This window comes from Paenibacillus sp. OV219, from assembly GCF_900110075.1.
GTDB lineage: Bacteria > Bacillota > Bacilli > Paenibacillales > Paenibacillaceae > Paenibacillus_Z.
In genome coordinates this window covers 113,975-171,645 of the sequence record NZ_FOCJ01000013.1, presented here as the reverse complement: position 1 = coordinate 171,645, position 57,671 = coordinate 113,975, and the positions used below count along the sequence as shown (strand labels likewise).

The 57,671-nt window shown below is 50.2% G+C and carries 56 protein-coding genes, 3 riboswitches and 1 other annotated feature (2 of these 60 running past the window's edge); of the genes, 10 read left to right on the top strand and 46 right to left on the bottom strand.

Annotated features, from left to right (window positions below; translation table 11 throughout):
- From BMY11_RS25475 to BMY11_RS25430, 10 genes are all read right to left on the bottom strand, one after another.
- On the bottom strand, positions 1 to 447 hold the 5' portion of the coding sequence (locus tag BMY11_RS25475) for a pentapeptide repeat-containing protein (protein WP_090582706.1). The gene continues 147 nt to the left of window position 1, outside the view; the window shows 447 of its 594 coding nt (coding positions 1-447); its start codon is at positions 445 to 447; its stop codon lies beyond the left edge, outside the window.
- Between the two features lie 12 nt (positions 448 to 459).
- A complete protein-coding gene (locus tag BMY11_RS25470; RefSeq protein WP_090582704.1) occupies positions 460 to 909 on the bottom strand; it encodes a hypothetical protein in 450 nt (149 codons plus the stop codon).
- Positions 910 to 1,015: 106 nt separating this feature from the next.
- Entirely contained in the window at positions 1,016 to 2,410 is a 1,395-nt protein-coding gene (locus BMY11_RS25465) for a branched-chain amino acid transporter BcaP (RefSeq protein ID WP_090582701.1), read from the bottom strand.
- Between the two features lie 205 nt (positions 2,411 to 2,615).
- Complete coding sequence (locus BMY11_RS25460) at positions 2,616 to 4,007, bottom strand: amino acid permease (protein WP_256217776.1); 1,392 nt, start codon at positions 4,005 to 4,007, stop codon at positions 2,616 to 2,618.
- A 147-nt stretch (positions 4,008 to 4,154) separates the two neighbouring features.
- A riboswitch (Lysine riboswitch) is annotated at positions 4,155 to 4,346 on the bottom strand.
- Positions 4,347 to 4,453: 107 nt separating this feature from the next.
- Positions 4,454 to 4,981: a GNAT family N-acetyltransferase gene (locus BMY11_RS25455; protein WP_256217771.1), complete on the bottom strand. Its 528-nt coding sequence runs from the start codon at positions 4,979 to 4,981 to the stop codon at positions 4,454 to 4,456.
- A 43-nt stretch (positions 4,982 to 5,024) separates the two neighbouring features.
- On the bottom strand, positions 5,025 to 5,504 hold the full coding sequence (locus BMY11_RS25450; protein ID WP_090582695.1) for a GAF domain-containing protein: 480 nt from the start codon (positions 5,502 to 5,504) through the stop codon (positions 5,025 to 5,027).
- A 54-nt stretch (positions 5,505 to 5,558) separates the two neighbouring features.
- On the bottom strand, positions 5,559 to 6,050 hold the full coding sequence (locus BMY11_RS25445) for a hypothetical protein (protein WP_090582693.1): 492 nt from the start codon (positions 6,048 to 6,050) through the stop codon (positions 5,559 to 5,561).
- Between the two features lie 74 nt (positions 6,051 to 6,124).
- Complete coding sequence (locus BMY11_RS25440; RefSeq protein ID WP_090582692.1) at positions 6,125 to 7,507, bottom strand: copper amine oxidase N-terminal domain-containing protein; 1,383 nt, start codon at positions 7,505 to 7,507, stop codon at positions 6,125 to 6,127.
- Positions 7,508 to 7,552: 45 nt separating this feature from the next.
- Positions 7,553 to 8,059: a GNAT family N-acetyltransferase gene (locus BMY11_RS25435; RefSeq protein WP_090582690.1), complete on the bottom strand. Its 507-nt coding sequence runs from the start codon at positions 8,057 to 8,059 to the stop codon at positions 7,553 to 7,555.
- A 129-nt stretch (positions 8,060 to 8,188) separates the two neighbouring features.
- Entirely contained in the window at positions 8,189 to 8,986 is a 798-nt protein-coding gene (locus BMY11_RS25430; protein ID WP_256217770.1) for a DUF2935 domain-containing protein, read from the bottom strand.
- 196 nt (positions 8,987 to 9,182) lie between these two features.
- Between BMY11_RS25430 and BMY11_RS25425 the strand changes: the two genes are divergently transcribed.
- Complete coding sequence (locus BMY11_RS25425; RefSeq protein WP_090582686.1) at positions 9,183 to 10,130, top strand: hypothetical protein; 948 nt, start codon at positions 9,183 to 9,185, stop codon at positions 10,128 to 10,130.
- A 44-nt stretch (positions 10,131 to 10,174) separates the two neighbouring features.
- On the opposite strand, the gene BMY11_RS29800 is transcribed toward BMY11_RS25425, so the two are convergent.
- From BMY11_RS29800 to BMY11_RS25400, 5 genes are all read right to left on the bottom strand, one after another.
- The gene (locus tag BMY11_RS29800; RefSeq protein WP_371262948.1) at positions 10,175 to 10,648 is read right to left on the bottom strand and encodes a GNAT family N-acetyltransferase; all 474 of its coding nucleotides are present in this window, start codon (positions 10,646 to 10,648) and stop codon (positions 10,175 to 10,177) included.
- A 33-nt stretch (positions 10,649 to 10,681) separates the two neighbouring features.
- A complete protein-coding gene (locus BMY11_RS25415; protein ID WP_090582682.1) occupies positions 10,682 to 12,340 on the bottom strand; it encodes a glutamine--tRNA ligase/YqeY domain fusion protein in 1,659 nt (552 codons plus the stop codon).
- Between the two features lie 82 nt (positions 12,341 to 12,422).
- Positions 12,423 to 12,686, bottom strand: a binding site (T-box leader).
- Between the two features lie 71 nt (positions 12,687 to 12,757).
- On the bottom strand, positions 12,758 to 13,735 hold the full coding sequence (locus tag BMY11_RS25410; protein WP_090582680.1) for an aldo/keto reductase: 978 nt from the start codon (positions 13,733 to 13,735) through the stop codon (positions 12,758 to 12,760).
- Between the two features lie 18 nt (positions 13,736 to 13,753).
- Entirely contained in the window at positions 13,754 to 14,014 is a 261-nt protein-coding gene (locus tag BMY11_RS25405; protein ID WP_090582678.1) for a hypothetical protein, read from the bottom strand.
- Between the two features lie 33 nt (positions 14,015 to 14,047).
- The gene (locus BMY11_RS25400) at positions 14,048 to 14,914 is read right to left on the bottom strand and encodes a LysR family transcriptional regulator (RefSeq protein ID WP_090582676.1); all 867 of its coding nucleotides are present in this window, start codon (positions 14,912 to 14,914) and stop codon (positions 14,048 to 14,050) included.
- A 116-nt stretch (positions 14,915 to 15,030) separates the two neighbouring features.
- On the opposite strand from BMY11_RS25400, the gene dapA reads away from it, so the two are divergent.
- Positions 15,031 to 15,936: a 4-hydroxy-tetrahydrodipicolinate synthase gene (gene dapA, locus BMY11_RS25395; protein WP_090582674.1), complete on the top strand. Its 906-nt coding sequence runs from the start codon at positions 15,031 to 15,033 to the stop codon at positions 15,934 to 15,936.
- A 67-nt stretch (positions 15,937 to 16,003) separates the two neighbouring features.
- Here the strand turns inward: dapA and BMY11_RS25390 are convergent, their stop codons facing one another.
- From BMY11_RS25390 to BMY11_RS25315, 16 genes are all read right to left on the bottom strand, one after another.
- On the bottom strand, positions 16,004 to 16,198 hold the full coding sequence (locus tag BMY11_RS25390) for a DUF4177 domain-containing protein (RefSeq protein ID WP_371262944.1): 195 nt from the start codon (positions 16,196 to 16,198) through the stop codon (positions 16,004 to 16,006).
- Positions 16,199 to 16,222: 24 nt separating this feature from the next.
- Positions 16,223 to 16,516: a DUF5316 domain-containing protein gene (locus BMY11_RS25385; RefSeq protein WP_256217769.1), complete on the bottom strand. Its 294-nt coding sequence runs from the start codon at positions 16,514 to 16,516 to the stop codon at positions 16,223 to 16,225.
- A gap of 174 nt (positions 16,517 to 16,690) precedes the next feature.
- Complete coding sequence (gene thiO, locus BMY11_RS25380; RefSeq protein WP_090582672.1) at positions 16,691 to 17,830, bottom strand: glycine oxidase ThiO; 1,140 nt, start codon at positions 17,828 to 17,830, stop codon at positions 16,691 to 16,693.
- Between the two features lie 39 nt (positions 17,831 to 17,869).
- Positions 17,870 to 18,646, bottom strand: a complete 777-nt coding sequence (locus BMY11_RS25375) for a thiazole synthase (RefSeq protein ID WP_090582669.1) — start codon at positions 18,644 to 18,646, stop codon at positions 17,870 to 17,872.
- 6 nt (positions 18,647 to 18,652) lie between these two features.
- The gene (gene thiS / locus BMY11_RS25370) at positions 18,653 to 18,856 is read right to left on the bottom strand and encodes a sulfur carrier protein ThiS (RefSeq protein WP_256217768.1); all 204 of its coding nucleotides are present in this window, start codon (positions 18,854 to 18,856) and stop codon (positions 18,653 to 18,655) included.
- On the bottom strand, positions 18,853 to 19,485 hold the full coding sequence (gene thiE, locus BMY11_RS25365) for a thiamine phosphate synthase (RefSeq protein WP_090582665.1): 633 nt from the start codon (positions 19,483 to 19,485) through the stop codon (positions 18,853 to 18,855). The genes thiS and thiE overlap by 4 nt, the downstream gene beginning before the upstream one ends.
- A gap of 21 nt (positions 19,486 to 19,506) precedes the next feature.
- Positions 19,507 to 20,520, bottom strand: a complete 1,014-nt coding sequence (locus BMY11_RS25360; RefSeq protein ID WP_090582663.1) for a ThiF family adenylyltransferase — start codon at positions 20,518 to 20,520, stop codon at positions 19,507 to 19,509.
- A gap of 15 nt (positions 20,521 to 20,535) precedes the next feature.
- Positions 20,536 to 21,537, bottom strand: a complete 1,002-nt coding sequence (locus BMY11_RS25355) for an ABC transporter substrate-binding protein (protein WP_256217767.1) — start codon at positions 21,535 to 21,537, stop codon at positions 20,536 to 20,538.
- A 43-nt stretch (positions 21,538 to 21,580) separates the two neighbouring features.
- The gene (locus BMY11_RS25350) at positions 21,581 to 22,357 is read right to left on the bottom strand and encodes an ABC transporter permease (protein WP_256217766.1); all 777 of its coding nucleotides are present in this window, start codon (positions 22,355 to 22,357) and stop codon (positions 21,581 to 21,583) included.
- Entirely contained in the window at positions 22,323 to 23,144 is an 822-nt protein-coding gene (locus BMY11_RS25345; protein WP_256217765.1) for an ABC transporter ATP-binding protein, read from the bottom strand. The genes BMY11_RS25350 and BMY11_RS25345 overlap by 35 nt, the downstream gene beginning before the upstream one ends.
- Complete coding sequence (gene tenA / locus BMY11_RS25340) at positions 23,141 to 23,818, bottom strand: thiaminase II (RefSeq protein ID WP_090582657.1); 678 nt, start codon at positions 23,816 to 23,818, stop codon at positions 23,141 to 23,143. Before tenA ends, BMY11_RS25345 begins: the two co-directional genes overlap by 4 nt.
- A gap of 83 nt (positions 23,819 to 23,901) precedes the next feature.
- Positions 23,902 to 24,011, bottom strand: a riboswitch (TPP riboswitch).
- A gap of 35 nt (positions 24,012 to 24,046) precedes the next feature.
- Positions 24,047 to 24,388 carry an AzlD domain-containing protein gene (locus tag BMY11_RS25335; RefSeq protein ID WP_090582655.1) on the bottom strand — a complete coding sequence of 114 codons (342 nt, stop codon included), beginning with the start codon at positions 24,386 to 24,388 and terminating at the stop codon, positions 24,047 to 24,049.
- Positions 24,379 to 25,107 (bottom strand): AzlC family ABC transporter permease, encoded by a 729-nt coding sequence (locus tag BMY11_RS25330; protein ID WP_090582654.1) that lies wholly within the window; start codon positions 25,105 to 25,107, stop codon positions 24,379 to 24,381. Before BMY11_RS25330 ends, BMY11_RS25335 begins: the two co-directional genes overlap by 10 nt.
- A gap of 156 nt (positions 25,108 to 25,263) precedes the next feature.
- On the bottom strand, positions 25,264 to 25,851 hold the full coding sequence (locus tag BMY11_RS25325; RefSeq protein WP_090582652.1) for an NUDIX domain-containing protein: 588 nt from the start codon (positions 25,849 to 25,851) through the stop codon (positions 25,264 to 25,266).
- A gap of 48 nt (positions 25,852 to 25,899) precedes the next feature.
- Positions 25,900 to 26,331, bottom strand: coding sequence for an NUDIX hydrolase (locus tag BMY11_RS25320; protein ID WP_090582650.1), 432 nt, complete (start codon positions 26,329 to 26,331; stop codon positions 25,900 to 25,902).
- Between the two features lies 1 nt (position 26,332).
- Complete coding sequence (locus tag BMY11_RS25315; protein WP_090582648.1) at positions 26,333 to 26,974, bottom strand: zinc dependent phospholipase C family protein; 642 nt, start codon at positions 26,972 to 26,974, stop codon at positions 26,333 to 26,335.
- Between the two features lie 154 nt (positions 26,975 to 27,128).
- Positions 27,129 to 27,210: riboswitch (ZMP/ZTP riboswitch) on the top strand.
- Positions 27,211 to 27,260: 50 nt separating this feature from the next.
- On the opposite strand from BMY11_RS25315, the gene BMY11_RS25310 reads away from it, so the two are divergent.
- On the top strand, positions 27,261 to 28,370 hold the full coding sequence (locus BMY11_RS25310; protein WP_090582646.1) for a GNAT family N-acetyltransferase: 1,110 nt from the start codon (positions 27,261 to 27,263) through the stop codon (positions 28,368 to 28,370).
- A gap of 137 nt (positions 28,371 to 28,507) precedes the next feature.
- Here the strand turns inward: BMY11_RS25310 and BMY11_RS25305 are convergent, their stop codons facing one another.
- From BMY11_RS25305 to BMY11_RS25290, 4 genes are all read right to left on the bottom strand, one after another.
- Positions 28,508 to 29,128, bottom strand: coding sequence for a DUF4362 domain-containing protein (locus BMY11_RS25305; protein WP_177182826.1), 621 nt, complete (start codon positions 29,126 to 29,128; stop codon positions 28,508 to 28,510).
- Positions 29,128 to 30,114, bottom strand: a complete 987-nt coding sequence (locus tag BMY11_RS25300) for a mannonate dehydratase (RefSeq protein ID WP_177182825.1) — start codon at positions 30,112 to 30,114, stop codon at positions 29,128 to 29,130. The genes BMY11_RS25305 and BMY11_RS25300 overlap by 1 nt, the downstream gene beginning before the upstream one ends.
- Positions 30,115 to 30,290: 176 nt before the next feature.
- Positions 30,291 to 30,575, bottom strand: a complete 285-nt coding sequence (locus BMY11_RS25295; RefSeq protein ID WP_143069350.1) for a hypothetical protein — start codon at positions 30,573 to 30,575, stop codon at positions 30,291 to 30,293.
- 53 nt (positions 30,576 to 30,628) lie between these two features.
- A complete protein-coding gene (locus BMY11_RS25290; protein WP_090582640.1) occupies positions 30,629 to 31,429 on the bottom strand; it encodes a phosphodiester glycosidase family protein in 801 nt (266 codons plus the stop codon).
- 178 nt (positions 31,430 to 31,607) lie between these two features.
- On the opposite strand from BMY11_RS25290, the gene BMY11_RS25285 reads away from it, so the two are divergent.
- A complete protein-coding gene (locus BMY11_RS25285; RefSeq protein ID WP_143069349.1) occupies positions 31,608 to 33,341 on the top strand; it encodes a stalk domain-containing protein in 1,734 nt (577 codons plus the stop codon).
- A 52-nt stretch (positions 33,342 to 33,393) separates the two neighbouring features.
- Here the strand turns inward: BMY11_RS25285 and BMY11_RS25280 are convergent, their stop codons facing one another.
- Positions 33,394 to 35,787 (bottom strand): WG repeat-containing protein, encoded by a 2,394-nt coding sequence (locus BMY11_RS25280; RefSeq protein WP_090582636.1) that lies wholly within the window; start codon positions 35,785 to 35,787, stop codon positions 33,394 to 33,396.
- A gap of 233 nt (positions 35,788 to 36,020) precedes the next feature.
- Here BMY11_RS25280 and BMY11_RS25275 point away from each other — a divergent pair, with 233 nt between their 5' ends.
- A complete protein-coding gene (locus tag BMY11_RS25275) occupies positions 36,021 to 36,911 on the top strand; it encodes a cation diffusion facilitator family transporter (RefSeq protein ID WP_090582634.1) in 891 nt (296 codons plus the stop codon).
- A 142-nt stretch (positions 36,912 to 37,053) separates the two neighbouring features.
- Here the strand turns inward: BMY11_RS25275 and BMY11_RS25270 are convergent, their stop codons facing one another.
- From BMY11_RS25270 to BMY11_RS25260, 3 genes are all read right to left on the bottom strand, one after another.
- On the bottom strand, positions 37,054 to 37,881 hold the full coding sequence (locus BMY11_RS25270; protein WP_090582632.1) for an NAD-dependent epimerase/dehydratase family protein: 828 nt from the start codon (positions 37,879 to 37,881) through the stop codon (positions 37,054 to 37,056).
- A 27-nt stretch (positions 37,882 to 37,908) separates the two neighbouring features.
- Positions 37,909 to 38,394, bottom strand: a complete 486-nt coding sequence (locus BMY11_RS25265; RefSeq protein ID WP_090582630.1) for a GNAT family N-acetyltransferase — start codon at positions 38,392 to 38,394, stop codon at positions 37,909 to 37,911.
- 1,078 nt (positions 38,395 to 39,472) lie between these two features.
- Complete coding sequence (locus BMY11_RS25260) at positions 39,473 to 41,914, bottom strand: glucosidase family protein (protein WP_090582628.1); 2,442 nt, start codon at positions 41,912 to 41,914, stop codon at positions 39,473 to 39,475.
- A gap of 226 nt (positions 41,915 to 42,140) precedes the next feature.
- On the opposite strand from BMY11_RS25260, the gene BMY11_RS25255 reads away from it, so the two are divergent.
- Positions 42,141 to 43,940, top strand: coding sequence for a glycoside hydrolase family 36 protein (locus BMY11_RS25255; protein WP_090582626.1), 1,800 nt, complete (start codon positions 42,141 to 42,143; stop codon positions 43,938 to 43,940).
- 7 nt (positions 43,941 to 43,947) lie between these two features.
- On the opposite strand, the gene BMY11_RS25250 is transcribed toward BMY11_RS25255, so the two are convergent.
- The 4 genes from BMY11_RS25250 to BMY11_RS25235 form a co-directional block, all read right to left on the bottom strand.
- Positions 43,948 to 46,215 (bottom strand): helix-turn-helix domain-containing protein, encoded by a 2,268-nt coding sequence (locus BMY11_RS25250; RefSeq protein WP_090582624.1) that lies wholly within the window; start codon positions 46,213 to 46,215, stop codon positions 43,948 to 43,950.
- A gap of 94 nt (positions 46,216 to 46,309) precedes the next feature.
- Positions 46,310 to 47,179 carry a carbohydrate ABC transporter permease gene (locus tag BMY11_RS25245; RefSeq protein ID WP_090582622.1) on the bottom strand — a complete coding sequence of 290 codons (870 nt, stop codon included), beginning with the start codon at positions 47,177 to 47,179 and terminating at the stop codon, positions 46,310 to 46,312.
- Positions 47,180 to 47,195: 16 nt separating this feature from the next.
- Positions 47,196 to 48,170, bottom strand: coding sequence for an ABC transporter permease (locus tag BMY11_RS25240; protein ID WP_090582620.1), 975 nt, complete (start codon positions 48,168 to 48,170; stop codon positions 47,196 to 47,198).
- A gap of 105 nt (positions 48,171 to 48,275) precedes the next feature.
- Entirely contained in the window at positions 48,276 to 49,967 is a 1,692-nt protein-coding gene (locus BMY11_RS25235) for a type 2 periplasmic-binding domain-containing protein (protein WP_090582618.1), read from the bottom strand.
- 323 nt (positions 49,968 to 50,290) lie between these two features.
- Here BMY11_RS25235 and BMY11_RS25230 point away from each other — a divergent pair, with 323 nt between their 5' ends.
- The gene (locus BMY11_RS25230; protein ID WP_090582731.1) at positions 50,291 to 50,617 is read left to right on the top strand and encodes a YnfA family protein; all 327 of its coding nucleotides are present in this window, start codon (positions 50,291 to 50,293) and stop codon (positions 50,615 to 50,617) included.
- Between the two features lie 100 nt (positions 50,618 to 50,717).
- Here the strand turns inward: BMY11_RS25230 and BMY11_RS25225 are convergent, their stop codons facing one another.
- Both BMY11_RS25225 and BMY11_RS25220 read right to left on the bottom strand, forming a co-directional pair.
- A complete protein-coding gene (locus tag BMY11_RS25225) occupies positions 50,718 to 51,170 on the bottom strand; it encodes a DUF1761 domain-containing protein (protein WP_090582616.1) in 453 nt (150 codons plus the stop codon).
- 257 nt (positions 51,171 to 51,427) lie between these two features.
- Positions 51,428 to 52,531 carry a glycoside hydrolase family 172 protein gene (locus tag BMY11_RS25220; protein ID WP_090582614.1) on the bottom strand — a complete coding sequence of 368 codons (1,104 nt, stop codon included), beginning with the start codon at positions 52,529 to 52,531 and terminating at the stop codon, positions 51,428 to 51,430.
- 120 nt (positions 52,532 to 52,651) lie between these two features.
- Between BMY11_RS25220 and BMY11_RS25215 the strand changes: the two genes are divergently transcribed.
- The 3 genes from BMY11_RS25215 (at position 52,652) to BMY11_RS25200 (ending at position 57,181) form a co-directional block, all read left to right on the top strand.
- Positions 52,652 to 53,527: a helix-turn-helix domain-containing protein gene (locus BMY11_RS25215; RefSeq protein ID WP_177182824.1), complete on the top strand. Its 876-nt coding sequence runs from the start codon at positions 52,652 to 52,654 to the stop codon at positions 53,525 to 53,527.
- Between the two features lie 961 nt (positions 53,528 to 54,488).
- The gene (locus BMY11_RS25205; protein WP_090582608.1) at positions 54,489 to 55,607 is read left to right on the top strand and encodes a peptidase G2 autoproteolytic cleavage domain-containing protein; all 1,119 of its coding nucleotides are present in this window, start codon (positions 54,489 to 54,491) and stop codon (positions 55,605 to 55,607) included.
- Positions 55,608 to 55,654: 47 nt separating this feature from the next.
- Positions 55,655 to 57,181, top strand: a complete 1,527-nt coding sequence (locus tag BMY11_RS25200) for a peptidase G2 autoproteolytic cleavage domain-containing protein (RefSeq protein WP_090582606.1) — start codon at positions 55,655 to 55,657, stop codon at positions 57,179 to 57,181.
- A 125-nt stretch (positions 57,182 to 57,306) separates the two neighbouring features.
- On the opposite strand, the gene BMY11_RS25195 is transcribed toward BMY11_RS25200, so the two are convergent.
- Positions 57,307 to 57,671 carry the 3' end of a DMT family transporter gene (locus tag BMY11_RS25195; protein ID WP_090582604.1) on the bottom strand. It continues 544 nt past the right edge of the window, so 365 of the gene's 909 nt are visible here — the last part of the coding sequence; its start codon lies beyond the right edge, outside the window; it ends in the stop codon at positions 57,307 to 57,309.

Below are 57,671 nucleotides of genomic sequence, written 5' to 3'. Positions count from 1 at the left end.
GCTAAATAAGCTTTCTGCGAAATTCGTGCGGGTCAAATTCGACTCTTGCAAATCCACTTCGCGGAAATCGACATTTCGAGCTGTACAACCTATCATCTCGCTCTTACGCAGCGTAAGCCCGATAAACGTGGAATGATTCAACATGCATTCATCGAAACGCAGCGTACCTGACACTTTGATCCGTGACCATGAAGCCTCGGTCCAATCGACGCCAACCAGCTTGCATTGCTTGAATGAAGCTTGTGAGATCGTGCTGTCCATCAGCTTGATCATGCTGAGATCACATGATGTAAACATACAGTCCGAGAACTTGCATTCATCAAACACCGTTTCGCTGAAATCACACTTCGTAAACGTACAATCGTAAAATTTCACACCGATAAGTTCTTCTTTAGTGAACGCTAATTCTGCAAAATGTTCATTATAGTACTCTGGCTCTTGAAACAATATGAATCCCCCCTACTTCGATTGGGTATAGATCAATTCGCGTAGAAGCGCAGTCTCCCTCTCAGGGATTGAGAATCCACGCCCGCTATCAGCCACATTGACGAGCAGGCCCGTACTACCAGCATCACGATCTACATTTAACACGTAACGATTGTCTGAACCATCGCTAAACCGAACGTTCATATAGAAATACACGCCATAATCAAGCTCACCCATGATTTCCTTCGCCTTGCCCGACGCATCGAGAAAGATCTGAATGTCTTCCGAGCGTGTAAACTTCATCTCGGCTAACTGCTGCTTCTCATGGTGTATACATAAGTCTGCGCAATCGAGCGTAATGCTCACGATATCATGGTTACCATGGCCATTCATTTGGGCAGACGAATCACTTCCCGACCTGCAGCTAACGAGCAAGCACAGCAAAGCTACGATCACTATAACACGGTAATAGCCTTTCTTCATCCTAACTTCCCCTTCCAATGCTTCTCGTAAATGATACGCTGCTAGTCCATTTTTGTTCCTATAGGCGGGCACAAAAAAGGCAGCCCGTTAGGCTGCCGTCTTCTAATTATTTCTGCTCACGAAGAGAACTGTTGCGATACCCGTATATGAAGTAAATCACGAGTCCGATTGCAAGCCAGATCCCAAAGCTCGCCCAAGTGAACGCTTTGAGCTGAAGCATGAGATACAAGCAAGATGCCGCACCAAGAATCGGGGTATAAGGGACAAAAGGAACTTTGAAGCCTCGCTGCATGTCCGGCTGTGTCCGGCGCAGAACTATAATTCCAAGTGATACGACCAAGAATGCGAACAGTGTTCCGATGTTCGTTAATTCCGCAAGCCTGTGAAGCGGCACTAGACCTGCGAACGTACCCGCAAGTAGCGCTGTCAGCCAGCTGCCGATGATCGGAGTTTGGCGCTTCGGATTCACAATCGACAGCGCCTTCGGCAGCAAGCCATCGCGGCTCATCGCATAGAACAGGCGCGTCTGCCCGAAGAGCAGTACGAGCAGTACCGTTGTAATCCCTGTAATCGCACCGACCGAGATGAATCCGGCTATCCAATCCTGACCGATATAATCGAGCGCAAACGCGACTGGATTGCTGACATTCAGCTTATCGTAAGGCACGATTCCCGTAAGAATTAACGATACGACAATATAAAGCGTCGTACAAATCGCAAGCGATACGATGATGCCAATCGGCATGGCACGCTGAGGATCTCGAACCTCTTCTGCTGCGGTTGATACCGCGTCAAATCCGATATAAGCGAAGAAGATTGTAGCCGCACCAGCGGTTACACCATCAAAGCCAAATGGCATGAATGGCGTCCAATTGTCCGGTTTGACATACCAGACACCGACGCCGATGAACAGCAAGACGACAGTTACTTTGATAATAACCATGACCATGTTCATTCGTGCAGACTCTTTAACGCCGCGCGTCAGGACGAGTGTAATCAAGAAAATGATAAGCATCGCTGGCAAATCAATGATTGTTCCATTGTCCAAGTTGATCGCACTCGATAATGCTGTGGGCAGATGCAAGCCGAAGCCGTCCAGCAGCCCTTGAAAATAACCCGACCACCCGCTCGCGACTGCAGAGCTGGCAAGTCCATACTCGAGGATAAGCGCCCAGCCGAGTATCCAAGCGATAAATTCTCCAAATGCAGCATAGCTGTACGTATATGCGCTGCCGGATACCGGTACACTTGACGCGAACTCGGCATAGCACAAGGCTGTAAATACACATGCGATACCTGCGAGGATGAAGGAGATGACGAGCGCAGGTCCCGCATAAGTCGCGGCTGCTACTCCTGTGAGTACGAAAATCCCGGTTCCAATTATAGCGCCGACGCCTAGCATTGTGAGGTCAAATGCACCGAGTGCTTTCTTGAGGCCGCTCCCGTTCTTAGACTGGTCAGCCAATAAGGAGGAAATGGATTTTTTTCGAAAAAGATTCATGCTGCGTTCCACCTTTGATTCATAATGCGATTACTGTAAAAAAGACACAGAAAAACATAGTACTATATAGCTTTGCGGCGGTAAAGCATCAATATGTGGAATACTGGGATTTTCTCTTAGGTATTATGTTACATTTTCGAATGACGTATCACAGAAAAAAAGAGCAAAGGCTTATTGAGCCCTTACTCTTCATTATTGTCTTTACCTATTCAGTTACAGGCTCCAAGTCACACTCTTCGAGCTTCAACAGCTTCGACTTATGCTTCCACTTATAGCCGAGCCAGATCACAAGGAATAATGGAATCCCGATATAAGATGCAAGCACGAACATCCAGTCCACTTGCCCGTCTGAGTAAGCGCTGATGCTCTGCCCGATGATGACGACCATACACATGACCCCTGCCAGAATCGGACCAAACGGGAACCACAACGAACGGTATGGGAGATCCGCAATACTGCGGCCTTGCGCCACATACGCTTTGCGGAAACGGTAATGGCTGATTGCAATTCCGAGCCAAGCGATGAAGCCTGACATACCTGATGCGTTCAGTAGCCAGATATACACCTGACCGTCGCCGAAGAAGGAAGCAAGGAAAGCCAGCATACCAATCGCTGCTGTTGCAAGCAGCGCATACACCGGAATACCATGTTTGTTCAGCTTGGCAAACAGCTTCGGCGCCTTGCCTTCTTTGGCAAGCACCCATAGCATCCTTGTCGATGCGTACATACCCGAGTTACCTGCGGAGAGCACCGAGCTCAAGATAACTGCGTTCATCACGGAAGCGGCTACGCTCAGGCCTGCTTTCTCAAATACAATCGTGAACGGACTTGCTGCTACACTGTCGCTCGCCAGCGTATCCGTTGTGAACGGAATGAGCATGCCAACGACGAAGATCGCCAGAATATAGAACAGTAGAATCCTCCAGAACACGCTACGGATGGCGCGAGGAACGCTCTCACGTGGATTCTCAGATTCACCTGCCGCGATGCCGACGAGCTCCGTTCCTTGGAACGAGAAGCCGGCAGCCATACAGACACCGAGTACGGCTAGCCAGCCGCCGGAGATCGGCGCATCGCCGGCTGTAAAGTTGCTGAAGCCGACCGCGTTACCGCGCCAGATGCCGACGATCATTAGTAAGCCGATTGCGATGAAGACGACGACCGTGACGATCTTGATCATCGCGAACCAGTACTCGGATTCGCCGTACCCTTTTACCGACAATAGATTTAGTCCGACCATAAGTGCCAGGAAGAGCGCACTCCATATGAAGGACGGGCTGTCCGGCAGCCAGAACTTGATGATTAACGTAGCGGCAGACAATTCTGCGGCGATCGTAATCGCCCAGTTATACCAATAGTTCCAGCCTAAAGCGAAGCCGAAGGATGGATCTACGAATTTTGTTGCATACGTACTGAATGTACCCGATACCGGCATATAGGTAGCCATTTCACCCAAGCTTGTAACTAGGAAATAGACCATGATGCCGATGAGGAGATAAGCTAGCAGTGCCCCTCCGGGTCCAGCAGAGTGAATGGCTCCGCCGCTTGCTAGAAACAGTCCTGTTCCAATTGATCCGCCGAGGGAAATCATTGCCATGTGGCGAGATTTCAAGCCTCTGCGCAGTTTGTTCTCTTTCACTTTCGATACGCTCCCTTAACTGTTTATCCGTCAAAATAAACACAAAAAAAGCTGCCCTCTTAAACGCGTAAGCAAGGCAGCTCTCAACTCCCTCAATCATCCCTGTAACAAGATAGCTCAACATACTGTCCCTAGGAAGAACAGCATGACAGTTCCGCTCCTTTCGGAAACGGCCCCAGCAAACGCGGCTTGTATAGCGCGCTTACTTCGGCGAAGTTGCCTTTTCACCCGGAATCAACAGTCTATACTGGACTTCCCCCGGACGTACTCTTCAACAACGCGACCTCTACCTCATCTCAAACAATCATGAGGCATTTGTATTTAATTTCTATAACAGTTTCCAATCATATAGAGCCTTATCGAAAAAAGCAATGGTTATTTGTCCCAGTGAAGCTTGATTCATGCTACTCCATATCTCCGCCGCGGTAAGCTTTCTCATGATAGTTGGTAATGAATTTGAACAGAGATCGGCCATCCTCTTCCCCTGGAGTAAATGACGGCTCTAGCGGCAAGTACATCGCATGATACGTCTCTGGAACCCAGATATACGGATGCACATAGCTTGTCAGCTGAAACCCAGTCTTCCGCCAAAATCGGATACGCTCCGCATTCTCCTCCGTCAGCTCAGCTTCGACTTCGATGATGAGCGCGCTGCAGCACTGTGTTGTCACTGCCCACTGGCTAATCGCTTCGACGCAATGCCGGCCAAGTCCGCTCCCTCTACGATTTGCCCGAACCGCGAGGTAATCGAGCACGAGCACATGCGCATGACGATCTGTTGATGTCAGCGCCATCGCGACAATCTTACCTGCTTCACTCCAAGTATGCAGCTCGCTGAGCTTACGCTCGAACATACGGCGGATAACGCCTATGCTCTTGCCTCTATGCTCAGGGAAAGCTTCTCTGTACACCGGCTCAACCTTTCGCCACAAGCTATCATCCCACTCTGAAGTGACAAGGTAGTCCATGGTCATCTTAGAGGTGAGCGATGAGCTTCTGAACGAACTGCTCTAGATACTGCTGATCCAGCTCGTCGAACCGGTTCAATTCGGGGCTGTCGATGTCCAGTACGCCAAGCAGTTCTCCGTCTTTCATAATTGGGATGACGATCTCGGATTGCGAAGCTGCATCACACGCAATATGACCAGGAAATTCATGAACGTTCTCGACGCGAACAGTCTCTCTTGTGCTTGCTGCTTTACCGCAAACGCCGCGCGCGAATGGAATACGTACGCATGCCGGCAACCCTTGGAACGGTCCAAGCACAAGCTCCCCGCCACGGTTGATGTAGAAGCCAACCCAGTTAATACGATCTAGAAATTGATTCAGTAGCGCAGACGCGTTGGAGAGATTCGCGATATGATCGGCTTCCCCTTCAAGCAACGCACCGAGCTGGTTGATGACTAACTCGTAATTCTTCTCACGTGATTCTGTATATGCCTCTGTATGAAACATGCAGTGTGCTCCTTTACTTGCTTGAAATAATTAAGACATTCCCTATATTGTATATCAGCTGGATGTGCCGTTCAATTCATCCTGGTGGAAAGGATCAGCAACCTCCTGGCCTGCCGTGTCTAGTATGAGTTTCTCTTGACCGTCCTCGAATTCCCAGTAAAGCTTATGATTGATCTCGAAGAGATGGAGGTTCCAGCGACTCGCCTCGGAAGAGAGATCGAATCCCCGCTGCTGCACCATACGCGTGATTGACTCATAAGTAACGGGCAGCTGAACGCTCTTCGTTGTCTCGTCATCGTGGAAGATAACTGCGGATTGCCGCCCCGCTTCATCTTCTGCTACAACGATGAACGGACTGTGGAAATAGGGCATTGCCGCTACTTCCGCAAGCTTCATAGCTGCCAGCTTCTCTTTGTAATGAGCAGCGATATACAACTGATCCCCCGCAACTGGCTCCTGATCGTTAATGCTCTTCTGGTTAATCGCGCATCCAACCAATGAACCTGCCATAACGATGAATAATAATACAACTACAATCTTGTTCATTCCAACCGCCCCCGAGTTCTATCTTCTGCTAATGCTTCTCGTAATTGTTGACGGTCACTCGTGATAAAAGGTTGCTAATCCATCTCCATGACTCCGATATAGAACCAATTCGCCGGCTGGAAGACTTGAGTGCAGAAGACACGCAGCTCGCCGTCGTATATGCCTGCATCCGAATGCCAATTGTTCGCGACCTGGAATCCCATGTGATAGAGGTAGTCCTGCTTGAAGCTCACATTCACGCTTGTTCCTGTTCCGTTGTTAGGGGTAATTACATATTGTACCGTCTCAATGTCGGTGTAGCCTCCAGTGCGATGATTGAACAAGTAATAGATCAGTCCCTTGTCATATACAATATTGCTGATCTTCGCTCCTTTCGGAATCGTCGCGTTGAATATATTAGGCTTGCCGCTGCTGCTGCTCGTCAAGTTGCCGTTAAGGTCATAGAGCGAAAGCTGTTCGCCATTCACCTCAGCAAGACTGCCACCCGCTCCGTCGTAGATCCAGAAATCCGCTTCAGTCGATAGCTCCTTGTTCAATGTAATGTGGTGCTCCAAATCATCGAACAGGTAGAGCACCGACTTGCCGTCGCCTCGATTGTACACGACTCCTCTGCCACCTTCACTTGTTCGGAGCGAAGTGACCGATTCTTTGGTGAGCACAGTGGATTTGAATAAATATTCATTCCGTCTCACTGAACCATCCGCTGCAAAATCGATGAACCGTAGTCCCTGCTTGTCCCTCACTACGAGCGTATTGCCCTGTATCAGCTTGATCGGCTTCACTTCGCCGAGCAAAGAATCAGTTGTAGCGATTTCCTTATCGCGCACCTGCCATTTCAAATCTTTCATGATCGAAGCGTAGATATGATCGACCTTACCCACGGTTTCAGTCCAATAAACGAAGACGTTCCCCTCTTGGTCCTCACCAGCATAATCGGTAAAGTGCGGCTTGTTGCTGAACCCTCGGTCCGGCTCCGGATACTCGTCCGTTAAGAACCACATGCCTGATTTGTTCCGAATAATAATGGAGTTGCCAACTGGTGTAACATCTTTATTCGTCGCTTCCGCAACGAAACGAAGTGGAACAAAGGTCGTACCCGCTTGTATAAACGGCGCTGTCCGCAGCTTCAACTGCTTGCCATTCACTTGTGCGGTCAAGTTGCCGATCTGCAGCATGATAGTGACGTCTTTCCGCGTTCCGACAATGGCCTTCGCCTGATTCTCCTGATTGAACGAAACTTCGAACCCAAGTGCATCGAATAAAGCTCGAAACGGAACCAAAGTAACACCTTCAATTTTTATCGGTGCAACTGGCATCGCTACTGGCTTCTCGTTCAGCAGCACTTGGATGGGCTTCACGGCTGCTCCTGTTCCGCTACTGGCGCTCACAGGCACAACTGCAGTTTGAAATGTGATTACTAGAAAACAAACCATACAGCGGTTATTATGCTCGTCCATTTTGTCCGTCTCATCTTATTCCGCCCCCTCGAATTGTGGCTATTTCTAAATTGGATTCCAACCGATTAACAGCTCAGGCAGATCTTCATTGCCGATGCGAATCTCCTGCTGGTCAATAATTTGTCCACCTTGTGCTAAATAGAAAGTCAATGACGGATTGTCCGCGAGCACCCACAGCATCATGGAGGAACGGTCCGTATTCCGCAAGGCATCCCTAACATGTCGAAACAGCTGCTTGCCGATGCCCGCTCGCTGATATGGCTCGAGCAAGTAAATCGCATACAACTCACTGTCATAGCCCCGTTCTGGTTCTCGACATCCCCCGCCATTGGCAAAGCCAACAATGCGGCCGTTATCCGCTACTGCGACGAAGATGCGATCATGCACGTTCATATTGTTGAACGTCCACTTCCAATTTCTAATCCTCTGATCTACGGATAAACTGTCCAGATAATCATCGGCAATGATGCCGCGATATGTGGTTTGCCAGCTCTTCACGTGAACGCTTGCAATTTGCACCGCATCGGCAATCGTCGCTTCTCTTATCAACACCGTACATCACCGTCCTCTTACCCAAATATTCAACAATAATTACCATATACCTCCAACTGATGCATTCTTTTTCGCAAGTAAAATAGATAAAGCTGCCAGTCACAATCGACCAACAGCCTCTACACACATTCAGTTTTTCTTACCTGTCAAACTAAGCTCGAACATATTGATGATCTCTAGGAAATGCTCCGCCTCACGATACACATGATCGGCAAGCAGCGGATGGATAATGCTCTTGATTCGGCAAGCTTCGATGAGATCGCGTGCGGTTTTCTTAAAATCACGAAGAGCGACAACGGATACACGGTTCTGATCCAGAAACTGGTCCAGCAGAGGAACCGTCTGCGATTGCGGGCGCATCGAATCGAGATCGACGGCCTGATAGAGCAGCTGATCAAAGTCGTGACTGAATTCATTCGCTTGGTCAACCAGCTTCCGCTCCGACGGATCTAGCAGATGGCTGATGAATTTCGCATGATCAGCCATAATCCGAAGGAAGAAAACATTTTCGTTAATAATGGCGTCTGGCAGTGGGTCCAGCCTTCCGGCGTTAAGCTCGGCGAGCCGATTCCGGAAATAATTCGCTTCTCTACTCGTATGATCCACTAGCAGGGGGAAATTGTTCGCTCCAGGCAGTTGGCAGGTAAGTATAAGTTGAAGGATTTTGCGCTTAAACAGCCAGATATGCGAAACAGCATTGTGAACCTCTTCATTGAACCTCCGGATCACATTCGGATCTGTGCCAACCGTAAATTGGTTCGCCCTACTCTCAATATTTTCGAAGATGGAGTAGAACTGATTCGCTTCATTAATGAGTGTCGTATCCTCACAACGGAATCCAAGCTTTAGAAATAATGAATGCTCTTTCATAATCCGCGACCAAAACCGAATCTCCTCCAATGAGCGAGCTACGAACGCATCCGGCAACTTGAATTCCTCCCTTAACCTCTTGTGCCATCTCCATAGCGTATGGGCGCACAGCTTGGCTATATGACATATGAAGGGAGGCTTGACGTTGAATAAGTTCCAGAAATTTTCCATCTGTATCGAAACTATTCCAGCGGAAGGTGCGTAATAAGAGCAAAGCCACTATACTCATTAACGATGAAACGGGGAAATTACGATGCCGAATGATTTAAGCGCTCAGCTGCTTGAGGCTAAGGAACGGTTGCACCGGTTGAACAAGGCGGAGCGCAGACGTGAAGAGCTGCTGAGACGAACTCGCAATCAAGAACAAATCATAATCCAGTATGAGGTTCAACTAGAGAAGGAAGAAGCTGATGTTGAGAAGCTGACAAAGCTGAGCTTAACGAACTTATTTCATACCATTCTGCGCAGCAAGGAAGAACAGCTTGAGGTTGAGCGCCAACAGGCGCTAGCAGCAGCGCTGAAACTGCAGGAGGAGAAGCAGCGGCTACTGAGCACACAAGAGGATTTGCGGCTTCTCGGTGACGAGCTCGCCCAATATCAAGGTGCTGATCGAGATTATAATCGTTTGCTAGCAGCCAAAGAAGCTGCACTTCGCGTCGCCTCTTCTCATGGCAGCGAGCTTATTGCGATGGATGATCAGATCGGAGACCAGACGATCCAGCTGAAAGAGATCCAAGAAGCTTTGACAGCAGGCAATCGTGTGCTCTCTGCTCTGGAAGATGCGTCCGGGAGTCTCGAGAAAGCGGAGAACTGGGGAGCGTGGGATACTTGGGGCGGCGGCGGATTGATCAGTACGTCCATCAAACATGAACATGTGGATGATGCCAAGCGGCATATTCAGAATGCGAATCATCTGCTTCACAGCTTCCGCGATGAGCTGGATGATCTGAATCAAACCATTGATATTCAGATTGATATCAGCAGCTCGCTCAAGATGGCCGATTATTGGTTCGACGGTCTCATCACCGACTGGATCGTTCAAGGGCGTATTGAGAATTCACAACAGCAAACGCTCGATGCGCTAGGTAATATCCGCCCTGTCATTCGAGTGCTGCAAAGCAAGCAAGCTTCGGGCCAAGCGGCCCTCATAGCTCTGCAAACGAAGCGGCAAGCATGGATTGAGATGACGAATCTCGAGTAAATCGAAGAGGGCATATGCTCCTAGGGAGGCATATGCCCTTTGCTTTAGTCAATCCTTCGTTCCATTCGAATACCGACCACATATTCTCCTGTTGCTGTCTGTTTACTAAACAGATCTACTGGTAGAAACCCGTGCTTTCGATAAAAAACAAGTCCTCTTGTGTTCGTGCTTTGACAGATTAACTTCATCACATTTACTCCGAAGCGCGCCTTCGCCAGCTGTGTCATCGTCTCCAGCAAAAATGCAGCAGCACCTCTACCTCGAAATGCCGGAGCAATGATTACATTTCCTAAGAAACAGCTCTCTTCTTCTGTCTGATACAAATTCGCAAATGCGATAACTTCTTTATCAAATAGGATACAAGTTGGTTCTTGTCGTGTTTGGACTTTCTCTATAATTTGCTCTGGGGTGAGCGGATAAGTTGCTGATGGAAAGAAGTACTGGAGTTCCTCTGCATGTTGTGGAAACGTACAAATTATCGCTAAGTCAGATGCTTCGAGTGAACGACTTGTGTAGATGGTAATTCCCCCTATTTATGGCTGCACCTTCGCTTATCTTTTATTCCACGTATCTTTAAGCGGTACAATTCGATTGAACACAAGCCGCTCAGCGGAGCTAAGCTTCGAGTCGGTGCAGAAATATCCGTGACGGAAAAATTGAAACTTGTGCTCTATGCCAACGTCACGAATGTACGGCTCAACCATGGCATTGCGTAAAATCGTTAGCGACTCCGTATTCAACCGTTCTGACCAGTCCTCGTTCTCCTCAGGTGGAGCGTCCGAGTAAAGCAGCTTATCATAGAGATGCACATCAACCGAAACCGTATGTTCCACGGATACCCAGTGGATCGTTCCCTTCACTTTCCGCTCGCTGAAGCCCGAGCCGCTCTTCGTTCTCGGGTCATACGTGACGTGAAGCTCAACGATTTCGCCAGTCATCGCATCTTTAATCACATGCTCGCAACGGATGAAATACGCTCCCTTAAGCCTAACCTCCATCCCCGGACTAAGCCGGTGGAACCCCGCAGGCGGTGACTCCATGAAGTCATCTTGCTCCACATAGATCGTCCGCGAGAACGGCACTTCCCTAGACCCAAGCTCCGGGTTCTCGCTATTGTTCTCTATGGTGAGGAGCTCCATTTGACCCTCGGGATAATTGGTGATGACCACCTTTAACGGGCGGAGCACCCCCATCACACTGACCGTAGTCCCCTTCAGCTCTTGGCGTAGACAATGATCGAGTAATGAGATATCGACTGTACTTTGCGCTCGTATGCTGCCGATCTCGGTGATGAACCTTCGAATACTTTCTGGCGTAAATCCCCGCCGCCGAAGTCCACGCAGCGTTGGGAGTCTTGGATCATCCCAGCCATCCACGTGGCCACCTTCGACGAGCTGCCGCAGAAATCTTTTGCTAGTGACAACGCCTGTTAAGCTGAGTCGACCGAACTCCCGTTGGCGCGGTGGCGATGGCGTCTCCAGCTCGTGCAGAACCCAGTCATACAGCGGACGATGATCCTTGAACTCAATCGAACAGAGCGAATACGTAATGCCTTCAATGGCATCTTGAATCGGATGGGCAAAATCATACATCGGATAAATGCACCACTCATCTCCCGTCCGGTAATGTTCCGCATGAATGATCCGGTACAGCACGGGATCGCGCATATTCATATTGGGCGAGCTCATGTCAATCCGGGCACGGAGTACTTTCGCAGCCGCCAAGTATGCGCCAGCCTTCATCTCCCCGAAGAGCAACAAACACTCCTCCACCGTCCGGTCTCGGTATGGACTATTCCTCCCCGGCTCGGTAAGCGTCCCGCGATAGTCTGTCATCTCGCTCGGCGATAAATCGCACACATATGCCTTCCCATCTTCGATCAGCTTCACCGCGCTGCGGTATATGGCATCCGAGTAATCCGAGCCGTAATAAATATGCTCCTTCGGATCGTAGCCGAGCCACTTGATATCTTCGATGATCGCATTCACATATGTGATATCTTCTTTGAGCGGGTTCGTATCGTCAAACCTTAGATGAAACTTGCCTCCGAAGCTGGCAGCAACCATGTAATTCGTATGAATCGCATACGCGCTGCCAATATGCAAGTACCCGTTCGGCTCAGGCGGAAACCGCGTACACATCTCTCTGTTGAATGGATCCTCCGCGAGCTCTTCCTCAATTAACTTAAGCATAAAATGATCGTTGTTCATTGTCTATGGCTCCTCCTAATGTGCAAGATGGCGTCACTTCGATCGCAAAAATAAAAAAACTTCACCTCCAAGACTTGTCGGTCTTGGGGACGAAGTTATTCGCGGTGCCACCCCAGCTTCATTAATATGTCGCCATATTAACCTTTTCAAGTACGGCACTCCCCAAGTAGGAAGTGGTTATACTCTAGCTCAGTAACGGGAGCTCCCGTCATGCCATCACGATTCGCTTGGATCCGGCATGCTGCTCAGAGGCTTGGTTCGCGGAACAGATTCCTTGCTCCTTCTCAGCACCCGGAGCTCTCTGTACAGGTTTCGTATTCCCTACTCTTCTCTTCACTGCATTTTGTAAAATATTTCAAACATCATAACAGATCATATACACGATGTAAATGGGTTCTTCATAGGGTATGGAAAATGTTACATAGGCAGGCGATACCATGCAAAAGGTTTGCCATATCGATAGGTATCGCTAATCTCATTCAGCTGCTCCATAACTTGATCGCTGAGCTGCACGGAGACGCTATTCAAATTATCTTCCAGTTGGCTTGTACTCGTCGCGCCGACGATGACGGTGGACACTGCCGGGCAGTTCATGAGCCAAGCAAGCGACAATACACTTGCTGTACATCCGTTCGCTTCAGCGATACTGCTCACTTGCTGGCCTAGCGTGATTCTGCCTTCGTCCATAAAACGTGCGAAGTTCGGGTCAGTAACCACTCGAGAATTCGATGGCGCTTCACCGCTCAGGCTGTACTTGCCGCTCAATATACCGCCGGCGAGCGGGAAGTATGGAATAATCCCGACACCTTGGTCAAGACACACTGGGGCAAGCTCCTGCTCCGGCGTCCGATCCGCGAGCGAATAGCTGACTTGTGTAGATACATAGCGCGGGAACCCTCGTGCCTCACTAATCGCTAATGCTTTCATAAGCTCCCATGCAAAATAATTGGATGCGCCAATATAGCGAATCTTGCCAGCACGCACCATATCATCGAGAAAACGAAGCGTCTCCTCCAGCGGCGTGTTCGGATCGAATGTATGGATTTGATAAAGGTCGACATAATCGGTTTGCAGTCGTGTCAGGCTATCCTCCAGCTCCTGCTGAAGATGAAACCGGGAGGAACCGCTCTCATTCGGCCCGCTTCCCCGTGGGAGTCCGCCCTTCGTCGCGAGCACCACTTTGCTACGCTTGCCTTGGAGTGCTTCTCCAATAATCCGCTCCGATTCTGTGCCCGCGTAAATATTAGCGGTATCAATAAAATTGATGCCCCGCTCAATGGCGAAGTCGATAATGCGTATGGAGGTTTCACGGTCAGCACGTTTGCCGAATGCGTTCGTTCCGAGCCCAAGCTCGGATACGCGAAGTCCGCTGTTACCTAGTCGGCGATAGTTCATAGTCGTTTGTTCCTCCTTTTATTTGCGTTGTTTTAATTGCAGCAGGATGCTCTGCAACAGCTTGATTATCTCCGCCATTCCACGGAATAGTGCGCCAACCGCTAGACTTGCCATGAGTACGAATCCGCTTGTCAGGATCGAGCCGTGCACAAATAAGAAGAATGCGATGACAATTCCGGCAATCGCAATCGCCCATGCGATAAACGTTAAAATCGCGACGGTCTTGTTCTCCTCCCGATTCGAATAATCAAGCTCATATCGGCCAAGATCGGACTTCATTTTTCCTGCTTCCTTTCCACGCTTCAAAGCCATTTACCGAAATCGATTCATAAAATCTGTCATTGCATGGGAAATCCATTTCTTAGGATGCTTCAGAAGGTATAGCTTCAGCCGAATCTCTTGGTGTGCGAATGGCAATACTGCCAGCTCGCCCCTACGGATCTCTTCATCTGCCGCCATACGAGGCAGGAGCGCGATGCCATCGCTAGTCATAACGCAACGCTTGATTGCTTCTGGATTGCCAAGCTCCAAACCAACGCGATATACGAATCCATTGGCACGCAGCACCTTTTCAAGCATGATTCGGTAATTACAGCTCTCTTCGCTCATAAACCATTCCACGCCTGCAAGATCTGGCAGTTCCACCTTATCTAGAGCAGTAAGCCGGTGGGTCGGATTCACAATGAGCACTAGCGGCTCTTCCCGTATCATCTGCCATTCAAGCGCCGAATCGGATGGGCTACTCGCCAAAATAAATCCTAAATCAATATCGCCGTCCCTGAGTTTATTTAAGATGGTCTCTTCGCGATCCGAATGTAGTCGGATAGCGAGCTCAGGATAGTCACGTCGCAGCTGTTGAATTGACGGTGGAAGAAAATAAGAGGCGATGGAATCTATCGTTCCGATCGAGAGCGTACCCCCACCTTGTCGAGCCAGCTTTTCCTTGGATTCCTGGTATAGATCTAGCATTTGCACGGCTACTCGGAGCAATTCCTCACCAGCCGATGTTAAGCGCAGCCCACGACCGAACCTCTCGAACAGCTCCACGCCATACGCCTTCTCCAGCTTCTGAATTTGAGCCGTCACGCTCGACTGTGCATAGCCTAACTCCTCAGCCGCCCTTGTGAAGCTCTGGCGATGTGCCACCTCCCGAAAAGTTTGCAAGTAGATCAGTTCCATTTTCACACAACAACTCCATCATTAATTTCGATTTCCCTTATCACTTATTATAGATAACTCTGATGACAATTCCTATGCTACTGTAAGACTATAAACATCATTTCGGAGGTGCGGATATGTTAAAGGAAGAGAATCTACGGGGGATTATTGTGCCGGTCGTGACGCCGTTCTCGCACGACGGATCAATAGATGAAATATCTTACGACCGCTACTTGATGGAGCTGCTAAATCATGACATTCAAGGACTTGTCATCAATGGAACGACCGGGGAATCACCAACAGTTACGTGGGAGGAAGTTAGCGAGCTTGTTCAAAGAACGAAAGCTATCATTAAAAGTTGTGGAAAATCGACACCTGTTATCGTCGGTACCGGTACGAACGATACGCAGTCGACAATAAACCGAACCAAGCTAGCAGCGGCACTCGGTGCGGACGCCGCTCTTGTCGTTGTTCCATACTATAGCAGGCCATCGCAAGCTGGCATTCTCGAACACTTCAGGCTCGTTGCGCAAACGGGGGTACCTATTATTGCATATGAGGTTCCGTACCGTACAGGCGTACGGTTAAGCGCAGATACAGCTGCAGCAATTCTAGCGCAGGAAGGGATAATCGGATTGAAAGATAGCTCAGGCGGGATCGAGCTGATTGCAGCCTTGAATCGACTTCATATCGTGAAGCCTGTCTTATGCGGAGAAGATGCTTATTTTCTCAGACATTTGAATCATGGTGCCGCAGGAGGGATATTGGCAGCAGCTAATCTGAGGACGGAGATGTTCATAGAGACGTATCGGCAGCACCGCGACGGCCATTCAGCTCAAGCGGCGAAGGCATTCGATTCACTGATACCGCTAATTGAACTGCTGTTTCGGGAGTCGAACCCCGCCCCCCTCAAATGGCTGCTTTCGCGTCAATGCATCCTCGCGTCGGCTACCCTTCGGCTGCCTATGATGCCCATAACAGAAGCATTACAGCAGCAGCTCGCGAAGGAGATGGGATATTCCGCAATAGGTGACAACTACTAATTGATAAAGGCACCCAACCATTCACGGGCGGGTGCCTTTATGTATGAAGTCAGAACTGAATATCTTCCTATTCTTCTTGAACGAGCCTCTCGAAAATAATTTCAAAATCTCCTGGTTTCCCATGACCGTCATAGTTTGTACCCAGAACCTGAACTAAACGCCAGCCTGCCTTTGCATACTCATCTATCATTTCTCTATGCTTTGGTGCGGAGAAGAATCCACCAAGCGAAGTTTCAACGTATTTGTATTCGTACAATGCCATAACGAGATCAATCCCTTCGTTCTATTAATCATATTTTAGGAAACCCCATAAGAGTAAGATCGGAATTGCTGCAACGAAACAAGCCATTGCGACATTCTCCCGTTGTTTCTTGTCGTTTGGGTCCTCATTGCTGTAATTAGCTCTACCTCGGTCTCCCGATACCATCGCCCCGCTTGTAATAATCGTACAAATAAATAGAACTAACCCAATTACACCAGATACTCGTTGAATGGTGGAGCTATTCATAAATATCGTCAACGCCAACAGAACGAATGAAACGATCAATCCATAGAGAAATGAGTATTTTGCCAGCTTCATGATGCGGCCCTCCTCCATATACCTCCTAATACTTCCATATGATGCTTTTACGTGTCGAGGTAGACAAAGGTTGCGATATAGGTTCAATTCGGCTACGACATGAGCAAAGAAAATAGAAGCTGATCTAATTGACCAGCTTCCACCGTTTTATACGATTTGAAGATATCATCACGCTCACGAGTAAGATGCAAGTAATCCGAACCGCTCAGGCGAGAACGCCCGCTTGCGCTCCACTGTCTGCTTCCCATCGAGGCAATCTGCGACGTACATCGCTGTAGCCGGGCTGAGCAGGATGCCGTTACGGTAATGACCTGCTGCCATGATTACGCGGTCTGATGCGCTAAGCGGGCCGAGCAGCGGAAATCCGTCCTGCGTGGAAGGGCGCAAGCCAGCCCAGCGATGGAACGGAACACGATGCTCCAAGTCTGGGAAAAGCTGTTTATTCCACTTCCGCAGCCGCTCAATGCCTCTGTCCGTAACCGAGGTATCGAAGCCGGCGACATCCTCTGAAGCTCCACAGACGAGAGTTCCATTCTCTTTCGCAACCAGGTACCCTTGATTGCAAAATACCATGTGCTGCACCGGCTGCGCACCATCTGTACCATCTACCTCGTATGCGCATATTTGCCCACGAATCGGGTATACAGGAATCCGGATGCCGAACGTCCCCTCCAGCTCCTGTGCCCATGCGCCAGAGCATACAACTAGCCGGTCGCCGCCGAACACGCGTCCATCCTCCGCAATTACACGAACTTCATGCTGCCACTCCGTCACAGCGAGCTGCTCTAACTGCTCATGAATCTGCACGCCCATGAGACGGCATGCTTCCTCAAGCGCCTTCACATAATGCGGCGCATAGAGATGGCTCTCTTCTGGCGTAAATAACGCTGCTCGCACATTCTTCGCCAGATGCGGCTCAAGTCGCTGCAACTCAACGCCTTCAACGATGCGCCCCGAAGAGCCGTGCTGTCGCTGCCAATGCAGTCTGCCTTCAAGCGCGAGCAAGTCGGCATCGTGGTAAGCCGCATAGAGGCTGCCCGAGTTCGTATATTCGAACGACTGGCCTGATGCCTTTTTCACGTCAGCCTGCCATTCTGGGTAGAGCCGCAAGCTTTCTAGACATAGCTGAAAGAAAGCATCGGGTCCTTCTACGTTCTCGGAATATGGCGCAAGCATACCAGCAGCTGCACCAGACGCCTGCCCGCCGCAGCGGTTGATTTCCAGCACTGTCACCTCATAGCCTCGCCGTCGCAGCTCGAACGCACAGGATAAGCCGATGACGCCTCCGCCCATAACGATAACTTGCTCTTTCATCCCAAACCTCTTCTCTCACCCGCGATAGGAGTCGCCTGATTAGCTCAGCTTGAACGCTTCGTACCCGCTGCTCGCCGATGCATATTTCTTCTTCTCAATACGACCTGACAAATACGAATGTCGACCGGCTTCAATCGCAAGCTTCATTGCAAGCGCCATTCTAACCGGGTCCTTCGCTTTGGCTACAGGCGTATTCATCAGCACAGCGGACACGCCAAGCTCCATCGCCTGCGCGACATCGCTGACAGAGCCAAGACCTGCATCGACGATAATCGGAACGTTCGCATCCTCCACGATGAGTCCAAGATGGTACGGATTGAGAATGCCAAGCCCTGTTCCAATCGGAGCTGCACCAGGCATTACCGCTGCTGCGCCGGCCTCTTCAAGACGTTTGCACATAATTGGGTCATCCGTGATATAAGGAAGTACCGTGAACCCTTCTTTAACCAGTATTTCCGTCGCCTTAAGCGTCTCAATAGGATCAGGCAACAGAGTGCGCTCATTGGCGCTAATCTCTACCTTCACCCAGTCGCTAAGCCCTGATGCGCGAGCAAGCCGAGCAATACGAACGGCTTCATCGGCTGTCCGTGCGCCTGATGTATTCGGTAGATAGACATAGGATTCATCCTGCACATGCTGCAGAATCGAATCATCTTCTGTAGACTCCAGGTTAATTCGACGTATAGCGAATGTAAGCACCTGTGCGCCAGAAGCTCTAATCGCTTCCTTCTGCACATACGGATTCGGAAACAACCCTGTCCCGATAAAGAAACGCGAGGTTAACGCAATGCCGCCAATTTGAAAACCATCACTCATTTTCCGTTAGCCCCCTCCGACAAAATGAACCAGTTCGATCTGCATATGAGGATGTACCGCTGCCGATGCCCACTGCTCAGCAGTCAACACGGCGCCGCCAGCTTCCACGACAAGCGGTTTACCCGTCAATCCGTAATGCGCTACGACATCCGCAATCGTCTGAACACCGTCAAGCTCATGCTCGGCTCCGTTAATAACCAGCTTCATCATTCAGCCTCTCCCTTGTTTGTAAGCTTAGCGAGGAAAGCTCTGCAAGTACCGCTCACATCACTGCTGCCAACAATTTCGCTCACGGCGCATATCCGAGTTGCCCCTGCGGCGATGACTTCATCCACATTGTTCAGCTTGATGCCGCCAATGGCAACGAACGGAATACCGATCTCCGCAGCCACTTCACGTACGTACGAGACACTAACGGGGTCGACGACATCCGCCTTCGTCGCTGTGCGAAACACAGGCCCGACTCCGATATAATCTGCGCCTTGCTCTTGTGCAAGACGCGCCTCCTCAATAGCATGGGTCGAGATGCCGATGATTTTGTCGCCGACAAGCTTGCGAGCTTCTTCCAGAGTAAGATCGTTCTGGCCTAAATGAATGCCGTCTGCATCCACCTCTAGCGCAATATCGATATGGTCATTCACGATAAAAGTGACGCCATACTTACGCGTCAGCTCCCGAAGCGAATGCGCCTTTCGGAGAAGCTCTTCTCTGCCGCTTGTTTTATCCCGCAGCTGAATAATATCTGCACCGCCGATAATCGCTTCCTCCATAACCTCTACTAAATCCCGGTTCGGGTGAAACTGCTCGCCTGTGATGGCATATAAACGAAAATCATTCATCCACATCAGCCTCCCTTGTTTTTATGCTCCGATATATCTCGCATACAATGTTTTGGCACGAACAACATCGTCAGTTCCTTGCACGAACACGCGACCGTCGGGGAACAGCACCAGACGCTCTCCTTCCGGCAGCTCGGCACGAACCAAATACGCATTCGCGCTCACATTCACGACCGCAGGCGCCAGGCGCTCGCTCCAAAGCGATAGATCAAGCGGACCGCTTCCCGCAAGCTGAACCGTCTCCCGCCCGCATAACGACACGGCCACTTCCGGCTGCGCTGGATCAAGCGCGGGGTACTGCTTTAACTGGCAGCACGGACAATTGGCAGCCGGCTCCCCGAGCTTCATTTCATAATGCCGGTTATGCCACAGGTCGAACGTGAGCAGACTGTTCCTTCGTTTGTCACCAGCGCCTACCAAATACTTCAGCGCCTCAACCGCCTGATAGGAAGCGACTATATCGATGACAGGCGCGATAACGCCGATGGTATCGCATGTCTGACCGCTCGCATCAGCGGATTGAATGAAACAGCGCAGACATGGCGTCTGCCCCGGCACAAGCATCGCGCTCATGCCGTGTGCGCTGACGGCACCGCCATAGGTGAACGGAATTCCTTTGCTAAAACAAGCATCGTTCAATAGAAACCGAGTTTGAAAATTATCTGTTCCATCGAGCACGAGATCCACTCCGTGCAGCAGCTGATCGATATTATGAACAGTGGCATCTGCAACAATTGCCTCCAGCCGAACGGATGAGTTCACTCTCGCAAGCTTCCTCTCCGCTGCAACTGCCTTTGGATAACCATTTTGCACATCGTCTTCGTCATACAGCATTTGACGCTGCAAATTACTCAGCTCCACATAGTCACGGTCTACCAGCCGCACGAATCCGACGCCTGCCCTAACCATATGGTTGGCAAGCACGGTGCCGAGCGCCCCCATGCCAACAATGCACACAGCGCTTTGTCCCAGCTTACGCTGACCCGCTTCGCCGATTGGCGCAAACAACATTTGTCTTGAATAGCGTGTGTCCATTGAATGAGTCTCCTCCTATAAATTGCGGTACAACTCGTCAGCTTTAACATCCTTCGATAGCTGGCCATGCTCCTTCAGCCAATTGATAACATCGCTCCACGACTGAGCGGATTGACTCATGAAAGGCTCATTCCCTGCATCCATAAGCGGCAAAAGAATAGCTAAGCTTTTCTTCTCAACTTCAGCATCCAGCGGGAAATCAGCACTTTGTTGATCCAGCAGCAGCTTTAGCGCTTCATCCGGATGACTTACGGTGTAGGCTTGCCCCTTGCTGGCAGCTTCGATAAACCGCTTGATTGCATCACTGTTCTTCTCCACGCCGGACTCGCTAGCGGTGAGAACCAGCTCGTAGTAATCGGGCACCCCGTACTTAGACGGGTCGAATACGGTTAGCTTCTGGCCTTCTTTCTCCAGCAACAGCTTCTCATGGTTGATGTAACCCCCGATGATCCCGTCCACTTTCTTCGTCGTCATTGACGGGATAAGATCCCAACCAACGTCCACATATTTCACTTTAGACGGATCGCCTCCATCCGATTTCACCATTGTATTGATTAGCTCCTCATCGAGCGGTAGCGATGGATAGCCTACCGTTCTTCCCTCAAGATCCTTGGGGCTTTGCACGCCATCCGAATCACGAACGAACAGTTGGTTCAGCGGATGACGAACGATCGCGCCGACAGATACAATCGGAATATCTTCTGCTCGCGCAACCGCAACCTGCATCTGATAACTGAACGCCAAATCTGCTTTGCCCGTCGACACCAGCTTCAGTGCATCATTTGTATCGGCAGGCGTCTCCAGCTTGACCTTAAGGCCGGCCTCCTTGAAATAGCCTTGTGACTCCGCCGCATATAAGAACGTATGAACTGCATTCGGATACCAGTCCAGCAGAACCGTTAGCTCCGTTTCCCCTTCACCCGACTGCTTCTTGGAGGCACAACCTGCAGCAGCGCCAATCATAAGCGTAACGGCTAGAACCAACTTCGCACTTTTTCTCCAATTACGTAGCATCATTTCAAATCCAGTCTCCCTTTTATCAACTTCTAGTTTCTATTCCTTATTCCTTACGATGGCTCAGCACCAGCTTCTCCAACAATTGAACGGCAAGGAACAACACAATCCCCATTGCCGACAGCAACAGAACACCAGAGAACACCGCTTCACCGCGAAGCATGTTCGACGCCCGCTTCGTATACATGCCAAGTCCGTTCTCCCCGCCAAGCCACTCACCCAGCGTTGCGCCTCCGACGCTGATCGCGGCAGCCAGCTTAAGACCGGTAAAAAATCCAGGCAGCGCGGATGGCAGCTTCCATTTCGTAAATAGCGCGCGATTGCCTGCTCCCATCGTCCGTAACAGCTCCCCGATACCGGCATCAGCGGTGCGGAAGCCATCCGCCGTATTCACTGCAATCGGGAAGAAAGTAAACAGAACAACAACGGCGACTTTACTCCATATTTCATAACCGAACCACATCACCATAATCGGTGACAATGCGATAATCGGAATGGTCTGGGATGCGACGATGAGCGGGTAGATCGTCCGTTTCGCAAGCCTCGAGACGTCGATAATGATCGCAGACGCCACACCAAGAACAGTCGAGATGAAGAGACCAAGCAGCGACTCCCACAGCGTGACACCGAGATGCTTCGTTAATACCGCGCGGTTTTCCCATAGCGACAAGAGCACGTCAGATAGTTTCGGGATAATGTAATGCGGAAAATGAAAGATTCTTGCACTTGCTTCCCAAAGAACCGCAATCAGCAGCAGGAACGCCGCCTCAGGGACATAAGCGGTCATTTTAGCTCTCAAGTCCGTCACCTTCCTTCCGTCCATTCGCGCCTTGCTCCAGCATGGCTAGCAACTGCCGCTTCAAACGGATGAATGGTTCATCGAGCGCGAGCTTATGGCTGCGCGGACGAGGTAGGCTGACTTGCAGCTCGCTCAGTGCTGAAATCGGTGAGCTCGCAGCTACAAGGACTCGGTCGGACAAGAAAAGCGCTTCGTCAACATCGTGCGTGATGAAGAGCACCGTCATGCGGTGCCTCGCGCATATTTGCAGCAGCCACTCCTGCATGCTGATGCGTGTTATCGCATCCAAAGCGCTGAATGGTTCATCGAGCAGCAGCAGCTCGCCTCCGCCAAGCAAAGCACGCAGAAATGAGACGCGCTGACGCATGCCGCCAGACAGCTCGTGCGGATATTTCCGCTCCGTGCCCGCAAGCCCGAACTCGGGCAGAAGCTCCAGCACCTGGCGCTTCGCTTCGCGTTTGCTTACTCCACGAAGCTCGAGGCCAAGCGCGGCATTGTCCAGCACAGTTCGCCACGGCATTAGACAATCCCGTTGCGGCATATAGCCGATACGACCACGTTTTGCCGCTTCCGCAGCTGGCTCGTGGTTTGCTCCAATCGCTATCGTCCCCGTATCTTGCACGAGCAAGCCCGCCACCAGCCGGAACAGCGTTGTCTTGCCGATGCCGCTCGCTGCGAGCATACTGACGAACTCGCCCTCTCGGATGTCGAATTCAAGACCGCTGAATAACGGAGACTCCCCTGCAAAAGCAAAATGAAGATCACTTACTGACAGCGCAAGTGGAGCAATCTCTGAATGCGTTATACTCACACCGGCCACTCCTCTAACCGGTAAGCCATATCCCAAAACATATACTCCAGCTTTGAAGCAACGATGAATCGCTCCTCCAGCTTCGAGAGCTCAGCCTCTGGCAGTCCTTCCGCCAATTCATCCATCAGCCCTATACACCAATCCGCCAGCTCACCAAATTCTTCAGAACTGTACATGAGAATCCACTCGCGGTAGAGCGGATGGTTCAGCGCACCTGGATGGTTCATGAACGATACGCCAATTTCACGATAACTCCACATGCACGGCAGCAGCGCAGCTACAACTTCAGCCAGGGAGCCATGAGCTGCTGTATCCATCAGATATTTCGTGTACGCCACAGTCGTTGGCGAAGGAACCGTCTGTTCAAGCTGCTCACGGCTCACACCGAACTTTTCCGTATATTGGCGATGCAGCTCCATTTCCACATTTAGCGTGTTATGCAGAAGTTCCGCAAACTTAGCCATCGTCTGCACATCCCGAGCTTTCACGCTGCCGATCGCGAACAGTTTGGCATAATCGATCAAATAGACATAATCTTGCTTGAGATAATAGATGAATCGATCAGGGTCAAGCTTCCCCGAACGCAGTTCCGTCAGAAACGGATGCTCGTGACACTTCAACCACACCGGCTCTGCAGCATGGTACAATCTCTCAGTAAATCGACTCGAACTCATATGACAACAGCTCCTTTTGTTACAGGCAACAGAGGCACAGAACGCAAAAAAACCATTCGAGAATATACGAATGGTTGCGAATTAATACAATTCGATACGTTCTCTACGCCAGCATTACCTGGTTCAGATTAACGGTCAGGGAAATACGTTCCCAATCTCAGCCAGACTCCTTCTAGCCCCCGTACATACATATTCAATTACTTTTACTATAAGCGATTAACTAGTAATTCACAATAGGAGATCTCCAATCAAAAAACGCAATACCATTATCGAAATAATGCCGACAACGACCGTTCCTAATAAACTGCGAGAGAAGATAGCTGTCACAAAAGTTGGCAGTGCGGCAAACAACTCTACGTTGTTTCGGATTGGAGAAAGCTCCCCATTCTGTATGAACAATTCTTGTCCGACCAAAGCGGCCATGACTGCGATGGGTACATAATTCAACCAGCGCATGCCCCAATCAGGAATTTGAATGCGACTGAGAAGGATAAGCGGCAGCACGCGTGGTATAAATGTGACGATGGATGACCCCATAATAACGAGCAGAATATCCCATCTTATTTCCATTTTTCCACCACCATTCCTACTGTTGCTGCAATCACTGTAGCCACGATGACGCCAACGCTTGCAGATGACACCAACGTAACTCCTATAACAACGACCACTGCGCTAATTGCAACAATAACATCTCTTACAATCTTCCCCCGGCTCACCATCAATAGAACCAGAAGCCCAATAAACATGGCTGGCAGTGCAAAATCGAGGCCAAGCTTCTGAGGATTCGTAATCCACTGTCCCAAATATGCTCCAGCTATGTTGGCTGCAATCCAGTTCAGATAAGCGGTTATGTTAAGGCCATGCATCCATTTTTCACTCAGTCGTTGCTTATATGAAGTTTGATTAATGGCTACACCGAATGTTTCATCCGTAAGCAATGAACCTACTAGCATGTTCTTTAAAGGAGTAAGATGGCGAAAATATGGTGACAAAGCCGCGCTCAGCAACAAATGGCGCAGATTCACGAAGAAGATCGTTACGATTATTGCCGCTACCGAGCCCTGGGCTGCAATCATCCCGGCAATGATAAACTGGGCGGATCCCGCATAGATAAGGACACTCATCAGTGTAATTTCTATTATGCTGAGACCCGATGTCTTCTCAACAACCCCAGCGGCAAATCCTATACTCAAGTAGCCGAGCAAGGTAGGAATGCAATCTTTCACACCTTGGATAAAATCCCCCGTACCTACAGCTGCCTGCCTATTTGTGTTTGTGTTCTCTTGCATCTTGTGATCCTCTCCGTCGATTTCTTTCTTTTCTACATGTCAGGTTTGTTTATTATAATACACGCCTGTGTGTTATACCACACAGAATTTGCAATAAAAAACTGACATCTTTACGATGCCAGTTTGGATGAAATTTGAGTTATTTTAAATCGCGCGTTAAGGCGTAAACGTAGTCAACCAAACACATTCCTTCTCTACAATCATACGAACAAGATTCTCATGTAGAATTTGTGGTAGAACACGATGCTCTTGGATACTCTCCGTGTAAAATTCAATCCAATAAAACTCCAAATGACCTTCTTCGGAAATAGGTATCCTATGAGATTGTAATTGATCCGAGCTTACTTCAAATAAATGAGTGACTTCATGATGAATAATTCCTTTCTCGTCGGTCCTTTTCGTCTCAACGACACCAAGAAATCGCCCTATTATACAGTCAGCACCTAATTCCTCGACTAATTCTCTCTTTAAAGCTTGTTGTGCGCCTTCCCCTAGCTCAATACTCCCGCCAGGCAGAAAGGAGTGTGCCCCTTTTAAACGAGCGATTAGTATTTTGTTGTTATGTACAATGACTGCACGTGCAATGTGCCGGAATTTGATGTTCGTACTTTCACCCTGAAAATAGTCCAAAGGGAACTCGCCATTAGAATAATAGCGAATGACCTTCCCCTTCGCACTCGCATACTCGATCTCTCTTCTCGTACTAGCTCCAATGTAGCCGCCAACATCGTAGTCGAGCCACATAACGTTATTACGCTCATTAACTTCTCTCCATCTGTTTAATTATGAGAACTATTCAAACCACTGCCTTGGTCCGATGGTATGAAATAATTGATGACTCTCTGCACCCAGAGCATGTTGAATACGCGAAATCGTAAAATCACTTATTGGTCTTGGCAAGTCATCCATACTGAAAAATCTACACGCGGTTACTTCTGCTTGATCTGGCTCTGGCTGCTGACCCTCGACGAGACTACAAGTAAAAACAAAGTGATGCATGTCATGAGCGGGCTCATAATATACACCAGTCATGCGCTCTACAACCACTTCAAGACCCGTTTCTTCAAGTACTTCTCTCTTAGCAGTGTCGGATGCAGACTCATTCAGTTCTGAGAGTCCACCGGGTATTTCCCAGTTATATTTTCCATAGTTATGTTTGACCAACAATACTCGTCCTAATGAATCTGTAATAACAGCTGCTGCTCCAACTGGCTTCTTTGACATGTCATAATCCCCCTAGATTTACTGGAAACCGGTACAGAATTGCTGCTTGTTTTAATTTTATCAATGCAACCTCAACCGATGTTTCGATATATCCAAGAATCTGATCGAACGTGAACACCTGAAGCTTCTCTGCGATTACTTCGGGAGAATAATTCATATCTTCTATGACATGAGGAATAAGCGCTTCGACATCCTTGGACTTCACCTCTACTAAATCAATAACATCGTCGCTATGAAACAGCAACCTGTTCAACTCATCTTTCAAACCGTAATGCTCGAGCAATTGTCCGTTTAGTACACGAAAATCTTTGTGATATTGATTGTACAGCTCTTTATTGGCCTCCATCCGATTACGCAGCCAAGACAGATTGAAGCCTTTTAACCAGATGTCATCAGCGACTAGATGTGTGTAATAGCCTAATATATAGGCACTTGCAGCGTGTGCATTATATTTGTACAGGAACCCTGCATAATCAACACTTCGCGAGAAGTCATGTACATCACCTTGAAAGAAATGCGATTCATTCTTGGTGGAGACAGCATCAGGAGCAATACTGCCTAATAGAAATAGCGTTCGCTCTTCTATCGAAAGACTCTCTGCCATTCGAATCGCAATAATCGCATGCATGATTCTTGAACCCACTTCGACTCCTCCTAAACGGTTAGTTGATCACTGTCCATTATTATCCTTTTTCCTTACCGATTGCTAGTCTCAAGTTTTCTAATCTTGATGGTGGAATATTTAGAAAATTCAGTTGAAATAATCCGCTCTCCAGTCTTATAATAAACAATAAATAAACGGGATGCGTAACTGGCGAGAACGTAGAACACTACGGGGGAGCGTATCTTTCAAACTAGCCGTTCGCCTGGGCAAAGCATTTGGTTAATTCTAACCAAATGCTTTTCTATTTTCTAAGGAGAGTGCCAGGATGTTGTCAGTCAAAAATGTAGCCGTAATCGTGTATGACCAAGTAGATGCGCTCGATGTGACCGGACCGTTCGACACGTTCGCAATTGCTAGTAATTGGGGACAGGACTTCCGTGTGTATACGGTTGCCCTGGAGTCTAAAAATCCTGTCCGAACAATTAGCGGCTTAACGATTCAGCCAGACTTCGCTTCTTGGGACTGTCCGGCCCCGGATGTTCTGGTTGTACCGGGAGGATGGGGATCTCGGAAAGAGATGTATAATGAGAAGCTGACCGGTTGGATCTACGAAACCTCACAGCGGGCTTCGTTTACGTTATCTGTTTGCACAGGGGCACTATTGCTCGCCAAAGCCGGACTTCTTGAAGAATTGCGCGCAACCACTAACAGGCGTGCCATGGATTTGCTCAAGGAAGCAGCGCCGGCTAGCACAATGCTAGTCGAGAACGTCCGATACGTGGATAATGGCCGGCTTATTACATCAGCTGGCGTTACTGCGGGCATTGATGCGGCGCTGCATCTTGTCGCCAAGCTTCTGGGAGAGGAGCGCGCGCTCGAAACGGCATCTAGGCTAGAGCATGATTGGCGCCGAGAGCCATCTGAATGGCTTGCTTTTCACAGGGCAAAGGATGGAGACGTAGATGGTATTCGCTCCCTATTTGTCGACGCTGCAGAGTGGATTCATTCTACGCATGGATTGTGGCAGTGGAGGGCTGAACATTTCAATCGCGAGATGGTCGAAGCTTTTGTCCGAGATCAGGAAGTGTTTGTTGCCACTCTGGGGAATGAGTATGTCGGTTGCTTCTCCATGCACTGGCGAGATAAGGAAATATGGGGAGAGAAATTTCACGAGGATGCAGGCTACGTACACCGGCTATGTGTATCGCGCAAACGTAAGGGAGAAGGAATCGGCCGCGAGCTCATCCACTACGCAGAAAGCTACATTCAATCGAGAGGTAAACGTTGGCTCCGGCTAGACTGTATGTCCGACAATCCGAGCCTGAATGCCTATTATGTCAATTCAGGATTTAGCTTTCAAGGCCTCTATGACGCTGGCATGTGGAGTGCGAATTTATATGAGCGGGAGATAAAAGAAAAAACACCGGCGCGATAGCGTCGGTGTCTTTTCTTTCATGAAACTCCCAGTATCTCTCTAATTATCACTTTCGAGAAAATACTTAATAGTATCCCCATTGGAACGATTGTAAGCAATGCAGTTAGGCTCCTATTTGAGTCTATTCTTGTTCAAGACTACAATTTCTCTCTCGGGAATGAGAGAACGGGGAGCTGTTCTTTCCCATTGAAGCCTTCACATTGAGACAATTGAACATCAATATAATCACGATCTCGTTCATGAAGTCGAACCGACTTACACTCATATACGATCTTGTTCTTATTCTTAGGAAACCAAGCATCTCTTGAATGATCAACGGTCCACTTGATTTCCCTCCCGTTTGTAATGACATCATGAATGACCGGACCACTGTCCATACCTGGTTCAATAATCATTAAGTTGTCACCATGACCCTCATTAAATCGACTTACCATTTCTTCAAGCCGATCCAGATCCGCTCTATCATAATTGATGATAATGGCATGATTATTCGTGGTTTTATTCGTATCGGGCTTTACAACAAGAATGGAGATGACACCAAGCAAAGCGACAATGATTAGGGTCTGCAAAATAACGATCGTTCGATTAATTCTGATATCATTTCCTCCTAGTGCGTAACCATCTAATCTGGCAATACCCAGGTTATTCGCTGCTAGATTAAGGATATCCTTCCAATTCACAGAAATTGCAAAATGCCCGCATAACGAAAAGGCAACCAATCCAATGGATCGGTTGCCCTTCAAATTTCGGTTTATCATTACTCTGCAATCAGCTCCAGAGCATTCAACAGCCCCTGCATATACCCAACGGCATGAGCGCGTGCGCGATGCCCCCATGGTGAATCATTAATAACGCTCGGCACGTGATCGTCCATCAGGAAGCCTGTAAAGCCTGACCTTTTCAGCTCCAGCAACACTTCTGCAGGATGATAGTTTCCTTCGCCAAGGAAGCACTCTTGAAACTTCGGCATCGTACCTTGTACATCTCGGAAATGCACATAACAGATTTTGTTTCTTGGACCAAAATACCGAATCATCTCCATCACATTCGCAGCGCCATAGACCATCTCCGAGCAGCAGCCGAGGCACAGATTCAAGCCCCAAGCATCACTATTTGCAATTGCTTCGGCCCTCTTGAAATTTTCCACCTTATAGAAGATCCTTGCTGTTCCATCTAGCATCGCAACCGGTGGATCGTCAGGGTGCAGAGCAAGCCGCACGCCAGCCTCTTCAGCTACGGGAATTACAGCATTCAAGAAATACGCATAATTGTCCCACATAACCGACTCATCTGGAATTCTCACTTCCCGATTCGCAGCATATTTCACCTGATTGATGCCGCTTGCTGCAGCTTCAAGATCGAAAGCTGTACACAAAGCCCCTCCCCGCCCCGGCTCCGAGGACGTTCGCCAAACGAAGTTCGGCATGAAGTGGTGTCCTAGAACAGGGATTCCAGCTCGCCCCATATGCCGGATGATGGTGCAATAGTTCTCGATTTGCTCATCTCTGCCGGGCAGCCCCAGCATGATTTTATCGTAGAAACGAATCGGGACATTCTCAATGGATTCCAAGAACAATCCATTCTCATCGCAAGTTTTCTTGATAGCAAATAGATCCTCGTAAGTCCAACAATGTTCGCCTGGGATATTCGGGGTGTTAAGCTGGACACTCGTTACTCCTAGCTGCTTGGCATAAGTCATCGTTTCTTGAGTCAGCTCTTGCATTTGACCTAAGGCAATGCGCATGTTCTGCTTCACTCCTAATCACCGTCCAAGTCCGAATTTGGAAGCGTGTCTGTATCATGATGTAAACGTATTCGGCGATTCCCATAAATATCCTTGTCTACACGATTACGAAGATAAAAAAGACTGCCATTTGCTATCGGCAGCCTTCCAGTCTATTAGTGCAAATGGCAGCGGAGTTATCTATCTACTAATGAAGTCCAGCCGCTGCCACTGCGAATCGCATCAATGATTCGTTGATCGCGATATCCCTCTCGGAACGTAGGATAAGCTTGATAAGGCTCGTTCTTGATATCTGCGACAAACTCCCGGAAAAAAGCATTCCATTTATTTTGCTCCTGATTACCTGTTTGAGGGAAGCCTTCCATCAATCGTTCTGGAATGGTCTTTGCAGTCAAGCCTTCAGGGCCAGCGATGCTTATATCATAGGAGAAGACACCTCTAGCATCTATTGTCCCCTTCATCTATATGTAAATATAAGGAATCCATTCGTTCACGTACATCGTTATCGCCTGCGCTACTTCACAATACGCATCATCTCCACGACTGGGCGGCTGTCGCCTGGCAGCACCTTCTCTGCTGCTTGCAACTGGGACGAGCCGTCTCCATCTAGAAAAATGCCATCTACGAGCTGCACGCTGCCCAGCTGTTCAAGTATCGCCGTTCGGAAATCTGCCAATGTCCCCTTCGTGCTGCTGACGATCAGATAGAGCTTCCCTTGACGGTCATAGACCGCAGCGCTGCGAAGATGATCGTTATCCATGAGCGGCGCATTTTCCAGCATCGCTCGTCCTTGCCAAAGATCATCCTTTCCGAGGCTCATACTAATACCGCCTTGCGCCCAGAAGTGTAGTGGATCGCTCACTCTCAGCTCAGAAGCCTTGCTCACGATCTGCACAGTAAGCTTGTTGCTCACGCCGTCCCAGACGAGCGTGCCGCGCGGGAATTTGGTATTCTCATCCCCCGCCCCGTATTGCCCCTTCGCACCGCCGACTGGCTGACCGTTCATGATCGCCATGCTGAGCAAGCTCGTATCATAGAAGAACCCGCCATTCACACCGTAATAATCGGATAAGGCGAGATTTTGCCGAACAATCTCAAGCGATATATTCGATGGATCGGTCTGCAGCATATGCAGCTTGAATCCGTTCGAAGCCACTTTCTCCATATATTGATACTCCTGCGCCGGGAAACGAGCCACATGAGGGCTCGCATGGCTATTTAGCATTTTCAACATGACTACTAGCAGAATCGCTAGCACGAGCAGAATCCCGCCGGTTATGACTGCAACTCTCACGATACGAATCCGTTCTGACACTTCAGTTCCTCTTTTCTTGACACTCTATCATCACTTGCTAGCGAATCTAGTATATCGAATTCGGCTATCATCTACAAAATTATAGAATTGGAAACTTTTAGTGTAACAATTCCAGATCTTCCATCGTCTATATCGGCAGTTAGTCAGAACATTACGAAGAAGGTCAGGTGAATATACGTTGAAAATATCGCTAAAACCGCGTCGCATCTTACTGTGCGCACTCGCCGCCTTATCCCTCATACTGCCCGTTGCTGGCGCAGGCATAGGATCCACTGTGCATGCTGAAGGTGTTCAACTGAACGCTTATCCAAGCTATCTCGAGAAGACACCGATGACGAAGCCGCTATGGACCGCCAAGATCGACCATGAGCTTTATATGCCGAACGGCCCAACGTTTTCAGTAGAAGGCAACATCCTCGTCTATTTGCAGAACAAGCATCTCGTCTCCGCCGATGTAGCTAGCGGGAATCCAATGTGGACGAGCAAAACAAACTACACAAATACCTTTTTCCTACACAATGGCATCATCTATGCGCTGGGCGAGGATCGCGTGCTCTATGCACTGAACGCCCAGACCGGCAAGAAGCTCTGGATGTCCCCGCTCGGCAAGACCAATCTCGTCCAGATGAAATTTGATGACAAACGAATCTACGCAAGCTACCAAGAAGCATTATTCGCACTCGATCCGGCAACCGGCAAGAAGCTCTGGATGGTCGATAAAAGTGAAGCCTACGCGATTAATGATTTGACTCTTGTCGGCGATACTGTTGTTCAATCGTACATCGAGCAAGGAGCGATCTCTCACGATAATTTATATGGATATGACGCTGCTACCGGCAAGGAGAAGTTCGGTTTCGGTTGGGCATCGAATCCCCTTGCTGTGGAAGGCAATCAATTATGGGTAAGCTCCTATAATTTCATGGCGGAAGATCCGCTCACGACTCACGTACTCCAGATCAACACGGACACAGGGAAGCTGGTCAAAGACCAAATCTATGATGTGAGCAAAATCAATGCCGAAATCTCGACTTCATCACCGAACGATCCCTATACAAGAATTACGAAGCTGGCGATGGACGGTCCATGGCTCTACATCGGCGTGAATGATGTCGTATATCGCTATCATCGGGATGCAGATCCGAAGAAAGGCCCACCTTTTGTCTATAACCATTTGTACCAAGGGACGCTTGGTAAGTGGATTCTTGGTCCAAGTGACGGCTACATGCAATTTGAAGGAGTGGTAGGACTGACCTCGCTCTCAATGTTCGATCTGACCAAGCCAGATATCAATTACTGGAGCAATGGCGCTGTCTCGCGTGTCGATCGCATCGGCGGCGGCATGTTCATCGGACTGCAAAATGGTCATTTCCTCATCTCACAGTTAAGCACAGGCAAGACCCTGTTACACGGCCAAACATCGGCATGGATGTTTAATCGCTTCGCCGTAGCCGGTAACATTGTACTTGTTCAAGCGGAGCATCAATTGCTCGCCTACCCGCTGCCAGCTGCAGCCAAATTCGCACCGACACACAACCTGATTATCAAGGATGAGAAGGCAGATATTGTCGTGGATGGCGTCAAGCATACGATCTCGCCAGATGCCGCGTTTGTGAACAATCAAGTGTTTGTCCCATTCCGTGCCATGTTCGGCCTATTCAACGGAACGATCAGCTATGATGCCGCGACCAAATCGGTAACCGCCTCTGCGCTAGGCAAGAAGATTCAACTCACATCGGGCAATGCGCTCGCGACATTAGATGGTGCCAAGCTCGGGCTGAGCGAAGCGCCGCTTGTGTATCACAACACCGTATACGTCCCTCTTCGAGACATCAGCACGATGCTGGGAACCACTGTCACATGGAAGAACCACACCGTCTTTATTTCAACAAAGCCAGTAGCGGCAGCCAAGTAGAGATACAACAAAAGGGAAGCTGGGCATGATGCCTAGCTTCCCTTCTTTCGCCTTATGGATGAAATGACCTCCAGAACTCGCCATTCGTATCAATAATGCTGCGGATCTCTGCAAAAGGGATCGTGAACGTCGGGAATCCCGCAGCATACGGCCCAATATCGTAGGGATTGAAGTAAAGATGCAGCGCATTCTCGGTAACGAAGAACGGTTGATCAGGGCTGATGCCTTTGTATGTGTCTGGGAATACATACGAATATTGCGGATCCTCCTTAATCTGCTTGCCGACGATATCGCTGAGCACCTTCACATAATCGCTGCCCGGCTTGAACAAATCCTTGAGAGCAAACATATGACCTGACACCAAATTCAGAATCGCATAGACTTGTGTCGGCATCCCATGTGCAGCGCCAAACGGGAAGTTGTAGCCGGTAAGCTCCAACTGCAGCAATTGATGCTTGAAGAAAGAGACGTCGAAATCGCCGGTGTACGAATAGTCCAGCCGCTCATTCGCAGGAATCGGCTTCACCTGAGACATCTCTCTTAGCTTCGCATTCACGTTTCGCATCGCAGCTTGATCGGTCATCCCATCGACCTGCGGATAATAGACGAGATAGTCTGGATTCGGATTGAACTTCACTTCTTTAACGACATACGGTGGCGCAAGCGGAATGACTACATTTTGCTGCCAAATCATTCGCCCTGCACGATTGCGATAAGAGAGCCGCTGATCGACAAAAGCTTTAATGAGATTGCCTTCTTCTACGGTTAGCGAACCTCGGCCTGGCACTCGCGGATAGCCTGGAGCGGCTTTGCCCGTGCGGTCAATGAGGAATGTGTGCTTCGTATCCGACACCGATGCAAGACCGTTCTGATATTCCGTTACATCATTGTAAATGAAATCAGAGAGCCGTTTGCCGTTCCAATCCGCAATCGCATACATGGAGCCGATGAACGGCTGCTCCTTATCAATCGCGTTCCCGAGCGCGAACCGCTCCTCGCCTAAGCTTCGCACATCGTTATAGATCGGCTCTACGATATAGGCGCCTTTCTTATTGATGACGCCGTACTCGGAGCGGAAGTCTGCGGACGTATTCACAACCGCTCGGCCTCGCTCGAATGGCATGGCGGCGTAATACGTCGGCTGGATGATGATTTTACCGCCCTCGTCGATATATCCGTATTTGCCGCTTAGTTCCCGTTGGAACGCGAGTAACCCATCTCCATACGGACCAACGTAAGCAAACGGATAAGTCGCAAGCCGCCTGCCACTTGGATTAATGAGCGCATATTCATTCTCCTTAATCTTCACGACTGCGCGGCCGTTCGTGAAATCCGTCGCATCCTCGTACTGCGCAGGTATCACTTCATTGCCACCCGCGTCAAGATAACCATATAAGGATTGCCCCGAGCCATCCGGCGAATCCTTTGTCAGGTAGAAGAGCGACCGCCCCCCATGCATATCTGCTATATACGGATACGCGCGCTTCGTGAGCACCTGCCCGCTCTCATTGATCATATGAAATCCTTGCTCGTCGATAGCCGCAGCTCGCCGTTCCGAGAACGGATAAATCGAATCGTAGATCGGCTGGACAACATATTGCGCTGAGGCGTTAATGAGCCCCGTTCTCCCTTTCTCCGTCACAATCGCAAGCCCATTCTTTTGAAAATCATTCGCATCGTCGAAACGAACCGGAATCTCCATTCTACCGTTGCTATTGATGTAACCCCATTTGGTTCCGCCAATTCGTTTCATTGAGGCCGGAAACAAAGCAACCGCCCGCGACATGCTCGCCCGGTACTGTGCGTCGGCAAGATACTCCCAGTAGATAGGGGCGATTGGATACCGCCTAGTCAGCTGATCATAATAACGGGCAATATTCGGATAGTAGTCGGCGTAAGCATCCGGTGCTTCTACAAATGTATTGCCGTTCCACTTCACGACATCAACCCGATATGCCTCACCGGATTCATAGGACCAGAGTGCAAAACAGAGCGAATCAACATTTTCGTTAAGCTCGTTAGTTCGCGTTTCGGGGAGCGGTTCCAAATAGCTGTAATACATATCCGCAGGCGCAATATCGACCAAGCCATCATCGGTCCACTCATAGACGGATAGCTTCGAATATTCAGGGCTAACCTGCCAGCCGATGACTAAGTTGTTCGAGCTCGCACGCGTAATAGGCATGGAGGTCATGAGCGTCACGCCATAGCCAGGCGCCTTCAGTCCTGTTGCCCGCTCCCATGCGCCATCCCTGTAGCGAAGCTCAAGCAAATGGAGTTCGCCGTACAATCGGAACACCATGACCGTCTCCGGAATGAGATCTTCATTCATATCAACTGCGCAAATCGCTGCTCGCGGTATCGTGCTCTCAATAAACTCCAGCTCCGCGCCATACGGCAAAAAAGCGCTGGCAAACTGGATAAGCTGCTCGTTATATAGAGACATTTTCGCAGCATCCTCCCTTTGTCTTACGCATGCTTCGCCTTAATCGTATGCAGCAGCAGGGCAACTTAGTAACTTTTTAGAGGTTTTGGTCTTGTGCAACATAGTTGGCTTGTCTAAACGATATTGACCCCGTTAAACTGTCCTTACCCGGAGCAACACTGTTTCTCTAGACCCACACGAATTTCGTTCTATATAATAAGGACTCAATACACGCATGGTTCGGGGGAGACGTAGTGGATACAGGGTTAAAGAACAAAACAGCCGAATATGGCGCATGGATCAGCATTGGTGTCTATATCGTGCTCTCCTTGCTCAAGATTGGAGCAGGCTGGCTCGGAAATTCAGAGGCGCTGCTAGCTGACGGCCTGAACAATACATCGGATATATTCGCATCGCTTGCGGTGCTAATTGGACTTCGGATCTCGAATAAGCCAGCGGATGCCGATCATCAATACGGTCACTCACGTGCCGAAACGATTGCCTCGATGGTTGCTTCCTTCGTCATGTTCGGTGCTGGCATTGAAGTGCTTAGAAGCGCTTTTGTCAAAATCGTTCAGAAGGACATCGCTTCACCGGATATGTTTGCGGCTTGGGTAGCCGTATTCTCGGCTGTCGTGATGTATGTGGTCTATCGCTTTAATAGTCGACTAGCTCAGCGGACACAGAGCCACGCGCTGAAAGCAGCCGCACTCGATAACCGCTCTGATGCCTTCGTTAGCTTGGGTACATTTATCGGCGTCATCGGCGCGGTTAACGGCCTTCCTTGGCTGGATGCAGCGACCGCTATTATCGTTGGCTTGCTTATCTGGAAGACGGCATGGGAGATCTTCCGCGAAGCGACGCATATGCTGACAGACGGCTTCGATGAGAATGAGCTGGAGAAGTTCAAGGAGACGGTTCTCGCGCTGGATGGTGTTGAAGGAGTAAGGGATATTAAAGGGCGCGTGCACGGCAATCAAGTCTTCGTGGATGTGATCATTGAAGTGGATCACGAGATGAATGTACTGGAGAGCCATGAAATTACGGAGCATGTAGAGAGCGAGCTGCTTGAGAAGCATCAGGTCATGCAAGTGCATGTTCATATTGAGCCCTTTATACAGAGCGAAAGACTAAGCAAAGCTTAGTCTTTCGGCGGAGTGTCCGTGGAGGCGTTGATGGGGCGGGTGACGAAAAAAGAACAATCCCGTTTTGACAAAACGTTGATTGCTCCACAATCTAAAGCAAGAGACTAAGCAAAGTTGCTTAGTCTCTTGTCGTTCTATAAAGCTAATCTTGCTTCGTTTCGATGATGGCGTTATCGCGAGTGAACTCATCCAGGAACGTACCAAAGTTATAGCTCGGCGCATAGCCAAGCTCTTGCTTCTCTCGGGAAAGCTCGGCGGGATGGATCGTTTCCGGCAGATTGAAGCCATACTTTTCAATAATTCCTCTCGCGCCAGGATAGAGCTTCTCCCACATATCCACTCGGTTACCTTGTGCATAGGCAATGACGTCTGCTTCGGTGAACCGATCATCGCGAACAATATGGTACGCGCCAAAGCGCTGCTCACACGTTGTCGCTTTCACAACCGCTTGAATAACATCGCGGCGATCTACTCCGCCATGCAGTAGTCGCTCCCCGTAATGCTTGATGGAGCGGAAAGGTGTGAAATCTGCGGGACGCAGCATGAGTACTTCTATGCCGTGCTTACGATGATAGAACTCGCATACCTGCTCGCCAAGCTTCTTCGTATACGCGTAGAAGTCGTCACCGAAGAAGGACATGCTTGACAGCCAGACGACACGGCGCACATTATTGCGTACAGCCGTTTGGAACATCTCGAACGTACCGGTGACATTGAGGTCGTAGAACTCTTTTTCGGTAAAGGTGCCCATATGTATGCCATGATAAGCAGGCGTGTGGATGATGACATCCACGCCTTGCGCTGCCTCATCAAGCGCATGTGGCTCTCTCACATCTGCGGTAAAGAACGGCTGCGACGCAGCTCCTTTTGGCGAGGCGATATCCGACAGCCGAATGTCATGCTGCTGTGGCAGCGCTTCCAGTACACCAGTGCCAACACTTCCGGTTGCCCCTGTAATGAGGATTTTCATACGAATAGCTCAGCCTCCTTCACATAATTAAGCGAGATTCAACTTCATGGTCCATGACGTCCCTTCGGCTACCTCGCAACGCTCGAAACCGAGACGATGATACAATTGAACGGCATGCGTATTTGCCGGATCTACGCTAAGCGAAATCGCCCGATAACCATCCGCCCGCGCCAGTTCAATGACCGCCTGCATGAGCGCGCTGCCAATTCCGTGCCCTCGATGACCCGGTGCAATCGCAATACCAAGCTCTGGGGTCTCGGCGTCGACATAGCCATAACCTTTATTAACCTCATTAAATAATCTGAACCAGACAGCACCTACTAGCTGCCCATCTAATTCGGCAAGTAATGCAGCATCTCCTGCTCTGCCCCAACCTTCGTTGTACTTCCGAATTGCCGGCGCATTCAACAGTTCGTCCTTCGACGGCTTATTCACTACAATATGAATGGATTCGTAATGCATATCCAAAAAAAAATCAAGCTCAGACAGCTGCATCGGCCGTATGTGTAGCATCGATTATCACATCCTTCGTTCGTGCTCGAGACTATCTACATATTACCAGATGTGGCGAGCTTATCAAGCCGATACTGAAGGCGGTTCACCGCCTCTTTACGAGCTGTGAGTCGGTTTTTCCGACTCACAGCTCGCTTTGACCGCCTTTTCGCGCCTGAGAGTCGGATTTTTCGACTCTCAGCACCCAAACCCTCGCGGTCAGCGCCTCCTTACGAGTTGAGAGTCAGTTTTTCAGACTCTCAGCTCGTTTTGACCGCCTTTTCGCGCCTGAGAGTCGGATTTTTCGACTCTCAGCACTCAAACCCTCGCGGTCAGCGTCTCCTTACGAGCTGAGAGTCACTTTTTCTGACTCTCAACTCGTTTAGAACGCCTTTTCGCGTGTGAGAGTCGGATTTTTCGACTCTCAGCACTCAAACCCTCGCGGTCAGCGTCTCCTTACGAGCTGAGAGTCACATTTCCAGACTCTCAACTCGCTTAGAACGCCTTTTCGCGTGTGAGAGTCGGATTTTTCGACTCTCAGCACTCAAACCCTCGCGGTCAGCGTCTCCTTACGAGCTGAGAGTCGCTTTTTCTGACTCTCGACCGGTTTTGTTCATGAGAGAGCATATTTGATCTCTCAGCAACCCAAACCGCCACTTTCGATACACGAGAGAGCGTATTTGCTCTCTCAGCTCTACTTTCGCTTTCTCACATCTGGTTTTGTTCACGAGAGAGCATATTTGCTCTCTCAGCAACCCAAACCGCCACTTTCGATACCCGAGAGAGCGTATTTGCTCTCTCAACTCTACTTTCGCTTTCTCACATCTGGTTTTCGTTCACGAGAGAGCATATATGCTCTCTTAGCATCCAAACCGCCGCTTAAGATACCCGAGAGAGCGTATTTGCTCTCTCAGCTCTACTTTCGCTTTCTCACATCTGGTTTTCGTTCACGAAAGAGCATATATGCTCTCTCAGCTCTCAGCTCTCAGCTCTCAGCTCTCAGCCTATGTTCCCGCTCAGTTGCGGTTTATTCTGCTCACGATAGATCACATGTGTTCTCTCGACCGGTGATATAGCCGTCTTCATTTATTTAACCTCATTAACTAACAACAAGCTTTACCGGTTCGCCCGCAGTCATGCGCAGCTCCACAGTCGCAACTCCTGCAGTTTCTTCATAAACCACCTTCGCCGACTCATCGTTTAAAAGTACGATCGGCAGATGCGCCGCTTCAAGCACGAGCCGGCACGTGCCAGCCCCTTGCAGCTCGGCGCGAATCTCGCCCTGCTTGAAGCTATAGCTCGTCATCGTAATGCCGTATCCATGCTTCACACTCACCGGATACTTGCGTTCCTTCACACGATGCACGACTACACTCACATCAGCCCCAATCGCGCCCGCCCCATAACCATCCTCCGGCAGCTTGTTCGTCCCCTCAACCCGCTTGCCGTCCACCTCAATCGCGTCCACGTAACATCCGCTGCCCCGCAGCTCGATATTAAATCGCCGCCCCCGATAATGCAGCCCTTCCAGTCGCATTTCTTCGCCGTCATACGGATAGAAGGTCAGCCCGCCTGCCTCCATACCGACCCCAACAACGCCATGAATGGCCGCTTGATACCAGCCGCGAATCGAATAGGCGTGCCAGGTGCCTTTTGTCGTATTCCAGCGGTCTACCTCCGGCTCATCTGTATCCAGATAACACGAGATGCCCTCCGGACATGTAAGCTTCTTCGTCCAGTAGCTGACCCAGCCAACCCACTGATCTATTAGATCCTTACGGTTCTGCCCATTAATTAAATGCATAAAATATTCCCCAGTCACCGGCAACCAACAGTGCAGCTGGTTTGCATCCATATCGAATGCCTCCGACCAGACTGGAATCTCGCGGAGCCCTGCCTTGCATACGATATTTTGCTCGAAGAACCGCAGCGCTTGCTCGTTCACGCCTGCCATCAGTTCACCGCAGAAGAAGTTCTCCCATTTGACCGCATTGGAGTTGTAAGAACTCCGCCGTTCAAGCGTCACTGCATCGACGGAGCTTACGACAAAACCGCGCTGCTCATCGAAGAACAGAGGTAGATAATGCTTCTCGATATTCCGATTCACACTATCTGCTAGCGCACGCGTCTCCTGCTCATTTAGCAGCTCCGCGATCATTTCCATCGAACGTGACGCACAGTAGAAGATCGTATTGTTCAAGCTGCTAATATCATCGCCCGTCTCCTGCATGTACATCGGGAAGTCCGGGAACAGTGAAGCTCCTTTGCTCAGTCCAAGACCCTGAACTTCCATCTTCAATATCCGTTCATAGACGCTTCTGGCAAAAGCAAACCGAGCCCGCAGTTCCCCCAACTCTCCCGTGATCGTGTAGTACTGGTGCAGCAGCGTGATATACATGCTCTGCGCCGGAAGCGCGCTGACGCTTGCGAGCGACATATCATGCCGGAAGCTATGACCAATGCCGTATTCCGCATCAGCCGTCTCCTCGTAGAAGCGCAGCATATCACGGATGAACCGTTGATCGCCCCAGTAGAGAGACGCGAGGTTGCTCGTCATCCCGTCCCAGCCCCAAACCCAGTAGTTCGTATTCTTCGCTTTGATCGCACCAGGCGTCTCTAGCACTTTGCAGGACTCATGGTACATCGGCGCAAGACTGATGAAATCGTTCAAGTCCTTATAGGGACTAACTAATACTGGGCTCGTATTGCTTACTTGCTCATATCGCTTCAGCTGCCCTTCCAGCACGACGCCAACATCGGCACTCAGGCGACCAACCGTCTCGACCGCCAGCCCCTCTGTATGCGCAAAACCGATTACGAAGCTGTAGGAGCGATTCGGCACCAGAGCAGACTGGCTTGTCAGTATATACTTCGTGTGGATGCTACGCTCCTGGTATTGCAGCTGGAAGTCGGCTCCGACCGCCACAAAAAGCTCACTCGGCGTCTGATCCTCCTCACGCTCGATATCCATATTATTCAGGTTGATCTCGTTGCCCTTCACCGGCTGCTCTCGCGGGACGTCCCTCATTGAACCGAGCAGCATGTTTGAATCGGCTGCGAATTCAAAATCGCGCCAGTGCCGCCTCGAGCCCCGATCCCCGTAACGCAGATCCTGAAGGTCATCCGTAATTAATCCGAAGTCTTTATAAAATTCAAGCTTGAACTTGTACCCCTCCGGCAGCTCAACACCAGTCGTCACTTGAAAAATAATCGCTTCCCCAGCCGCGAACACAAGGTGCGTCACTTTCGCATCTCCATCCAACTTCCATTCGGACTCCACGCCGCAAGGCCACAACGTCGTCCTGCCGTACTTTGGCTTCAGAGTAACGCCGCCCTGCTCCAAATAATAACGGAAGCCATCCCATAACCGCTGCAAGAAGATCGTATGGCTCCCTCTCGTTTGATACTTGCTCCGATAATCAACCTGCGTCACCGAATTTCCATCATATTGAAACGAAAGCCTGCCATCGGAAAACCAGCGAGGCAACTCGGGAATTCCAGCTTCGCTTTCAACGATACCGCGATTCACTAGATAGCTCATCTCTTATCATCATCTCCCAGTCCGAGTGTAAAGAAGTTTACTACTTAGACCGTATCAAAGCGGCACCATCCGAACAAAGTGACTATTCCGCATATAGGTGGTCTAATCCGGCATAACGATCGTCGCTAAGCATATTCGAACACCTTTATGTGCAATGCGCGCTAGTCGCTGCTCAGCCTTTGCCTTATAGTGAAAGTAAGCCATTCTAAGGAGGGAATCTATTGTCATGCTAGTAGAAGCAGCAGGATTATTCGACTATCGCTTGGAAAATAACGCCGAGGATACGAGCCCCTTTCACACCGAGCTCACCGTGGAACCGTCGAACGAGCCAGGCATCGAGCTTGTCCATATCCGAATCCATTCAGACAATGCGGCTGTTCCAGCACCGATTCGCCTCAAGTGGCGGATGCCGATTGTGGATGTTCAGGGTCAATGGCATCCGACCGCCATTTATAACAAAGGATTACGCGCCGATTGGTCGCAGCCGTTCGAGTCGAAATCAACGTATTCCGCTCCGGTATGCTGTCTCTTTAGCGGGGATGGTGGCAATCGGCTTACTTTTGCCTTCTCCGATGTACTTAATGTCATTAAATATGATGCAGGCGTAAATGAGGAATCTGCTTACTTCCACTGCTACATCGCCATGTTCGACACGCCAACGACGCCAATCTCCCACTATGAAGCTACACTAAGAATCGACATGCGCAGCCACATCCCCTACTACGAAGCGCTCCAGCACGTAAGCGATTGGTGGAGCACCTTCCCGGAGAACAAGCCTGCCAAGGTACCACCTGCGGCTACGCAGCCGATGTATTCGACATGGTATAGCTTCCATCAGAATCTCTCACCAGAGGCTGTCGAGGAGCAATGTGCAGCAGCAAGCAAGCTGGGCTGTGAAACGGTCATCGTCGATGACGGCTGGCAGACGGCGGATAATGCGCGAGGCTATGCGTATTGCGGGGATTGGCAAGTATGCGCGGAGAAAATTCCGGATATGCGAGCACATGTCGAGAACATTCATAAGCTTGGCATGAAATACATCCTCTGGTATTCCGTGCCGTTTGTCGGGAAGCATAGCGAGGCATGGGTCCGATATGAGAACAAGCTGCTCTATACGATTGACTACTTGGATGCAGGGGTCCTTGATCCGAGATATCCAGAGGTTCGCAGCTACTTAATCGAGGTTTACGAGAAAGCATTGCTAGATTGGGATCTTGATGGGTTTAAGCTGGATTTTGTCGATGTGTTCCACCAACCAGAGCAGGAGAACCCTAGCAATGCTGAGGGCCGGGATGACATTTCGGTTGCACAGGCTGTGGATATGCTCCTCAGCGAGGTCATTGCGCGGCTGAGTGCCATCAAGCCTGACATCATGCTCGAATTCCGTCAGAACTATATTAGTCCGCTCATGCGCAAATACGGCAATCTATTCCGGGCAGCGGATTGCCCGAACGATGCGGTTCAGAACCGAATGCGCACTCTCGATATCCGGCTGCTTTGCGGCAGCACAGCCGCACACGCCGACATGATTATGTGGCATGCCGATGAGCCGGTCGAGAGTGCAGCGTTGCAAATAATCAACGTCCTATTCGCGGTGCCGCAAATCTCCGTGCGCCTCACAACTCTGCCTGAGCAGCACGCTGAGATGGTCGCTTTCTGGCTCGCGTTCTGGAAGGAGCACCGCAGCACGCTGCTAGGCGGCAAGCTTGCGCCTCATCACCCGGAGCTGCTCTACCCGCTCGTAACGGCAACGGGCAGCAATACGTATATTGCCGCCTCTTATCAAGAGAACCTTATTATCGCGCTGCCAGAAAGTCAGCCACTTCCGCCGCAGATCATACTGATCAACGGCACATGTACAAGTAGGCTCGTCATTGAACTCCCGCAGCAGCAAAGTGCCACAGCAACGGTCACCATCAAGAACTGCCTCGGTCACATCGTTACCGAGTACGCCCTAAGCTGCACGCCGGGCATTCATGCGATTCCAGTACCGCCGGCCGGACTCGCAATCATCACGGCCAACTAACGCCAATTTACTCCGTAATACTCTTCAGCCCTTCCCGCTTCCGGAAGTCGCTCGGCGTAAAGCCTGTATAATCCTTGAATATCCGATAGAACGCTCTCGGGGTGGTATAACCAAGCCGCTCCGAGATATCCCCGACTTTATCGTCACTGTGAACGAGCAGACTCTTCGCCTTATTAATCTTGGCGAGCACAATTTGCTCTCCTAAGCTAAGCCCAGTCACCGTCTTGCAGATCCGGCTGAGGTAAGCGGGATGCATATACACCTTCTCCGCAATCGACTCTAGCGTAATATTTTCCTCAATATGCTCCTCAATATAGTGCAATAGCTGCTCGATCATCTCCGTATGGATATGCGTCTTCTTCTCGCCTAGCTTCTCATAGAGCCGCTTCGCCATCGTCATCATCTGCAGCTTCAACTCTTCCATCGTGGATAGCGTCGCCGCACTCTCGTTGATATAGAAATGCTTGCCGAACACATCCGACAGCTGCAGCGAGAACTCCACACACAGATCTGAGAGACTAGCCACGTATTGCAAGAAAATATACTGCACATCCGACTTTGTAATGCCGATGTACGATACTTTGTGGATCATTTCGGTCAGTGTAGCCTCGATTCTCTCCCACTCATTCATGCGGAAGTGAATCTTAATCTGCTCCTTGACCACGTTCCATTGAATCGAATTCGAGTCGAACATAAGATGGTTATCCATCTGCGCGACGCTCGGATAGTGGATGATACTGCTTTTGCCAAAATACACATTATACGAAATTGCCCGAATCGCCTGATCGTAGCATGACTTGATCTCGTGAACAGCGCTTGCCGGCTCGCTAATGCCGATGCTGACCGACAGATGCAAGTAGCCGACGATCTGGTTCTTCAGCTGCTTGCACAGTTCAATATGCTGCTCATGATCGGTACGCTCAGAGCTGTAATTGAAGACGACAGCAAGTCGGTAAGGCTCAAGATGTCCGGCCACCGCAGCTCCCTGCTCTCCTAGCACTTCCTCCGTAATATTCTCCACTGCAAAATATAACAGCTGCTGCTCAAGCTGCGTGTACTTCGCCTTGAACGCATTCACATCTTCGATCTCGACCGTCATGACAAGGAAGCGGTCATGCGGGAATTGCAGTCGCAGCTTGCTCGGCACTTCGAGCGACTGGTAGCCAGCCATATCACCAGTTAGCAGCAACGCCAGCTGACGCTGCTTGAACACATTCTGGTTGCTGCGAATCATATTGAGGTATGTCTTATTTTCTTGGTTCATACGGGTGAACGCCTGCTCCAAGTAATTGATTTCGTTCATATTCGGCGCCGTCGCCAGCGAATCGCCATTCATGCCACGTATATAGCCAAGCAAGTTCCTCAGCGGCGTGTAAATGTTCTTCGAGCTCATCCATGCTGCAAGCGCGCCAAGCACGACCAACCCCAAGCTGATGAACAGAATACTGTTCAATACGCGATCACTGCTCTTCGTCAGAGCATGCTTCGGTATGACGTAATCATATTGCAGGCCGGAAGATGCTGATCGCTGCGAAATAACGACATAGTCTTTTTTTGTACTCGGATCTTGACTCGCTTGAAACATGCTCAAGTTCTGATCGGACAACATCAGTCCCTTGGAATTGCGAACGAATAAGCTGCCGTATTCGCCTGCCTGCACCGGATGCGTAATGCTGCTCGCATCGACGTCTACAGCGATGAACCCTTTTACGGACGCGGTGGGTCCATATTTGAAGATATATGTCAGCACCTGCTGGTTGTCAGCTGTCGGACGAAGGACCAGCTCATTGGACTGCAAATTATCATCCTTCTGCGTCACCATCTGCATCAGGTTCTTATCGACTTGATTCCGATAATCATCCATCCCGTAGATCGAGATTCCGCCAACCGAAGTAATGACCTTCTTCGAGGCGAGATCAATAATAGCGAAGTTCTTAATATGTTTCTGATACGCCTGCCGCTTCCGATCAAGCGCGATGCGAACGTCAAGAAAGGCTGAAGAGTATGGCGTCTTCGCCATCACATCGCTGTAGTAGCTGAAATTGATCATGATTTCGTATATAAAGGAGCGCATCTGCTCGAAAGTAACATCGTTGCTACTCGCAATTTGTGTCAGCAGCTGCTCGCTATAATTCTCGCTCTGATGTTTCGCATTCGTAATCGAAATTTGGTAAGAGAACACACTGGAAATTAGAGAAGGGATAATCGCGATGCTTAGTAGAATTAGAAGCAGCTTGGCGTATATATTTTGGAACCAGCGGGACTTGAGCTTCATGATTAGACCCCTTCCATATCTATACTTTATCGTAAAAACAGCTATAGGAAGACCGACTAAAGCGTCGATCTCCCCACCACTTTGAACCAAGAAACTAACCTTTTAACGATCCGAGCGTAACCCCTTTGACAAAATATTTCTGGATAAACGGATAAATAAGCAGCGTCGGCAGAATGCCCACCAGAATAACAGTAGAGCGTACTTGGCTTGGCAACACCTGACTATTCGTCGCTTTAACGAAGCCGGACAGGCCGTCTATTTCGCTATTCACGACGTATTTCTTCAGAATGAGCGGCAGCGTGTACTTATCGGTGTCATTTAAATATAAGTAAGGTGTGAACCAATCATTCCAGAACATAACCGCGAGGAAGAGTGCCACCGTTGCAAGCACGGGCTTCGAGAGCGGAAGCACGATTCGGGTGAAGATCGCAAAGTCAGAGGCTCCGTCGATAACCGCGGCCTCCCTGACCTCGCTCGGAATCTGCTTGAAGAAATTGATGAGCAGAATAATATTGAAGGCGGCGACAAGACCTGGAACCCAGAGCGGAATCCATGTATTCATAAGGTGTAGGTCCTTCGTCAGCAAGTAGCTTGGAATGATCCCACCTGAGAAGAACATCGTGAAGACGATAAACATAGTGAAGAAACGGCGGAACGGATAGTGCGGCAGCGACAAGACATAGGAAGCGCAGGAGGTGAGGAACAAGCAGCCGACGACCCCGATTGCCGTTACTGCCGCGATATTCAGGTAACTGCGCCAGAATAGCGTATCTTTAAGCAGCCCCTTATACGTATCCAGCTGGAAGCCTCGCGGCCAGAACATGAATCCGCCTTTACTCGCCTCGATCGGATCACTGAAGGATAAGGAGAATGTATGCAGAAACGGGTAAATCATCGTCAAGCATAGCAGTGTCATAAACAGATAGTTCAAATAATCGAAGACGTTCATCTTCTTGTTCAGCATCGCCTCATCCCTCCTCCTACCAAAGTGAATTCTCCGAATCGCTCGTCTTCCGAATAATATAGTTGCTGAGAATGATGAGAATGAAGCCGACTACACCTTTGAATAACCCCATCGCGGTTGTGATGCTGTACTGCATCTGCGTAACGCCCATACGAACGACGAAGGTGTCGATAACATCCGCCACTTTGTACACTTGTGCGTTATACATGTTGTAAATTTGATCGAAGTTCGATGACATCAGTCCCCCAACCTGCAAAATAAACGTAATACCGATGACCGGCGCAATCGACGGGATTGTAATCGAGACGATACGCTGCAAGCGGGATGCGCCATCAATGTGTGCAGCTTCATAGAGCTGCGGATTCACACCGGCGATTGCAGCGAGATAGATAATTGAGCTCCACCCCATCCCCTTCCAGATCGCCGAGCCGATAAGCAATTGGATAAACGATGTATTGTTGGTGAGGAAGTTCTTAGGATCGAGACCGAAGTAATCGACTAATACATTATTAATAAGGCCGTCGACCGAGAACAGCAGCAGGATGAAGCCGGCCATAATGGTCCAAGGGATAAAATACGGCAAGTACGTCAATGTCTGCACCGTTCTTTTAAAGGCTGAATGTTTAATTTCATTGAGCATCAGAGCGAATAGGATCGCTGCCGGGAAGCCGAAGCCAAGATTAAGTAAACTAATGAAAACGGTATTGCGAATGAGCTGAAGCATATCGGGATAGGTGAAGATCATATGGAAGTGCTTCCAGCCAACCCATGGACTGCCCCATAATCCTTTGCCAATGTTATAGTCCTTGAATGCGATTAGGAGCCATAGGAGCGGAAAATAACTGAAGATGAGAAATGCAGCGACGACGGGAAGCAGCATCAAGCTCAGCTGCCAATGCTTCACTAGGCTTCGAAGCGACTGCAAGAATGTCGGCTTGGAACGAATCGCCCTCGCTTTGGTTGCTGCTTTGTACTCTTTTGCAATTTCCATGTCCTGCTCCTTTCCTTGAACATGTTAGTAACGCGAAAGGAAGACAGGAAGACTTCACCTTGAAGCGCCGGGAAGTCTTCCTGCTTGCTTCTTATTTCTTATTTCTTATTTCTTGAAGCTTGTCGTGTACAGATCATTCGCTTCTTTCGTCAGCTGTGCGCCGCCGTTTGCGTCGAACCACTTCAGGAAGTCGTCATATGCGGAGATTGGTGCTTCACCGATTACGATCTTAATGAACGTTTCATTCCATTTGTCTTGAATCCGTTGATCCGTGCTTGCCGTCGATGGAAGCGGCAGCATGAACAGAACATCTGGCTTGCCTGCATAGTAAGTCTGCCATGCGTCAACCATCTGAGGATTTGTAAACTTCTTCACGATATCGATCGAGCCGAATGGTCCGAACAAACCGCCGTTCGGGCCGCCAGTTCCGAGCGCATTCGATTCAGGCGATTTGTCGTTGTCATACGGAGGAGTGACAACAGGAATGCCGTTATCAAGCTTGTAGGACTTGCCTTCTTCACCATAGTGCGTTGTCAAGAAGAGGCTGTCATCTGTTGCGACTGCATTCATAATTTCAAGAATTTTGTTTACTTTCTCAGGCTGATCCTTCAGCTTCGCGGAGAATGCAATGAAGTTTTGACGCTTGCCCCACGACCAAACACCTTGCTCGCCGTTTGTACCTGTCGGTGCTTTCGTGAAGTCATACTGTACATCTGCATTTACCTTCTGAAGCGAGTCCGGGTTCGGACTTGTAATTCCGTCAATACCTTTAGTCGTCATCGCATAAGCGCCTTGTGCATATTTGGCATCCATTTGGTCGCCTTTGTCCGTTACGAAGGCAGGGTCGATGTAACCGGCTTTATACCACTCATTGAGCTTAACAAGCGCATCTCTTGTACCAGGCAGCGTCTCAGCGCGTGCAATATTGCCGTTTGCATCCAGCTGCCATGTGCCAGGCATCGAGCCGTAAGCGCCGAACAACCATGTATAGGCATTCCATGGATATTGAATATCAGCGCCGCTGAACATGTAGAGCTTCTTGGACGTTGCTTTTGTAGCCTTGAGAATATCCTTCTCTTTGGACTTGATCGTCTTGAATGCGCTGTCATAATCAGCAACAGATTGTGGAACTGTTGTGATGCCTGCATCAGCAAGCACATCTTTGCGCCAAGCCATGCCTGAGTCCCAAGGAACAACAGCGAGGTATTGAGGAATTGCGTAGTTTGTGCCGTTCACGTTCGTCAAGCCCCAGAGACCTGGATCAACCTTATCGATTGAGCTTGTTACGTCAGGCATCTCTGTGGAGAGCAGTTCTTTCGGAAGCTCGAGCAATACGCCAGAGCTGCCCAGCGCTGCGACGTCCTTCGGATCGGCGATACGCATAACGTCCGGGAGATCGCCGGAAGCTGCGAGCAGGTTGAGTTTGTCCATCTTCGCTGATACGAAGTTAATTTTTACATTGAATTTCTCTTCAATAATCTTCTGTACGTAGCTATCTGGAAGAAGTGAATCTAATTGGAAGTTACCATGCCAGTTGATTTCCATTGGAGGCTCAGTCGTCGTTGTCGTGGAATTGTCCGTAGTTGCTGCCGTATCGTTTGTGGTTGTCGAATCATTCGTTGTTGCGGTCGTGCTGTCATTCGTTGTTGTGTTACTTGAGGCGGCGTTATTAGTACTCGTATTATTGTTCGAATTACTCGAGCAGCCAACAAGAGCGAGTATCAGAATAGCCATGACTATTGTTGATACTTTCTTGTTCACTCTCGATCTCTTCACATGATTGGAATTACGCAACATGTGAACCCCCCTTAAGCAATGTTCAGGTGACCCTGACATCTGCAATGTAGCATGCGTCCCTTAAGATTCGATATAGACTTTTCATGCAGGTTCGTGCGTAAAAGCTGAATTGGACCGTATTTATTGTTAAAAGAGACATTTGTGCGGCTATGAGCACCTGTTTCATGCCGTGAATTGGAAAAGGTTGGATGGATCATATGTGTGACGTGGATGTGGTTCTTACTATTTCAATTATCGGTGCTCTCAATCCTGCTACATTTACTTCGTTTGTCCGTACGGGCTATACTACGTGCAGAGGTAATCTATGGAAAGGATTGAATCGTATGCTACTCGCAATTGCTTTATTCCTTCTGGCGGGACTGGCCGAAATCGGCGGCGGATACTTGGTCTGGCAATGGCTGAGGGAATCTCGATCGTGGTCCTTCGGCTTGGCTGGGAGTATCATTCTTGTTTTGTATGGCATCATTCCAACGTGGCAGAACTTCCCTTCGTTTGGGCGGGTCTATGCAGCTTACGGCGGCGTATTCATCATACTTGCTGTGCTGTGGGGCTGGCTCGTCGATAGAAAATCGCCTGACTTCTATGATTGGCTTGGTGCGGGGATTTGTATCCTTGGTGTGTCCGTCATGTTGTGGGCGCCTAGAGGATGAGTAAATATATGGGTATGTGCATGTGCATGAGAAAACCCGGCAGCTTGTGGGCTTACCGGGTTTGTTACTTGAATGTGCGGGTTGTTCGCGTGTTAGGTGCTTACGACCAGTTCCAGAAGATTAGCAGCAGCATCGTGAACCGTACCACTTCATACGATGTATCGACTGCAACGACCGTCCAACTCTTGAACTGCCACACTTTCTTGCCTACTGTGAATGGTAGCGTGAAGCCTGCTGTCAGCAGCATCGTGAACCAGAACGCGTTCGCGAAGCTGTCGCCATCATAGTTGAAAGCTTGTCCGCCTGAACGGAATAGCTCCAAACATACCGCATAAGTGATAGACGTGACGAACGAGACTAGAATGTACAGGACGAAGGATTGAATCATACCCGCCTTGGATGGCTTTGGCGTCGCTGTCCGGTCAGCTGTGTTGCCATACATGTCGCGCTGATACGGTTTCTTCCAAATGACCGCCATCCACAGGAAACCCAGCACTAATGATAGGATGCCTGTAACTGTAACTGCTCCGTAATTAATGGAATCGAGTAACATGTAAATAACCCCTTTTCGCCTGAAAATAGTGAACCTTAATATGAAACCTTTTGGTTTCGCTTTTCATTATATAAAACCATTTGGTTTCCTGTCAAATAAGTGAAAACGGATGTCTCTGTCCTTTCGGCAAAAGCTTACGTTTCGCGGTGACATTATCGAAATTTGTACAAGTGAACCTTATAAATTCCATAATATAAAAAAACGCCCATCCCCTAGAGCTAGCTCTAGGTTCAGGACGCTTGTGTTTAAAGGCAATGTTATCGAGGCCATCTCTTACTTGTTGGCAAGAGCTGAGGGAATGGCGTGTGCGGCTCCATCTGGTACCAATACGCTACAGACGAAATATCGTCGGCACGCTCGAAGAGCTTCGTATGGTCATGTCCGATCTGTTGAATCGTCACGCGAAGATCCTTTTCGAACCGGATTGGATCAAGCATATGCCAGCGGTACATGCCATGCATCGGCACATTGTGGCCGTACCAAGCATCAATCTCAGTCGTTTCTTTATAGAACTTGTACCCGAGGTACGGAGTCGAGTACGATTCCGGCTCATTCGTCTTCGAATTGTTGAAGCACCATGCGCCTCCGACGTAATCTTCTGTACCCGTTCCACAGATGGTCGGCCATTCTTCATCGCCATCCATAAAGAACTTGATTTCACCTTCACCCCACCAATTTCGCTCCAGTGCAGCCCAAGCGAGGTAAGTCCCGATGTACTGCCCTGCGCCCTTCACTCCGCCCAGAATGGTGTAGTCTTGAGCGACCTCGGTCACATGCTCGCGGCGCCATTGTGCGTGGAAGTAGGCCGCATTGTCCGGCAGCTCGTCCACTAGGGAGTAATTGAATGTATAGAAGAAGCCATCAATATCGACAGCGTGCTGGTTCTCGATCGTAATCTTCGCGGATTTGCGGAACGGCATCGGGATATAGCAGTTCATGCCGCCTGTCGGCACGACCGAAATCGGCAGCGAGTTCACATTCGTACGCACGCCGAAGCCGTTGCAGAAGAAGTCGCCAAGCGGTACTTCAACTGACGGCGTTGCCTCATCGTCCCAGAACATGCGAAGCACAAGATCTCGGAGCACAAATTGCTGTGCGTGGCCTTTGCCTGTTTTATCGGTAACGGTAATCCAGAAGTGCTGGATAATACCTGGACCTTGAATGTCTGCAAGCGTCACCAATTCTCCTTGCTTAAGTGTGATACAAGGTCTGCCTTTGCGAGCAGTACCGAGATTGCTTGCTTCTTTGCCGCCTTGACCTTTCTCGCCTTTCGGATTCTCAGCCGAAATCGAGCGGGTCCGTGCGTTCGTGACGAGTGGAGCGGAAGAAAGTCCAAGTCCGAGTCCGTTATTTTGCAGCATGCCCTTTCACCTCATGTATCATATATTGTGTTAAGATGAACTCATTATATAATGAGTTATACGGTTTTCCGATAGCACTTATTGTTTAGTTATTTATCAAATATTGCTGAGGTGATGCTGATGACGCTGCAGATTGATACGCTCTCCCCTTATATTCGGGTGGCAATTGATAGTGTGCTGGATGAGACATGGACGGTGGATGAGCGGGTCATTTGGGATTATGAGCTCCTCTATTTGATGGAAGGACAGCTGCTTGTGACGGTGGAGGATCAGGTGTATCACGGGACTGCAGGGGATTTCTTCTTCTTCAAGCCAGGGCAGCGGCATTCGATACGGAATGTCGGCGGAACTCGCGTACGCCAGCCGCATGTGCATTTCGATCTCTACACGGATGCGCTGAGCGCTGAGATCGGCGTATCGTTCAAGCCGCTTGAAGCGATGACGGCGAAGGAGCGAAGCTGGCTGAGAGTGAATGAGCTGGATGCGCCGCCTCACTATATTCCGAGTTATTTACGCCCGAGCGATGCGCTGCCGATTGCCCAGTCGTTGTTCGAGCTCATTCGGGAGTTTGAGACGAAGCCTCCGTTCTATGAACTGCGGATGAAGGGGGCATTGTTGACCATCCTGGCGCAAATGATGCGCGAGCAATATTGGGGCAGCATGACGTCGAGCGACGGACATATGGAGCTGCTGGCTGAGGTGCGTAGCTACATTGACCAGAATGCCCATCGCATCGTAAAGCTGGACGAGCTGTCCGAGCGGTTCCATCTGAGTAAATTCTATCTGATCAATCTGTTCAAAACGATGTTCCAGATGACCCCTATCCAATACCATCAGCACATTCGAATCGAGAAAGCGAAAAACATGATTCAATACACGCACCTCTCAATGCAAGACATTGCCGACCAGCTCGGTTATGCGAACATTCACGCGTTCAGCCGCGCTTTCAAATCCTGCGCGGGGAGCTGTCCGTCGAATTATAGGCGGGGGCGGTAGTTTGTTTGACTCGCCGATGAATTTGTAGCTTAGCTAGAGTTGTGAGATCATATTTGATTTCTCAGTGGCAGTAGCGATACATTTTGAAGCCGAAAGATCGTATATGGCCTTTCAACAGCATTTTCGTCAAATATTGGCCAATATTGGCCCTGAGAGATCGTATTCGATCTCTCGGCTGCTTTTTATATCGTTCCCCCAGCTGAGAGACCCTATATGATCTCTTAATATTACTCTCCAATTCAATTTACTCAACTACCATCCTTCCACTTTCCTTCGCTCTCTCGACAATCGCAATCACCACCATCTCCCACAAAACTCCGCTGCGAACGATCTCCATTTATGAACACATCCATCCAATCAAACTCGTAACATCTGTAATATTATGGTAATGCATTAGCTCGTTTTCATAGATCAAGGGGGAATTCATCTGGCGGATTGTAACGCCCAGGCAACCGGCGAATGCTCGGAAGCCGAGGGCAAGGATACTACCGCGAGCGGCACAGCCTCTCATGCGGAGGGATATCAGACGACGGCGAGCGGATTTGCCGCGCATGCCGAAGGATACGCTACGCAAGCGGTTGGTCCCGCGTCACATGTAGAGGGCGGCGCTTCGACGGCGCATGGACTTTATGCCCATGCTGAAGGTAGCGACACCAATGCGGCGGGCGAAGCTGCCCAAGCTGAAGGTTACCTCACGGCAGCGGTCGGTGCCGCTTCCCATGCCGAAGGATACGGAACGCAGGCGCTCTTCCCGCACTCGCACGCCGAAGGACGCGGCAGCATCGCAGCGGATGAAGTCGCCCACGCCGAGGGCTACATCACGGCAGCGTCGGGGTTCGCCGCACATGCCGAAGGATACAACGCGCAAGCGCACGGCCCAGCTTCGCACGCCGAAGGCGGTGCCACGCTGGCTGATGCCCTCTATGCGCACGCAGAAGGCGAACTCACTAAAGCACTTGACATGCGAACTCACGCCGAAGGGCAACAGACGACAGCCAGTGCACCTAATGCACATGCAGAAGGTAGCCAAACAACGGCGAGCGGCCTGAATTCGCATGCAGAAGGCGGTAACACTATCGCGAGCGCATACGCCGCACATGCTGAGGGCGACACCACTATCGCAAGCGGATGGGCCTCCCATGCGGAAGGCACCGATACCATCTCGAGTGGCAATTCCACGCATGCGGAAGGATCGAGATCACGAGCAACTGGTGTCTTTGCACATGCGGAAGGCTATTTCACTCTCGCGAGCGGCTCTTACTCACACGCCGAAGGATCTACTACGACAGCCAGTGGAAACTACGCTCACGCGCAAGGCCTTGAAACCGTGGCAGATGGATACTACTCGCACGCGGAAGGGACTATCACTTCAACGAACATGCTGGCTGGGGTACACATTATGGGCAAGTGCGGCACCGCAAATATGTTGCCCAACTCCTGGTACCTAGCCAACGGCATAAATCCCAATTTCCCTGGCCTCGCAGCGGCAATATTAACCACCGGAGACGTCAAGATCGACGGCGCGGTTAGCAGCCCCGCTGCCGACTATGCGGAGATGTTCGAGACTTCCGACGGTAGCCCTATCGAGCCTGGATACTTCATCGCATTAGCAGGCAAAAAAGTTCGAATTGCAACGGCAGCCGATCCGTTTATCGTTGGCATCTCCAGCGCCAAGCCCGCGTTCCTATCCGGCAATGCCGAACTGAGCTGGCCAAGGAAATACCTCACCGACGAATGGGGACGGACGCTATACCACGATGTTACCGTTCCTGCCCTTCACGGCCAGAACGGACAAGTTGTTGTACCCGAGCACATCGAGCGCCAACCACAGTTGAACCCGGATTGGGACCCGCGCCAGAAATACATGCCTAGATTGGGCCGGGCGGAATGGGTCGCAGTGGGCATGATTGGCAAGTTGCTCGTACGAGATGACGGTTCCTGCCAGCCCGGCGCCCTCTGCAAACCGGGCGACAACGGTTATGCCACTGCGGCAACAGCACCAGGCAGCGGTTACTATGTGTTAGAACGTACCGCACAGAACCGGTTGCTCGTCCTGTTTGGATCCCGTTTCTACTTGTGAAACTATCTAAACAGCATCGATTTTCATAGATTCAAGGAGGGATGCATATGGCAGATTGTAACGCCCAGGCGACCGGCAGCTGTTCGGAGGCCGAAGGCACGGATACTACAGCGAGCGGAACGGCAGCACACGCCGAGGGATTCCAAACGACGGCAGGCGCCTTCGCTTCGCACACCGAAGGTTACGCCACGCAGGCAATTGGCCCTGCTTCGCATGCGGAGGGCGGCGCCTCGGTGGCTCATGGGCTATACGGCCACGCCGAAGGCCGCAACACCGACGCGGCGAACGAGGCCGCCCACGCCGAGGGCTACCTCTCGGCGGCGGGCGGGTTCGCCGCACATGCCGAAGGCTACGCCACGCAGGCGATCGGCCCCGCTTCGCACGCGGAAGGCGGTGCTGCGATGGCCGTAGGCCTCTACGCGCACGCCGAAGGCGAACTCACGCTCGCGCTCGGTGACCGCGCCCACGCGGAAGGCCAACTGACAACGGCAAGCGCACTCAACGCGCATGCCGAAGGTGAACTGACCCAGGCGACGGGGCTCGATTCCCACGCCGAAGGACTAGAAACAATCGCCAGCGGCGAAGGCTCGCATGCCGAAGGCGAATCCAATACTTCGAGCGGACGAGCTTCGCATGCCGAAGGCAATCTCACCGCCGCGACCGGCATCGCCGCACACGCGGAGGGGCAGCGGTCGCAAGCAACCGGCGATCTCTCCCATGCCGAAGGCAGTCAATCGATCGCTAGCGGCCAATCCTCTCACGCCGAAGGCGCGGTAACGACAGCCAGTGGCTTCTCTTCCCACGCTCAAGGCGTCAACACTGTCGCGGATAGCTCCTTCTCGCATGCGGAAGGGCTCGGCACATCGACGAACATGCTCGATGGCGTGCACATTATGGGCCAATTCGGCGCAGCGAACTCGCTCTCTTACTCCTGGTATCTAGCCAACGGCACATCTATTGAGGCGCCTGGACTTGCAGCAGCGATATTGAGCACCGGCGACGTCAAGATTGACGGGTCAGTCAGCAGCCCAGCCGCCGACTACGCCGAAATGTTCGAAACATTCGACGGCAATCCGATTGAACCAGGCTATTTCCTCGCACTAGCTGGCGATAAGGTTCGCATCGCAACAGCAGCGGATCCTTTCCTCGTCGGCATATCCAGCCGCAAGCCCGCTTTCCTCTCCGGCAATGCCGAACTAAACTGGCCGAGCAAATTCCTCACCGACGAATGGGGAGGGACTCTCTACCACGACGTGAACGTACCTGCCCTTCTCGATCGGAACGGACATGTCCTCGTGCCCGAGCATACGGAACAACAGCCGCAGCTTAACCCCGCTTGGGACCCTAGCCAGCCATACATTCCGCGAATAAGCCGTCCCGAATGGGTTGCTGTCGGAATGCTTGGCAAGCTGCTCGTGAGAGACGATGGGTCCTGCCTGCCCGGCGCACTGTGTAAGCCAGCTAACAACGGCCAAGCAACCGCGGCACCAGTACCAGGCAGCGGATATTATGTGCTGAAGCGGACAGCTCCGAACCAAGTGCTCATCCTATTCGGTACACGATTCACCGCATAAAAACAAAAAAAAGCCGCGAGCCTATACTCGCGGCTTTACTCGCGGCTCCACACGCAGCTTCATTCTCGGCTTCACTCGCAGCTTCGCTCACACTTCACCTTCGGCTTCACTCGCGGCTTTCCCTACTATGCATCCACACTCGCCGCCGACGGCGAAACCGCCGCCCGCCGCTTCATATTACTAAGCGCAACGCCAGCGAGAATCAACACCCCTCCGGCGATCTGCGCGGGCTTGATCGGATCGCCAAGCACAAAATAACTGACGATGATCGCAACGAACGGCGGAATGTTCATGAACATCGAGCTCACGGAAGCACCTACGACGGCGATGCCTCGGTTCCACCAGAAGCCGGTTATCCCTTGACCAATGACCGCGACAGAAATCAGCAGCAGCCAAGTCATCGCATAGTGGCTCCCATGTAGGTGACCTGCAAGCCCTTCATACGCAACTGCCGGCGTCATCAGAATCGTGCCAATAACGGTAGAATAGA

What these genes read in the sequence shown, in the direction of transcription:
- dapA (WP_090582674.1), top strand. Translation starts at nt 15,031, where the DNA reads ATGTTAAAGGAAGAGAATCTACGGGGGATTATTGTGCCGGTCGTGACG.
- BMY11_RS25335 (WP_090582655.1), bottom strand. Translation starts at nt 24,388, where the DNA reads ATGGAAATAAGATGGGATATTCTGCTCGTTATTATGGGGTCATCCATC.
- BMY11_RS25225 (WP_090582616.1), bottom strand. Translation starts at nt 51,170, where the DNA reads ATGTTACTCGATTCCATTAATTACGGAGCAGTTACAGTTACAGGCATC.
- BMY11_RS25235 (WP_090582618.1), bottom strand. Translation starts at nt 49,967, where the DNA reads ATGTTGCGTAATTCCAATCATGTGAAGAGATCGAGAGTGAACAAGAAA.
- BMY11_RS25425 (WP_090582686.1), top strand. Translation starts at nt 9,183, where the DNA reads ATGCCGAATGATTTAAGCGCTCAGCTGCTTGAGGCTAAGGAACGGTTG.
- BMY11_RS25410 (WP_090582680.1), bottom strand. Translation starts at nt 13,735, where the DNA reads ATGAACTATCGCCGACTAGGTAACAGCGGACTTCGCGTATCCGAGCTT.
- BMY11_RS25450 (WP_090582695.1), bottom strand. Translation starts at nt 5,504, where the DNA reads ATGTTTCATACAGAGGCATATACAGAATCACGTGAGAAGAATTACGAG.
- BMY11_RS25240 (WP_090582620.1), bottom strand. Translation starts at nt 48,170, where the DNA reads ATGGAAATTGCAAAAGAGTACAAAGCAGCAACCAAAGCGAGGGCGATT.
- BMY11_RS25470 (WP_090582704.1), bottom strand. Translation starts at nt 909, where the DNA reads ATGAAGAAAGGCTATTACCGTGTTATAGTGATCGTAGCTTTGCTGTGC.
- BMY11_RS25415 (WP_090582682.1), bottom strand. Translation starts at nt 12,340, where the DNA reads ATGAACAACGATCATTTTATGCTTAAGTTAATTGAGGAAGAGCTCGCG.
- BMY11_RS25205 (WP_090582608.1), top strand. Translation starts at nt 54,489, where the DNA reads ATGCGAACTCACGCCGAAGGGCAACAGACGACAGCCAGTGCACCTAAT.
- BMY11_RS25265 (WP_090582630.1), bottom strand. Translation starts at nt 38,394, where the DNA reads ATGCTACACATACGGCCGATGCAGCTGTCTGAGCTTGATTTTTTTTTG.
- BMY11_RS25355 (WP_256217767.1), bottom strand. Translation starts at nt 21,537, where the DNA reads ATGATGCTACGTAATTGGAGAAAAAGTGCGAAGTTGGTTCTAGCCGTT.
- BMY11_RS25360 (WP_090582663.1), bottom strand. Translation starts at nt 20,520, where the DNA reads ATGGACACACGCTATTCAAGACAAATGTTGTTTGCGCCAATCGGCGAA.
- BMY11_RS25385 (WP_256217769.1), bottom strand. Translation starts at nt 16,516, where the DNA reads ATGAAGCTGGCAAAATACTCATTTCTCTATGGATTGATCGTTTCATTC.
- BMY11_RS25465 (WP_090582701.1), bottom strand. Translation starts at nt 2,410, where the DNA reads ATGAATCTTTTTCGAAAAAAATCCATTTCCTCCTTATTGGCTGACCAG.
- BMY11_RS25350 (WP_256217766.1), bottom strand. Translation starts at nt 22,357, where the DNA reads ATGGACGGAAGGAAGGTGACGGACTTGAGAGCTAAAATGACCGCTTAT.
- BMY11_RS25460 (WP_256217776.1), bottom strand. Translation starts at nt 4,007, where the DNA reads ATGGCAATGATTTCCCTCGGCGGATCAATTGGAACAGGACTGTTTCTA.
- thiE (WP_090582665.1), bottom strand. Translation starts at nt 19,485, where the DNA reads ATGAATGATTTTCGTTTATATGCCATCACAGGCGAGCAGTTTCACCCG.
- BMY11_RS25300 (WP_177182825.1), bottom strand. Translation starts at nt 30,114, where the DNA reads ATGCGCATTGCCTTAGGTCAAATGCAAGAGCTGACTCAAGAAACGATG.
- BMY11_RS25215 (WP_177182824.1), top strand. Translation starts at nt 52,652, where the DNA reads ATGACGCTGCAGATTGATACGCTCTCCCCTTATATTCGGGTGGCAATT.
- tenA (WP_090582657.1), bottom strand. Translation starts at nt 23,818, where the DNA reads ATGAGTTCGAGTCGATTTACTGAGAGATTGTACCATGCTGCAGAGCCG.
- BMY11_RS25445 (WP_090582693.1), bottom strand. Translation starts at nt 6,050, where the DNA reads ATGAACAAGATTGTAGTTGTATTATTATTCATCGTTATGGCAGGTTCA.
- BMY11_RS25375 (WP_090582669.1), bottom strand. Translation starts at nt 18,646, where the DNA reads ATGAGTGATGGTTTTCAAATTGGCGGCATTGCGTTAACCTCGCGTTTC.
- BMY11_RS25295 (WP_143069350.1), bottom strand. Translation starts at nt 30,575, where the DNA reads ATGAAGGGGACAATAGATGCTAGAGGTGTCTTCTCCTATGATATAAGC.
- BMY11_RS25250 (WP_090582624.1), bottom strand. Translation starts at nt 46,215, where the DNA reads ATGAAGCTCAAGTCCCGCTGGTTCCAAAATATATACGCCAAGCTGCTT.
- BMY11_RS25270 (WP_090582632.1), bottom strand. Translation starts at nt 37,881, where the DNA reads ATGAAAATCCTCATTACAGGGGCAACCGGAAGTGTTGGCACTGGTGTA.
- thiO (WP_090582672.1), bottom strand. Translation starts at nt 17,830, where the DNA reads ATGAAAGAGCAAGTTATCGTTATGGGCGGAGGCGTCATCGGCTTATCC.
- BMY11_RS25220 (WP_090582614.1), bottom strand. Translation starts at nt 52,531, where the DNA reads ATGCTGCAAAATAACGGACTCGGACTTGGACTTTCTTCCGCTCCACTC.
- BMY11_RS25325 (WP_090582652.1), bottom strand. Translation starts at nt 25,851, where the DNA reads ATGTGGCTCGACTACGATGTTGGCGGCTACATTGGAGCTAGTACGAGA.
- BMY11_RS25305 (WP_177182826.1), bottom strand. Translation starts at nt 29,128, where the DNA reads ATGATAAACCGAAATTTGAAGGGCAACCGATCCATTGGATTGGTTGCC.
- thiS (WP_256217768.1), bottom strand. Translation starts at nt 18,856, where the DNA reads ATGATGAAGCTGGTTATTAACGGAGCCGAGCATGAGCTTGACGGTGTT.
- BMY11_RS25440 (WP_090582692.1), bottom strand. Translation starts at nt 7,507, where the DNA reads ATGGACGAGCATAATAACCGCTGTATGGTTTGTTTTCTAGTAATCACA.
- BMY11_RS25260 (WP_090582628.1), bottom strand. Translation starts at nt 41,914, where the DNA reads ATGAGCTATCTAGTGAATCGCGGTATCGTTGAAAGCGAAGCTGGAATT.
- BMY11_RS25200 (WP_090582606.1), top strand. Translation starts at nt 55,655, where the DNA reads ATGGCAGATTGTAACGCCCAGGCGACCGGCAGCTGTTCGGAGGCCGAA.
- BMY11_RS25230 (WP_090582731.1), top strand. Translation starts at nt 50,291, where the DNA reads ATGCTACTCGCAATTGCTTTATTCCTTCTGGCGGGACTGGCCGAAATC.
- BMY11_RS25280 (WP_090582636.1), bottom strand. Translation starts at nt 35,787, where the DNA reads ATGTCTCTATATAACGAGCAGCTTATCCAGTTTGCCAGCGCTTTTTTG.
- BMY11_RS25400 (WP_090582676.1), bottom strand. Translation starts at nt 14,914, where the DNA reads ATGGAACTGATCTACTTGCAAACTTTTCGGGAGGTGGCACATCGCCAG.
- BMY11_RS25330 (WP_090582654.1), bottom strand. Translation starts at nt 25,107, where the DNA reads ATGCAAGAGAACACAAACACAAATAGGCAGGCAGCTGTAGGTACGGGG.
- BMY11_RS25255 (WP_090582626.1), top strand. Translation starts at nt 42,141, where the DNA reads ATGCTAGTAGAAGCAGCAGGATTATTCGACTATCGCTTGGAAAATAAC.
- BMY11_RS25405 (WP_090582678.1), bottom strand. Translation starts at nt 14,014, where the DNA reads ATGAAGTCCGATCTTGGCCGATATGAGCTTGATTATTCGAATCGGGAG.
- BMY11_RS25245 (WP_090582622.1), bottom strand. Translation starts at nt 47,179, where the DNA reads ATGCTGAACAAGAAGATGAACGTCTTCGATTATTTGAACTATCTGTTT.
- BMY11_RS25310 (WP_090582646.1), top strand. Translation starts at nt 27,261, where the DNA reads ATGTTGTCAGTCAAAAATGTAGCCGTAATCGTGTATGACCAAGTAGAT.
- BMY11_RS25390 (WP_371262944.1), bottom strand. Translation starts at nt 16,198, where the DNA reads ATGGCATTGTACGAATACAAATACGTTGAAACTTCGCTTGGTGGATTC.
- BMY11_RS25320 (WP_090582650.1), bottom strand. Translation starts at nt 26,331, where the DNA reads ATGTCAAAGAAGCCAGTTGGAGCAGCAGCTGTTATTACAGATTCATTA.